The sequence below is a fragment of the Enterobacter sp. BIGb0383 genome (assembly GCF_003751845.1).
Classification (GTDB): Bacteria; Pseudomonadota; Gammaproteobacteria; order Enterobacterales; family Enterobacteriaceae; genus BIGb0383.
On record NZ_RJKQ01000004.1, the window covers coordinates 115343 to 173013 of the forward strand.

Annotated in this window: 54 protein-coding genes and 1 tRNA gene (2 of these 55 running past the window's edge); 21 read left to right on the forward strand and 34 right to left on the reverse strand. The window is 53.0% G+C overall.

What is annotated here, in order from left to right:
• Positions 1 to 97: the final stretch of a hypothetical protein gene (locus tag EDF81_RS18570; protein WP_123349648.1), read on the forward strand. Its footprint begins 239 nt before the window's first position; only the last 97 of its 336 coding nucleotides appear in the window; its start codon lies off the left edge, out of view; it ends in the stop codon at positions 95 to 97.
• Positions 98 to 159: 62 nt separating this feature from the next.
• Here EDF81_RS18570 and EDF81_RS18575 read toward each other — a convergent pair whose 3' ends face one another.
• From EDF81_RS18575 to EDF81_RS24080, 9 genes are all read right to left on the reverse strand, one after another.
• Entirely contained in the window at positions 160 to 888 is a 729-nt protein-coding gene (locus EDF81_RS18575) for a M48 family metallopeptidase (protein WP_123349649.1), read from the reverse strand.
• A gap of 18 nt (positions 889 to 906) precedes the next feature.
• The gene (locus EDF81_RS18580) at positions 907 to 4185 is read right to left on the reverse strand and encodes a type I restriction endonuclease subunit R (RefSeq protein WP_123349650.1); all 3279 of its coding nucleotides are present in this window, start codon (positions 4183 to 4185) and stop codon (positions 907 to 909) included.
• The gene (locus tag EDF81_RS18585; RefSeq protein WP_123349651.1) at positions 4182 to 5228 is read right to left on the reverse strand and encodes a virulence RhuM family protein; all 1047 of its coding nucleotides are present in this window, start codon (positions 5226 to 5228) and stop codon (positions 4182 to 4184) included. Before EDF81_RS18585 ends, EDF81_RS18580 begins: the two co-directional genes overlap by 4 nt.
• A complete protein-coding gene (locus tag EDF81_RS18590; protein WP_123349652.1) occupies positions 5225 to 6466 on the reverse strand; it encodes a restriction endonuclease subunit S in 1242 nt (413 codons plus the stop codon). Before EDF81_RS18590 ends, EDF81_RS18585 begins: the two co-directional genes overlap by 4 nt.
• Positions 6456 to 7979: a type I restriction-modification system subunit M gene (locus EDF81_RS18595; protein ID WP_123349653.1), complete on the reverse strand. Its 1524-nt coding sequence runs from the start codon at positions 7977 to 7979 to the stop codon at positions 6456 to 6458. The genes EDF81_RS18590 and EDF81_RS18595 overlap by 11 nt, the downstream gene beginning before the upstream one ends.
• Before the next feature lie 6 nt (positions 7980 to 7985).
• Positions 7986 to 8564 carry a restriction endonuclease subunit S gene (locus EDF81_RS18600; RefSeq protein ID WP_123349654.1) on the reverse strand — a complete coding sequence of 193 codons (579 nt, stop codon included), beginning with the start codon at positions 8562 to 8564 and terminating at the stop codon, positions 7986 to 7988.
• 38 nt (positions 8565 to 8602) lie between these two features.
• Entirely contained in the window at positions 8603 to 8884 is a 282-nt protein-coding gene (locus EDF81_RS18605; protein ID WP_123349655.1) for a hypothetical protein, read from the reverse strand.
• Between the two features lie 296 nt (positions 8885 to 9180).
• On the reverse strand, positions 9181 to 10401 hold the full coding sequence (locus tag EDF81_RS18610) for a phage integrase central domain-containing protein (RefSeq protein WP_123349937.1): 1221 nt from the start codon (positions 10399 to 10401) through the stop codon (positions 9181 to 9183).
• Between the two features lie 243 nt (positions 10402 to 10644).
• A tRNA-Sec gene (locus EDF81_RS24080) sits at positions 10645 to 10739 on the reverse strand.
• Positions 10740 to 11159: 420 nt separating this feature from the next.
• Here EDF81_RS24080 and EDF81_RS18615 point away from each other — a divergent pair.
• Entirely contained in the window at positions 11160 to 12554 is a 1395-nt protein-coding gene (locus EDF81_RS18615) for a glycoside-pentoside-hexuronide family transporter (protein ID WP_123349656.1), read from the forward strand.
• Positions 12555 to 12566: 12 nt separating this feature from the next.
• On the forward strand, positions 12567 to 14885 hold the full coding sequence (yicI, locus tag EDF81_RS18620; protein ID WP_123349657.1) for an alpha-xylosidase: 2319 nt from the start codon (positions 12567 to 12569) through the stop codon (positions 14883 to 14885).
• Positions 14886 to 14936: 51 nt separating this feature from the next.
• Here the strand turns inward: yicI and EDF81_RS18625 are convergent, their stop codons facing one another.
• The 4 genes from EDF81_RS18625 to EDF81_RS18640 all read right to left on the reverse strand — a co-directional run bounded on the left by EDF81_RS18625 (position 14937) and on the right by EDF81_RS18640 (position 20751).
• The gene (locus tag EDF81_RS18625; protein WP_123349658.1) at positions 14937 to 16676 is read right to left on the reverse strand and encodes an AsmA family protein; all 1740 of its coding nucleotides are present in this window, start codon (positions 16674 to 16676) and stop codon (positions 14937 to 14939) included.
• A gap of 122 nt (positions 16677 to 16798) precedes the next feature.
• Positions 16799 to 18190 (reverse strand): xanthine/proton symporter XanP, encoded by a 1392-nt coding sequence (xanP, locus tag EDF81_RS18630; protein ID WP_123349659.1) that lies wholly within the window; start codon positions 18188 to 18190, stop codon positions 16799 to 16801.
• A gap of 179 nt (positions 18191 to 18369) precedes the next feature.
• Positions 18370 to 19878, reverse strand: a complete 1509-nt coding sequence (gene glpK, locus EDF81_RS18635; RefSeq protein WP_123349660.1) for a glycerol kinase GlpK — start codon at positions 19876 to 19878, stop codon at positions 18370 to 18372.
• A 21-nt stretch (positions 19879 to 19899) separates the two neighbouring features.
• On the reverse strand, positions 19900 to 20751 hold the full coding sequence (locus EDF81_RS18640) for an MIP/aquaporin family protein (RefSeq protein ID WP_123349661.1): 852 nt from the start codon (positions 20749 to 20751) through the stop codon (positions 19900 to 19902).
• A 444-nt stretch (positions 20752 to 21195) separates the two neighbouring features.
• Here EDF81_RS18640 and zapB point away from each other — a divergent pair, with 444 nt between their 5' ends.
• From zapB to EDF81_RS18660, 4 genes are all read left to right on the forward strand, one after another.
• The gene (gene zapB / locus EDF81_RS18645) at positions 21196 to 21441 is read left to right on the forward strand and encodes a septal ring assembly protein ZapB (protein WP_123349662.1); all 246 of its coding nucleotides are present in this window, start codon (positions 21196 to 21198) and stop codon (positions 21439 to 21441) included.
• A gap of 146 nt (positions 21442 to 21587) precedes the next feature.
• Complete coding sequence (locus tag EDF81_RS18650) at positions 21588 to 22577, forward strand: sulfate ABC transporter substrate-binding protein (protein WP_123349663.1); 990 nt, start codon at positions 21588 to 21590, stop codon at positions 22575 to 22577.
• Between the two features lie 90 nt (positions 22578 to 22667).
• Positions 22668 to 23420, forward strand: a complete 753-nt coding sequence (locus tag EDF81_RS18655) for a CDP-diacylglycerol diphosphatase (RefSeq protein WP_123349664.1) — start codon at positions 22668 to 22670, stop codon at positions 23418 to 23420.
• A gap of 74 nt (positions 23421 to 23494) precedes the next feature.
• Positions 23495 to 24799 carry an SLC13 family permease gene (locus EDF81_RS18660; protein ID WP_123349665.1) on the forward strand — a complete coding sequence of 435 codons (1305 nt, stop codon included), beginning with the start codon at positions 23495 to 23497 and terminating at the stop codon, positions 24797 to 24799.
• Positions 24800 to 24845: 46 nt separating this feature from the next.
• On the opposite strand, the gene tpiA is transcribed toward EDF81_RS18660, so the two are convergent.
• A complete protein-coding gene (tpiA, locus tag EDF81_RS18665) occupies positions 24846 to 25613 on the reverse strand; it encodes a triose-phosphate isomerase (RefSeq protein ID WP_123349666.1) in 768 nt (255 codons plus the stop codon).
• A gap of 109 nt (positions 25614 to 25722) precedes the next feature.
• Positions 25723 to 26322 carry a DUF1454 family protein gene (locus EDF81_RS18670; protein WP_123349667.1) on the reverse strand — a complete coding sequence of 200 codons (600 nt, stop codon included), beginning with the start codon at positions 26320 to 26322 and terminating at the stop codon, positions 25723 to 25725.
• Between the two features lie 113 nt (positions 26323 to 26435).
• Between EDF81_RS18670 and EDF81_RS18675 the strand changes: the two genes are divergently transcribed.
• On the forward strand, positions 26436 to 26855 hold the full coding sequence (locus EDF81_RS18675) for a DUF805 domain-containing protein (protein ID WP_123349668.1): 420 nt from the start codon (positions 26436 to 26438) through the stop codon (positions 26853 to 26855).
• Here the strand turns inward: EDF81_RS18675 and fpr are convergent, their stop codons facing one another.
• From fpr to gmk, 7 genes are all read right to left on the reverse strand, one after another.
• Positions 26856 to 27602, reverse strand: coding sequence for a ferredoxin--NADP(+) reductase (fpr, locus tag EDF81_RS18680; protein ID WP_123349669.1), 747 nt, complete (start codon positions 27600 to 27602; stop codon positions 26856 to 26858).
• Between the two features lie 100 nt (positions 27603 to 27702).
• Positions 27703 to 28713: a class II fructose-bisphosphatase gene (gene glpX, locus EDF81_RS18685; RefSeq protein ID WP_123349670.1), complete on the reverse strand. Its 1011-nt coding sequence runs from the start codon at positions 28711 to 28713 to the stop codon at positions 27703 to 27705.
• A 40-nt stretch (positions 28714 to 28753) separates the two neighbouring features.
• Positions 28754 to 30835, reverse strand: a complete 2082-nt coding sequence (gene recG, locus EDF81_RS18690) for an ATP-dependent DNA helicase RecG (protein ID WP_123349671.1) — start codon at positions 30833 to 30835, stop codon at positions 28754 to 28756.
• A gap of 3 nt (positions 30836 to 30838) precedes the next feature.
• Positions 30839 to 31528 carry a tRNA (guanosine(18)-2'-O)-methyltransferase TrmH gene (gene trmH, locus EDF81_RS18695; RefSeq protein WP_123349672.1) on the reverse strand — a complete coding sequence of 230 codons (690 nt, stop codon included), beginning with the start codon at positions 31526 to 31528 and terminating at the stop codon, positions 30839 to 30841.
• Positions 31529 to 31532: 4 nt separating this feature from the next.
• Entirely contained in the window at positions 31533 to 33641 is a 2109-nt protein-coding gene (gene spoT / locus EDF81_RS18700; RefSeq protein WP_123349673.1) for a bifunctional GTP diphosphokinase/guanosine-3',5'-bis pyrophosphate 3'-pyrophosphohydrolase, read from the reverse strand.
• 19 nt (positions 33642 to 33660) lie between these two features.
• On the reverse strand, positions 33661 to 33936 hold the full coding sequence (gene rpoZ, locus EDF81_RS18705; RefSeq protein ID WP_123349674.1) for a DNA-directed RNA polymerase subunit omega: 276 nt from the start codon (positions 33934 to 33936) through the stop codon (positions 33661 to 33663).
• A gap of 54 nt (positions 33937 to 33990) precedes the next feature.
• Positions 33991 to 34614: a guanylate kinase gene (gmk, locus tag EDF81_RS18710; protein ID WP_123349675.1), complete on the reverse strand. Its 624-nt coding sequence runs from the start codon at positions 34612 to 34614 to the stop codon at positions 33991 to 33993.
• 256 nt (positions 34615 to 34870) lie between these two features.
• On the opposite strand from gmk, the gene ligB reads away from it, so the two are divergent.
• From ligB to EDF81_RS24385, 3 genes are all read left to right on the forward strand, one after another.
• Positions 34871 to 36559 carry an NAD-dependent DNA ligase LigB gene (gene ligB / locus EDF81_RS18715; protein ID WP_260232733.1) on the forward strand — a complete coding sequence of 563 codons (1689 nt, stop codon included), beginning with the start codon at positions 34871 to 34873 and terminating at the stop codon, positions 36557 to 36559.
• A 299-nt stretch (positions 36560 to 36858) separates the two neighbouring features.
• A complete protein-coding gene (locus EDF81_RS18720) occupies positions 36859 to 37449 on the forward strand; it encodes a hypothetical protein (RefSeq protein WP_123349677.1) in 591 nt (196 codons plus the stop codon).
• Between the two features lie 168 nt (positions 37450 to 37617).
• A complete protein-coding gene (locus EDF81_RS24385) occupies positions 37618 to 37782 on the forward strand; it encodes an IS3 family transposase (protein ID WP_404851504.1) in 165 nt (54 codons plus the stop codon).
• 157 nt (positions 37783 to 37939) lie between these two features.
• Here EDF81_RS24385 and EDF81_RS18725 read toward each other — a convergent pair whose 3' ends face one another.
• Entirely contained in the window at positions 37940 to 38803 is an 864-nt protein-coding gene (locus EDF81_RS18725; RefSeq protein WP_123349678.1) for a YicC/YloC family endoribonuclease, read from the reverse strand.
• 123 nt (positions 38804 to 38926) lie between these two features.
• On the opposite strand from EDF81_RS18725, the gene rph reads away from it, so the two are divergent.
• Together rph and pyrE are read left to right on the forward strand one after the other, a co-directional pair.
• Positions 38927 to 39643, forward strand: a complete 717-nt coding sequence (gene rph, locus EDF81_RS18730; RefSeq protein WP_123349679.1) for a ribonuclease PH — start codon at positions 38927 to 38929, stop codon at positions 39641 to 39643.
• Between the two features lie 60 nt (positions 39644 to 39703).
• Entirely contained in the window at positions 39704 to 40345 is a 642-nt protein-coding gene (gene pyrE / locus EDF81_RS18735) for an orotate phosphoribosyltransferase (protein WP_123349680.1), read from the forward strand.
• Positions 40346 to 40383: 38 nt separating this feature from the next.
• Here pyrE and EDF81_RS18740 read toward each other — a convergent pair whose 3' ends face one another.
• The 4 genes from EDF81_RS18740 to coaBC all read right to left on the reverse strand — a co-directional run bounded on the left by EDF81_RS18740 (position 40384) and on the right by coaBC (position 43994).
• On the reverse strand, positions 40384 to 41400 hold the full coding sequence (locus tag EDF81_RS18740; RefSeq protein WP_123349681.1) for an SMP-30/gluconolactonase/LRE family protein: 1017 nt from the start codon (positions 41398 to 41400) through the stop codon (positions 40384 to 40386).
• Positions 41401 to 41590: 190 nt separating this feature from the next.
• The gene (gene slmA / locus EDF81_RS18745) at positions 41591 to 42187 is read right to left on the reverse strand and encodes a nucleoid occlusion factor SlmA (protein WP_123349682.1); all 597 of its coding nucleotides are present in this window, start codon (positions 42185 to 42187) and stop codon (positions 41591 to 41593) included.
• Between the two features lie 159 nt (positions 42188 to 42346).
• Entirely contained in the window at positions 42347 to 42805 is a 459-nt protein-coding gene (dut, locus tag EDF81_RS18750; protein ID WP_123349683.1) for a dUTP diphosphatase, read from the reverse strand.
• Positions 42783 to 43994 carry a bifunctional phosphopantothenoylcysteine decarboxylase/phosphopantothenate--cysteine ligase CoaBC gene (gene coaBC / locus EDF81_RS18755; protein WP_123349938.1) on the reverse strand — a complete coding sequence of 404 codons (1212 nt, stop codon included), beginning with the start codon at positions 43992 to 43994 and terminating at the stop codon, positions 42783 to 42785. Before coaBC ends, dut begins: the two co-directional genes overlap by 23 nt.
• Before the next feature lie 176 nt (positions 43995 to 44170).
• Here coaBC and radC point away from each other — a divergent pair, with 176 nt between their 5' ends.
• From radC to mutM, 4 genes are all read left to right on the forward strand, one after another.
• Positions 44171 to 44836, forward strand: a complete 666-nt coding sequence (gene radC, locus EDF81_RS18760) for a DNA repair protein RadC (protein ID WP_123349684.1) — start codon at positions 44171 to 44173, stop codon at positions 44834 to 44836.
• A 216-nt stretch (positions 44837 to 45052) separates the two neighbouring features.
• Complete coding sequence (rpmB, locus tag EDF81_RS18765) at positions 45053 to 45289, forward strand: 50S ribosomal protein L28 (RefSeq protein ID WP_002436699.1); 237 nt, start codon at positions 45053 to 45055, stop codon at positions 45287 to 45289.
• A gap of 20 nt (positions 45290 to 45309) precedes the next feature.
• Entirely contained in the window at positions 45310 to 45477 is a 168-nt protein-coding gene (rpmG, locus tag EDF81_RS18770; RefSeq protein ID WP_003024094.1) for a 50S ribosomal protein L33, read from the forward strand.
• 69 nt (positions 45478 to 45546) lie between these two features.
• Positions 45547 to 46356 (forward strand): bifunctional DNA-formamidopyrimidine glycosylase/DNA-(apurinic or apyrimidinic site) lyase, encoded by an 810-nt coding sequence (gene mutM, locus EDF81_RS18775; RefSeq protein ID WP_123349685.1) that lies wholly within the window; start codon positions 45547 to 45549, stop codon positions 46354 to 46356.
• 3 nt (positions 46357 to 46359) lie between these two features.
• Here mutM and coaD read toward each other — a convergent pair whose 3' ends face one another.
• On the reverse strand, positions 46360 to 46836 hold the full coding sequence (coaD, locus tag EDF81_RS18780) for a pantetheine-phosphate adenylyltransferase (RefSeq protein WP_123349686.1): 477 nt from the start codon (positions 46834 to 46836) through the stop codon (positions 46360 to 46362).
• Between the two features lie 8 nt (positions 46837 to 46844).
• Positions 46845 to 48122 carry a lipid IV(A) 3-deoxy-D-manno-octulosonic acid transferase gene (gene waaA / locus EDF81_RS18785; protein ID WP_123349687.1) on the reverse strand — a complete coding sequence of 426 codons (1278 nt, stop codon included), beginning with the start codon at positions 48120 to 48122 and terminating at the stop codon, positions 46845 to 46847.
• A 419-nt stretch (positions 48123 to 48541) separates the two neighbouring features.
• Here waaA and EDF81_RS18790 point away from each other — a divergent pair, with 419 nt between their 5' ends.
• Genes EDF81_RS18790 through EDF81_RS18805 form a run of 4 tightly spaced genes read left to right on the forward strand, consistent with a single transcriptional unit; the run spans position 48542 to position 52559 of the window.
• Positions 48542 to 49657: a glycosyltransferase family 4 protein gene (locus EDF81_RS18790; RefSeq protein ID WP_123349688.1), complete on the forward strand. Its 1116-nt coding sequence runs from the start codon at positions 48542 to 48544 to the stop codon at positions 49655 to 49657.
• A gap of 2 nt (positions 49658 to 49659) precedes the next feature.
• Complete coding sequence (gene rfaP / locus EDF81_RS18795; RefSeq protein WP_123349689.1) at positions 49660 to 50457, forward strand: lipopolysaccharide core heptose(I) kinase RfaP; 798 nt, start codon at positions 49660 to 49662, stop codon at positions 50455 to 50457.
• 25 nt (positions 50458 to 50482) lie between these two features.
• Positions 50483 to 51502, forward strand: coding sequence for a glycosyltransferase (locus EDF81_RS18800; RefSeq protein ID WP_123349690.1), 1020 nt, complete (start codon positions 50483 to 50485; stop codon positions 51500 to 51502).
• Positions 51503 to 51548: 46 nt separating this feature from the next.
• Positions 51549 to 52559, forward strand: a complete 1011-nt coding sequence (locus tag EDF81_RS18805; protein ID WP_123349691.1) for a glycosyltransferase — start codon at positions 51549 to 51551, stop codon at positions 52557 to 52559.
• Positions 52560 to 52584: 25 nt separating this feature from the next.
• Here EDF81_RS18805 and EDF81_RS18810 read toward each other — a convergent pair whose 3' ends face one another.
• The 5 genes in view from EDF81_RS18810 to rfaC are tightly spaced (at most 17 nt apart) and all read right to left on the reverse strand, a layout consistent with a single transcriptional unit that may run on beyond the window.
• Entirely contained in the window at positions 52585 to 53529 is a 945-nt protein-coding gene (locus tag EDF81_RS18810; protein WP_123349692.1) for a glycosyltransferase family 8 protein, read from the reverse strand.
• Positions 53530 to 54585 carry a lipopolysaccharide core heptosyltransferase RfaQ gene (gene rfaQ, locus EDF81_RS18815; RefSeq protein WP_123349693.1) on the reverse strand — a complete coding sequence of 352 codons (1056 nt, stop codon included), beginning with the start codon at positions 54583 to 54585 and terminating at the stop codon, positions 53530 to 53532.
• A gap of 1 nt (position 54586) precedes the next feature.
• Positions 54587 to 55600, reverse strand: coding sequence for a glycosyltransferase (locus EDF81_RS18820; protein ID WP_123349694.1), 1014 nt, complete (start codon positions 55598 to 55600; stop codon positions 54587 to 54589).
• The gene (locus EDF81_RS18825; protein WP_123349695.1) at positions 55593 to 56876 is read right to left on the reverse strand and encodes an O-antigen ligase; all 1284 of its coding nucleotides are present in this window, start codon (positions 56874 to 56876) and stop codon (positions 55593 to 55595) included. The genes EDF81_RS18820 and EDF81_RS18825 overlap by 8 nt, the downstream gene beginning before the upstream one ends.
• A 17-nt stretch (positions 56877 to 56893) precedes the next feature.
• A protein-coding gene (rfaC, locus tag EDF81_RS18830) for a lipopolysaccharide heptosyltransferase RfaC (RefSeq protein WP_123349696.1) crosses the window boundary here: on the reverse strand, positions 56894 to 57671 show its 3' portion. Its footprint extends 185 nt past the window's final position; the window shows 778 of its 963 coding nt (coding positions 186-963); its start codon lies off the right edge, out of view — the gene reads right to left on this strand; it ends in the stop codon at positions 56894 to 56896.

The following is a 57671-nucleotide window of genomic DNA, read 5'->3' on the forward strand; positions in this document are numbered from 1 at the left end:
GATGATAGCGTTGTACGAAGATTTAACGGTTGAATCTGGTGCTTCTGTTTACTTAGAAGGCGGGATGTATCTCCACCCGGATGGTTCAATAAATTAACTATTTTACTGGAAACATTACATCGAGTCAGTTTGAACGATGTAATATTATTCCAATAAAAATTATTTATGTTTAAAACCAATCAGTTGCCATGCCATCCCATCTAGTCGCTCTTTTGTCAATTCCCACTCCGGCATTACCTGCCCCATGAGCCGATAAAACCTCTCACTGTGGTTGTGTTCCGCCAGATGGCATAGCTCATGCAAAATAACGTAATCGATGCACTCACGCGGGGCCTTTACCAGATTGGGATTCAGGGTCACCCTTCCATTGGGGGAACAACTTCCCCACTGAGTCTGCATGGTAAGAATGCGCAATGGCGGTGAGTCACTGACCCACAACGCTTGCTCCAGCATTGCACTCAACCGTCTGGCGAATACTTCCCGGGCACGGGCCTTATACCAGTCAGTCAGCAGCTGCAGCACCTTTTCAGCGCTCTTATGACGCAAAGTAACTTCCAGCTTACCGCGCAACATTTTAACGCCCTGAACTTCAGAGGGAGCCACTATCACCTTAAGCATGTACTGTTTGCCCAGGTAGTAGTGGCTTTCACCGCTGATATACTGCCGTGGTGTGACATATTCCAGCTGCTTACGGAAATCCCGTAGCTGCTGATAGATCCAGCGCCCGCGCTTTTCAACAGCGTTCAGAACCTGTTGATCATCGGTATCCTGCGGCGCGGAGACCACAACCCGGCAGTCAGGGTGCACTTTTATCAGAATGCGTCCATTCACCAGCGGTCGGGGTTTACGCTCGAAAGTAATTCGCTCATCACCGTAGATAAAGCTCATGGATCTTTCGCCCACGCTTTAAACTCCTCTCAGCCCTACACGAGTTATCTGGACAATCATTTCCACAATCTTTTTCGCCTGATCCATTCCGCCACCGATTGCCTTACACTCTTTAAACATCATCGGTAGAAGTTTCTTGCGGATATCAGCCTCGATATTTTGCGGATTGATCGAATTCTCAGCCACTGAGATATCAACAGCCTGGTCTACTTCAAAAGCAAGCTTCACCCATTTATCGATAACCTGAGGAGCAGTAACGACAAAAACCTCCGGCAACACTTTTTTGTATACGCCAAAGTAAGCCTGTGCATGGTGATGACCGGCAAACACGTCGGGTATGTCGTTCAGTCGCCGCTCCTGTACTTGCTCCTCAAACTCACTAAATAGCATGTACTGCTTAAGAGGGTGATCAAACAGTTTTTCTGCTTCTTCAATAGCCTGGCGCAGTAACTTCGAGAAGGCTTCCTGGGCATAAGGATCATCACGTAAATCCTGCTCAATCATGCGGGTTACGCGGGTTTTGATAATATCCGTTTCGTTGCGGGTTTTATCCTCGCTCCACTCTTCGGGCCGTTGTCCCATTTTGCTGACTTCATACACTCCATCAGGCTCGCGGACTTCTACGCCAACAACGTGTTTATCCAGCAGCTTTTTAACCTGTTCCGTGTACTGGTCATAATCTACCGTCTCACCGGCATCCTGCTTCACCAACTGGCGCAGGCTGGTAAATTGCCTCAGCGTCTCTTTATAGTGCTGGCGGTCTTCTTCGCTGAAACTCTTATCCTCAAAGAAGGTAGCCGACTGCAACGCCACTTTCAGGCAACTGGCAAATTGTGTGAGAGCCTCATAAAAGTCTTCACGGACTTTAAGATGAACATCAACCATTTCGCCGTACTTGTCTTCCGTGCGCGGCACCAATACCTGACGCAGCTGCTCAATATCGTTTTTGTTTTTTACACCTGCGAAAATCGCCCACAGATTTTTATACAGCTGGGGAAGGCGCTTGTACTCCGTACTCATCTGGCCGTACAGCCCCACCAGATCGTCAATATCAAAACCGCCCTGCGTGCGGGATGCCAGCTTCTGATAATCCTCAATGGTGGTATCCAGCTCTTTGAGGATGCCCCGATAATCGATTAGCAGACCAAATTTCTTCTTAGGATGAAGGCGGTTAACGCGGGCTATTGCCTGAATCAGGTTATGCCCTTTAAGAGGCTTATCGATGTAAAGCACGGCATTTTTGGGTTCATCAAAGCCGGTAAGTAACTTATCGACCACAATCAGTAGCTTCAGCGAATCATCTTTATCAAAACGTTCGATGACATTGCGCGTATAAACCTGCTCATCCTGAGAGCCTACGTTCTCATTCCACCATTTGGTCACATCAGGGATACCAGATTCATCCACCTCGGTATTCCCCTCACGCGTGTCAGGCGAACTGATCACCACGGCAGACTCAAACAGCCCGGCTTCATCAAGATACTTTTTGTATTTGATTGCTGCTGCTTTGCTGTCACAGGCGAGTTGCCCTTTCAAGCCATCATCGATGTTTTTGACAAAATGGTTGGCGATATCCAGTGCAATAAGGTGGATGCGATCGTCAGCATTATAAACCTGCCCTTTATTAGCAAACTTACGCTTCAAATCGGCTTTTTGTTTATCCGTTAACCCCTCGGTGATACGGTCAAACCAGCTATCTATCGCTCGTTCGTTCACGTTAAGCTCGGGCGGGCGCTCCTCGTAAAGAAGCGGGGTTACGGTCTTGTCCTCCACCGCAAGCTGCATGGTGTAAGCATGAACGATGGGGCCAAATTTATTCGTGGTCTTATCATCTTTCAGCAACGGCGTACCGGTGAAAGCAACAAAGGCTGCGTTGGGTAGAGCCAGCTTCATACGTTGATGACTTTCACCGCCATGACTGCGGTGGCCTTCATCAATCAGCACAATGATATCGGGACTGGTATTCACACACTCGGGCAGGCGGGTGGCGGTATTAAATTTCTGAATCAACGAGAAGAGAATGCGCTCCGTACCCTTGCCTATTTGTTCGGCCAGACGCTTGCCAGAGGTGGCGATGGCATCGGTTTTATCTCTTTTACCGGCCAGTTCCCCGGTTGAAATAAAGGTGCGACTGAGCTGGTTTTCCAAATCGACGCGATCGGTCACCACGACGATGCGGCACTGCTTGAGAGTTTCACTCAGAATCAGCGCTTTGCTCAGGAAAACCATCGTCAGTGACTTACCTGAACCCGTGGTATGCCAGATAACCCCACCGTTGCGGCTGCCATCAGGGTTCTTCGTTTCGATACGCTGTAGCAGCCGTTTGATACTGAATACCTGCTGATATCGGGCAATGACCTTACCGGCTTTCTTATCAAACAGTGTGAAGAAGCGAACCATATCCAGTAGACGTTCAGGTAAAAGCAGACTGATAAGCAGCTGGTCCTGGCTCGTTAAAGCCAGCTCGCCCCCTGTAATCAGGTTCTGATACCATTCCAGGCATGCAACCGGACGGTGGCTGAAGATTGACTCCATCTGCTGCGCGGTAAGCTTGCGGTTTTTAATGGCAAGCATCTCCAGGTCGGAGATATCTTCTTCCCGCCATGTCGCCCAAAATTTGGTCGGTGTTCCGCAAGTCCCGTAACGCCCATCATGGCCGTTTATCGACAGTAAGATCTGGCTGTAGGCAAACAGCCGCGGAATTTCATCATGACGCTGGTTTCGCAGGCTTTGAGAGATCCCTTCGTCAATAGTCGGCCCTTTTTTAGCATTGCCGTCCGGGCGCTTAGCCTCGATAACGACCAGCGGGATACCATTCACAAAGCAGATAATATCGGGCCTGCGTGCCTCAATGCCGTTAGCGCGTGTCACGCTGAACTCTTCGGTGAAAACAAAGCTGTTGTTATGCGGGTTGTTCCAGTCGATCAACGAGATTGTTGGGTTCGCCCGTTTGCCATCGATAAACTCCGTCACTGAGATGCCGTACAACAGGTGGTTGTACAGGTGCTCATTGGCGGTAATCAACCCCTGGTTTAATGCCGGGCTGTTAACTTCGGCAATCAGGCTATCAATCGCTTTGTCAGAAATGGCATGCTCTTTACCGGCAAAGATAAACGTCCTCTTGGCTAACTGTTCACGCAAAATCTGGTTCAAGACCACCTGATCTGCCTTGCCCGCTCGCGCAGACAAGGCTTGCTGAGGTGAAATATAGGTCCAGCCTAAATGACTCAAGAGAGCCAGCGCCGGGAGCTTGGCGCTGTACTCTTCCTGGAATTTTGGCGCGATTTGTATGCTCATGATGTTCCCTTATCTTTATCGGCTTTCCAGTTCAGTAGCTCGGTAATATCCTTTTCACCCTCTGCCTCTTTTAACAAACGCCGCTGCTCTGCAAATCGTGCATATTCTCCCTGAGCTTTTTCATCTGCCATTTTCTTACTGACAGTGCCCGCGCCCTGGAGCACATGACGGTCGTTGAACTGCAAGAACTGATCCAGCTTCTCCTGCCAGTCCTGCAAAAAGACCTGCTGGCGGCGCAGTGCCTGATCTTCGGCATAGTCCAGCCACATATTCACCACACGGTTCAACTCACTGACCTCTTTCTGGGTCAGGTAGTTTTTAGCGACTGTGACATCGCCTTTGCGGACATCATTGCCTTTATAGCTGGTGAGCCCCATATGAGGTTGGCTGGCATCTGCCCGCTGGTGGATTAGCTCAGCGGCTGTACGCCCGGTGCAGGCAAAGTGCAGCTTATTCTGGATGGTCTGAAAGAAAAGCGTGGTCTCTTTCAGAGATGGCTGGTAGTCAGCGGCCAGTGCGAAAATCTCCCGTACCCGCAGATAGACTCTCCGCTCGCTGGCACGAATATCGCGGATGCGTTCCAGCATCTCGTCAAAGTAGTCGGGAACCACAGAAGAGCCGACGGGCGGATTCTTCAACCGCTCATCATCCATCACAAACCCTTTAATCAGATATTCCTGCAGGGTTTGCGTGGCCCACTGGCGGAACTGAGTCCCCCGAACTGAACGAACACGATAGCCAACGGCCAGTATGGCTTCGAGGCTATAGTGCTCTATCTCTCTGGAAACCTGACGCTTTCCTTCCAGGCGAACTATCCGGAATTTCCGGATAGTTGAATTTTGACCAAGTTCGCCTTCTGAAAAGATATTGATCAGATGCTCATTGATGGTGCGAACATCCTTATCGTATAGTTCAGCCATAGATGCCTGAGTGAGCCATAGCGTGTCTGACTGAAAGCGGCACTCAACGCGTGCGCGGCCATCCTCGCTTTGGAACAGCAGAAATTCACCTGCTGGTGGTTGAGGTAAGTTTTTATCAGTCATGCGGCGTCCACCTTAACCCGGCGTTTACCGGTAAGTAGTTGCTGCATCAGGGCTTTTTTTTCTTTTTTTAGGTAGTGGAGCTTTTGTTCTAATGCTTTAATTTCACAATCTGCGGTCGTTAAAATTCCAGCTATTTTTTTCTGCTCAGCAATTGAAGGTAAAAAAACATTCAAAGAAAAGAAATCTGACGGCTTGACATTTAATAATCCATGAGCCCTACCACCTTCATGGGCGATTTGTGTTAGCCCTTTATTTAGCAGCCCTGATTCAAAATAATGTTCAAAATAATCACTATCTGCGATGTCAAAATCACTTAGCTCAAAGCATATATATAATGTCGTAACAACGCCGAGTTCATAACGATTAAGCCGCTTGATTGCCCCCATGGGATAGCCGATTGAGTAGCTCTTGTTGTATGCAAATTGACCTTTCTTAATCAAGAAATAATCGTCTAATATTTCTGATGCAATATTTTTTTTAAAAAATTCATTCTGCCGTATCAAACCATGCTGTCCAGATATTGTGACAACATTAGTACTGCATCCAGAATTCTTCTTCATCACACGATGAAATATTTTGCGTAGAGGAATTTCTATCCATTCCCCTTTGAATTCCGGAAAACGCTTCTGACCGGTGAGCAATTTCTGCATCAGCGCTTTTTTCTGCTGTTGATTATTGAAAAGAAGTTGCTCAGTGTTTGCTATCGCCTTATCCCAGACAGAAAGAATTCGGGCGATTTTTTTTTGCTCTGGATAAGGTGGAATCGCGATTTTTAGTTTCTTAAAATATGGCAAACCAATTGTTTTTATCGTTGAACCAACTGCTTGTCGTTCAAATTCCGCTTTGTTAAATTGAAGCCAGTTATACAAAAACCAACTATTTAATTTTTCCTTGTTATCACACTTCCAAGCGATAAAGTGTTGACTTACTGCCATGGCTTCGGCCATGACCCCACTTTTTCCAATACCAGCATCACGAGATAATACGACTGTTTCAGCAGGATGCACTTCTGCTGAGCTATTGCTTATTCCCGCTATCGAAATTTCCTTGTCAGTCTCATATATATAGCCTTTATCTAACTTGTAGCTATCAGTAAGTGAAATCCATTTAATCCCACCATTCCAATACTCAGGATTACTTTTGCTAGGAGTATGGCCACTGCATCTTACTGCGAACTTATCAAGTAGATCGTACTCCCAGTCATCAGGAATCGCGGCAGCCTCAAGATTACGAGCCATAATCCAACTCCTTCAGATAGTTAGACATTTCCACTTCTAACTCAGCCAATTTCGCTTGTAATTTTTTACGTTCAGCACGGACCGATATCAGATCAATTTTCTCTTCTTCAACAAAGGTATCAACATATCGTGGAATATTCAGATTGTAGTCGTTATCACGGACTTCCTCTAAGCTGGCAAGATAAGCAAATTTGTCGACATTATCCCCATTACGGTAGGTTTTAACGATCGTGGAAATATTATCCACACTTAGCTGATTCTGATTTTTTCCCGACTTAAAATCACGGCTGGCATCGATAAACAACACGTTATCGTTCACTTTACTCTTTTTAAAAATCAGTATTGCCGCAGGTATTCCTGTACCGAAAAACAGCTTTTCTGGCAAACCAATCACCGCATCAAGGAGATTCTCATCAATCAATTTCTGACGGATTTTGCCTTCGCTAGAACCTCGGAACAGCACGCCATGAGGAACCACCACTCCCATTCGTCCAGTTTTCGGCTTCATAGTTTCGATCATATGCAGAATAAACGCATAGTCGCCCTTGGTTTTAGGTGGCAGACCACGGCGGAACCGACCAAAATGATCGTCAGAGATATCATCAAGCCCCCATTTTTCCAGTGAGAAAGGTGGGTTGGCGGTTACCACATCAAACAGCATCAAGTTGGCATTTTTATCCAGCAACTTGGGGTTGCGGATGGTGTCGCCCCACTCGATTTTATGGTTATCCTCGCCGTGCAGAAACATATTCATTTTAGCCAGCGACCAGGTTGAACCGATCGCTTCCTGCCCGTAAAGCTCATAATTCTTACTATGATGTTGTTCAGCTACCCACTTACCACACTTCATCAGTAGCGAAGCAGAACCACAGGTTGGGTCACAGATAGACTCGCCGGGCTGTGGGTCAAGTAACGCTGCCAGCAGATCGGAAACTTCAGGTGGCGTATAGTACTCACCCGCTTTCTGGCCGCTGTTAGCAGCAAATCTACCGATAAGATATTCGTAAGCATTACCAATTACATCTAGGCCACCGACGCGGCTTGGTTTTAAATTCAGCTCTGGATGAGTGAAATCCTCGAGAAGTTGTTTAAGAATTAAATTCCTTTGTTTTACTTCACCCAACTTATCGGTGTTAAAAGAAATGTCCTGGAACACACTTTTACCGCCATCTTTAAGCTTGGTCCCGTTGGCTTCTTCAAGTGCGTGTAACGCCTGATCGATGCGTTCACCATTACCCGGTTCATTGCGACGAGCAAAAAGTGCATAAAAACTGGCATCTCGAGGTAGAACAAAACGTTCGTTCTTCATCATCTCTTCAATCAGTTCAGGTTCGTCACCATACTGTGACTGATAATTATCATAGTGATCCTGCCAGACATCTGAGATGTACTTCAGAAACAGCATGGTAAGAATAAAGTCTTTGTAAGTATCAGGGCTGATGGTGCCACGGAAGGTGTCACATACCCCCCACAGCACGCGGTTGATACGTTCTTGATCGATCATGTTGCTCATAACGTTCTAATCCTTAAGTAATTTTTGCAAAATACCAACTTCAAGCTGGCGACGGTTGTTTTGTAGCTTCTTTATGAGATCGTCTTCGTGGTGCCATATGCGTTGAAGGTGGCCAATCTGATGCTGCGTTTCTATCGCGGGTACAGGTATCGAGACTTGCATTAATGCTGATTTAGTAATCAACTGGATGTTTGAACCACTACGCTGAAACTCCAACTGAATCATGGGTTGATTGAGGACCCAGCCCAAATACTCTGGAACAAATTCACTCTCTTTCTTTTTCAGCGTGACAACTAGAAACTGGTTAGTAGCAACGACAGGAATATCCCCACGGTAAACGGCAGCGGTATTGCGATTCCCTCGAGCGGCAACCACAATCTGACCCTGTTCCAACAGCGGTGGTAAAGCATGTTGTTCCCAGGCAATCGCAGGCAAAATATCAGGGTCCCACTGCCAACCCCGCTCGATATCTTTAATCTGCAAGATGCGGACATCTCCTCCAGGCACTGCCGTGATTGCCTCCCTTAAGGTGTAGCCTGAACGGATATCTGCAATCTCACCTAATTTCTTTAGGGGTGTAGGCATATAGTCCTCTAGTTATAGCGCCGTCCCTGGCGCACTTTTTAGAAAGCAGTCGTAACTGATTGGCTTCTGAGCCAATCATAAATTTCTTTGGATAACCCAGATCCAGCCCATTCCCACTGCAAACGAGTGACTAATAGGCCATCATCACTATCCATAACCGCTGTGAGATGATCACGTATCTGTGAAGCGGACTGGTTTGTAACGATAATCCAGGCGGATTCGAGAGGATTGCACCATTTGGGGTACCCCTTGATGCGCTTAATAAGCGAGGAATAGTCTTTCTGCTTACGCAGATCGTAGTTGATTTGATATACTGACATAGATGTTATCTCCTGATTTCGACGTTGGGATTTATATCATCGCGACAGGTTGCACCCTGTCGCACCACCACACCAATCTCTATAGATATGGTACTGCAATAAAAGTGTGGTCGATTTGTTTATGATGGAGCAAAAAAAAAGAGTCGTCAACAACTAAAATAAGTGCAGTACAATCTCTATAGACAACACCTTCGAAGTTTAGCATCGAATTATTGACGATAAATCTGGTTATAATTTACGCGACTTGTCTTTTAAGGGCTGCTTAAGTATCGAAGCAAATACATTATTTAAGTTTATTAACATTCTGTTTTTACAGAAAATTTACCGATTATGACTGATCCATTTATCGTCAATCCATCAATGTAATCCCCATACCACTGCATCATCTCCCGCCTACCTTCCAGATACTGCGCATGGTTATAGGTGCCACGAATGGCATTCTTATCCACATGGGCCAGCTGCGTTTCAATCCATGCTGAGTTGAAACCCTCTTCATGCAGGATCGTGCTCATGGTGTGGCGAAAGCCGTGCCCCGTCAGCCTCCCCTTGTACCCCAACAGCTCAATAACCTGATTTACACTCTCCTTCGAGATTGGTTTTGTCCGGTCATTCCTGCCAATAAATACCAACGGATATATGTCGGTAATCGGTTTCAGCGACTGAAAAAGCTCCACAACCTGCTCCGACAATGGAACGATATGGGGTCGCTTCATCTTCATCACTTCAGCAGGGATTTCCCAAAGCCGCTTTTCAAAATCGATATTCTCCCAACGGGCAAAACGCAGCTCCTGAGTACGCACTCCGGTTAGCATGATGATCTGTGTCGCCGTTTTAGTGATTATGCTGCCGGTATAACCCGCCAAATCTTTCAGAAAGTGGGGGAGTTCTTCTGCCGTTAAGAACGGAAAATGGGTTTTCTTCGGAGTAGCCAGCGCAGTGGCAAGGTCAGGAGCCGGATTGTACTCTGCACGCCCGGTAACGATGGCATAGCGAAAGACTTCTCCACAGCGCTGGCGCACCTTACGCATTTTCTCCAGTGCTCCACGCTTTTCCATACGGCGCAGGGCTTCCAGCAACTCCATCGGTTTGATTTCAGCAATGGGACGCTGACCGATGTAGGGGAAGATATCTTTCTCGAATGTATCGATAATTTCATCACGATAGCGTGGTGACCAGCGATCGGCTTTCTGTTTGTGCCATTCACGGGCAATGACACCAAAAGTGTTATTAAACGAAAGCTTCTGCGCCAGTTTCTCTGCTTTCTTAACTTCTCCAGGATCGCTGCCAGCAGCTAATAGCTTGCGTGCTGCATCTCTTTTCTGACGTGCATCAGCTAGCGAGATATCAGGATAGACACCAATCGAAAGCATCTTTTCTTTACCTGCATAGCGGTACTTTAAGCGCCAGTATTTTGAACCATTGGTATTGATAAGCAGATACATGCCACCGCCGTCAGCCAGCTTGTAGGCTTTCTCCATCGGCTTGGCTGTTTTTACTTTTATGTCCGTGAGTGGCATATCCATCTCCATTAAAAATACGAGTAGCGGCATGCGAGATGGCACGCCAGTCTAAGTCTGAACGAGTGGCAAGGCAGATTTGGGGGTGTCAAAAAAGAGCATACAATTTTACACCCCCTTTAGCACCCCCAAATGTTTATTGATGGGGGTAGAATCCAGTTGACTCAGAGAGAGGGAAATTAGAGCTTAAGTCAGTAAAATAGAGGGGGTAGTTGAATGTGGGAGATTTCGAGAGAACTAAAGTGGCGGAAGATCACAGGAGTCGAACCTGCCCGGGGCCGCTGGCGGTCCCAACTGGAGTTGAAGTCCAGCCGCCTCACCGGAGACGACGATCTTCCGCGCCTGCATTGCTACATGGAGGCGGGGCGCATTATAGCTACTTTCGTTACGTTACCACATCCCCCGCGCATCTTTTTTAGAACCCTTTTCATCTAAGCAATCACGGCCTTAGATGAATCCCTCTCAATCCCGGTTTTTGCCCGTCTGACAAGGGGTTAATTTGCTTTTGAGACCGGGTGAAAAAGGTCGAAAACGCTGCGTTTTGCGCGCTTTTTACACCGTTTTTTTCCCCTGCATTCACCACTCCGTTTTAATTATTAAGAAAATCCTCAGGTTAGCTTTTGCACTGCAAGTTTTACTGCGATCACAAAAGAGAAGAAACGTAACGGAGTAACCAGAAAACAGAATACGCGCCCCTCTGCGAATGATTTACAACCTTGGTAACCCGTCTCAGTGCCATGGAGCGTCAGAGGATAAAAATGAAGAGCGAAATTCTGTCCGTTAAGGAAAAGATTGGTTACGGCATGGGTGATGCCGCCAGCCATATCGTTTTTGATAACGTCATGCTGTATATGATGTTCTTTTATACTGATATTTTCGGTATCCCCGCAGGCTTTGTCGGCACCATGTTCCTGGTGGCGCGTGCGCTGGATGCAATTTCGGACCCGTATATGGGCCTGCTGGCGGACCGTACCCGCAGCCGCTGGGGCAAGTTCCGGCCGTGGATTATCTTTGGTGCCATCCCGTTTGGGCTTGTCTGCGTGCTGGCCTATACCACGCCGGACCTGAGTCTGAACGGCAAGATGATATACGCTGCCGCCACTTATACGCTGCTCACGCTGCTGTATACCGTGGTCAATATTCCCTACTGCGCGCTCGGCGGCGTGATCACCGACGACCCGACACAGCGCATCTCCCTGCAATCCTGGCGTTTTGTGCTGGCGACGGCGGGCGGGATGCTCTCCACGGTACTGATGATGCCGCTGGTCAATCTGATTGGTGGCGAGGACAAAGCCCTCGGTTTCCAGGGCGGGATCGCCGTGCTGTCGTTTGTGGCCTTCCTGATGCTGGCATTCTGCTTCTTCACCACCAAAGAGCGTATCCAGGTGCCGCCGAGCACCACCTCCATGCGTGAAGACTTGCGCGATATCTGGCAAAACGATCAGTGGCGCATCGTCGGCCTGCTGACCATTCTCAACATCCTCGCTGTCTGCGTGCGCGGCGGTGCGATGATGTATTACTGCACCTGGATTATGGGCTCGCCGGAAATCTTCGTCGCCTTCCTCACCACTTACTGCGTCGGCAATCTGATTGGCTCCGCGCTGGCAAAACCGCTCACCGACTGGAAGTGCAAAGTCAGCGTCTTCTGGTGGACCAACGCCCTGCTGGCGGTGGCCAGCGTGGCAATGTTCTTCGTCCCGATCGGTGCCAGCGTTGTGATGTTCGGCTTTATCTTTGTGATTGGCGTGCTGCACCAGCTGGTGACGCCGATCCAGTGGGTGATGATGTCCGATACCGTGGATTACGGTGAATGGACCAACGGCAAGCGTCTGACCGGTATCAGCTTCGCGGGGACGCTGTTTGTGCTGAAGCTGGGTCTGGCGCTCGGCGGGGCCATGATTGGCTGGACGCTGGCGGGCGGCGGTTACGATGCCTCAGCCACCACCCAGAACAGCGCGACCATCAGCATTATCATTGGCCTGTTCACGCTTGTTCCGGCAGTTTGCTATGTACTGAGCGCGATTATCGCTAAGCGCTACTACACGCTTAAAACCCCCTTCCTGCTCAAAATCATGGATGAACTGGCGCATAGCGCCCGTCGGAATCAGCAGGAATTTAATGACCTGCCGGTCAGTAAACAATCTCAGCACTAAGAGGACGAGAAAATGAAAATCAGTGATGGAAACTGGCTAATCCAGGCGGGTCTGAACGTGACATATCCGGTGCAGGTCTTCGATGTCGAACAACAGGGTAATGACCTGATGATCTACGTTGCACCGCGCGATGTGCGCGAGCGCACCTGGCAACTGGATACCCTGATGTTTACGGTGCGTCTGTTCTCCCCACGGGAAGGTATCGTCGGCGTGCGCATTGAACACTTCCAGGGTGCGCTGGATAAGGGTCCGCACTATCCGCTGAACGTCCTGAAAGACGTGAAGGTTGAGATTCAGAACGTAGAGGCATTTGCCGAGCTGAAAAGCGGCAATATCAGCGTGCGCGTCACCAAAGGTGAGTTCTGGGCGCTGGATTTCCTGCGCGACGGGCAGCGCATTACCGGCAGCCAGCTGAAAAATAATGGCTATGTTCAGGACGCCAGTACCGACAAAAATTATATGTTCGAGCGTCTGGATCTGGGCGTCGGCGAAGCGGTTTATGGTTTAGGCGAGCGCTTTACCGCGCTGGTGCGCAACGGCCAGACGGTCGAAACCTGGAACCGCGATGGCGGGACCAGCACCGAGCAGTCGTATAAAAATATCCCGTTTTACCTGACCAACCGTGGCTACGGCGTGCTGGTGAATCATCCGGAAAACGTCTCCTTTGAAGTGGGTTCCGAAAAAGTCTCCAAAGTGCAGTTCAGCGTGGAAGGCGAGTATCTGGAATATTTCGTGATCGACGGCCCGACGCCGAAAGAGGTGCTGAACCGCTATACGGCGTTTACCGGTCGCCCGTCGCTGCCACCGGCCTGGTCATTTGGTCTGTGGCTCACCACCTCCTTTACCACCAATTACGATGAGGCCACGGTCAACAGCTTTATCGACGGGATGGCCGAGCGCGATCTGCCGCTGCACGTGTTCCATTTCGACTGTTTCTGGATGAAGGCGTTCCAGTGGTGCGATTTTATCTGGGATCCCGTTACCTTCCCCGACCCCGAAGGGATGATTCGCCGCCTGAAAGACAAAGGGCTGAAAATCTGCGTGTGGATCAACCCCTATATCGGGCAGAAATCGCCGTTGTTCAGGGAGCTGAAAGAGAAAGGCTATCTGCTTAAGCGTGAGGACGGTTCCGTCTGGCAATGGGACAAGTGGCAGCCGGGGCTGGCGATCTATGATTTCACCAACCCGGATGCCTGCCAGTGGTATGCCGACCAGTTGAAAAACCTGGTAGCGATGGGCGTCGACTGTTTCAAGACCGACTTTGGCGAGCGTATCCCGACCGATGTGGCGTGGCACGACGGCGCTGACCCGCAGAAGATGCATAACCACTATGCATATATCTACAACGCGCTGGTCTGGGATGTCCTGAAAGAGACAGTGGGCGAAGAGGAGGCGGTGCTGTTTGCCCGTTCCGCCTCCGTTGGTGCGCAGAAGTTTCCGGTGCACTGGGGCGGCGACTGCTACGCAAACTACGAATCGATGGCGGAAAGCCTGCGCGGTGGGCTTTCTATTGGCCTGTCGGGCTTCGGGTTCTGGAGCCACGATATCGGCGGGTTCGAGAACACCGCGCCTGCGCATGTCTATAAACGCTGGTGTGCGTTCGGGCTGTTCTCAAGCCACAGTCGCCTGCACGGCAGCAAATCCTACCGCGTGCCGTGGCTGTACGATGACGAATCCTGCGACGTGGTTCGCCACTTTACGCAGCTCAAATGCCGGATGATGCCGTATCTGTATCGCCAGGCGGCGCTGGCGCGCGAGGCGGGTACGCCGATGCTGCGCGCCATGATGCTGGAGTTCCCGGACGATCCGGCGTGTGATTACCTCGACCGCCAGTACATGCTGGGCGATGCGCTGATGGTCGCGCCGGTATTCAGCGAAGCGGGGGATGTGCAGTTTTATCTCCCGGAAGGGCGCTGGACGCACCTGTGGCATAACGACGAGATCCAGGGCAGTCGCTGGCACAAACAGCAGCATGACTTCCTGAGCCTGCCGGTGTATGTCCGTGACAACACGCTCCTGGCGCTGGGCAATAACAGCCAGAAGCCCGATTATGCCTGGAACGAGGGAACGGCCTTCCAGCTGTTTAACCTGGCGGATGGTCATACTGCGCGCTGTGAAGTTCCTGCGACGGATGGGACCGTGGCGTTCCGGCTTACAGCCACGCGCAACGGCAATATCGTCACCCTGAAAGGTGAAGGCGATGCGCGGAACTGGTCGGTGTGTTTGCGCAACGTGCAGCAGGTCGCCGGCGTGCAAGGCGCTTCACATAAAGGCAGCGAATGGGGCGTGGTCGTGACGGCAGAAGGAAATGAGATGGTGATTACGCTGTAGCGTTGTGTTTTCCCCTCTCCCAAAGTCAAAAGGGAGAGGGGCTTCCCTCTGTTACTGAGAAGAAGATGCTTCTGGCTGCGGCGCGGAAGCCGCTTCACCCCCGCTCACATTCGTCCCGCTAATCTCCCCGCCTCGCATCGTCTGCACCACCTGTTTTTTATCCGTATTCAGCGCTTTTAGCTCGCCGTTAACGGTCGGCTTCAGTGGTGCATCGGCCACAACGTTGCCGCTGGCGGTGAGCTGGATATTGCCGTCGCCGGTAAGGGGAATAGCTGGCCAGCCCCAGCGCTGCATGACGTCGAGCGGCACGCCGCGGGCGTTAAGGCTCAGGCTGGTCTGGCGGGCAGGTAACTGAGAGACGGTGGCGGTGGCTTCCAGCAGGCCGCGTTCGGTAAAGGCGCTCAGTTCGCTGATATTGACCGTGCTGGCGTTGGCCGTCAGGGACAGGGACGGACGGCGGACGTCGACCCGGTTAAAGGTACCGGCGGCGGCGTTAAGCGTGGCGCTGCCGCCCCAGACGCCCCATTTATGGTCCTGAGCCAGGCGCAGGTTCGCGCCGTAGCCGTCGAGAGCGGTGAGCTGCCACGGGAAGGTCGGGTCGATATCGATCAGTAGATTGCGGCTGGCGCTGAATCTCTGCAATACCACGCCGTTAAGCCAGGTCGGGAGTGGCGTCATCCACTGCTGTTTCCAGTTCTCCGGCAGAGTGTACTCCAGCCCGGCAAAGGCGGCGTCGTCCAGGACGAGGGTTTTAGTGTTGCGCAGCCAGTTGCCGGAGGTGCGGACCATCCCGCCTTCCCAGCGGGTGGTGAACTGGCGCAGGGCGATGCCCTGGGGCGAGAACTCGGCGTTAAGGATCGGGTCGAGGAAGTGCAGGGAGCCAAAGATAAACTCGCTGGCGTTCATCGACAGCTTGCCTTCGGCGGTCTGCCAGTCGCCCTTGCTGAGGGTCAGGTTGCGCAGGCTAAGATCAAGATCGGTTACCGCCCAGTCCGGGCCCTGCAGGCGAGCGTCGGTGACTTCCACCCGGCCGATTTTCAGCGCGGAAACGGAGGTCAGCGGCGCAAAGAAATCCGTCAGCGATTTGTCGCTTTGCAGGCGGATATCGTTGAGCCGCAGCATATTCACCACCCAGCTCCCGTCGGCGTTGCGCTGGACGTTGCCGGTCAGCGCCCCGCGTGCGACGTCGGCCCCGATAGTGGTCAGGGCTACTTCCCGGCCGTTAATCGCGCCCTGAATCAGCACGTTGCTGGCCGGAATGCCGTTAAGCGTTAAGGAGCCGGCGCTGACCTGGATCTGCGCTTTTTTCCCCAGCACGTTACCCGCTTCCGGCTGCCAGGGCACCACGCCGCCGGTTACCCGCTGAGCGCTGAGCTGCCAGGCAGTCTGCGGGCTGTTAAAGGCCATATCATTCAGCTGCAGGCGGTCGGCCTGGAACGGCAGCGGGGCGGTAGTGGGGGATAAGTTCAGGGTGCCCTGCCGAAGCAGGATAGTATCAACGTGCAGCGGGTCGGTGATCTGGCGGCTGCTCAGGCCGATATCGACGGTGCGGGCAACCAGGGTGGCGGGTTTGCCGTCCCGGCCAAAGGTGACGTTTTTCAGGATCAGATGCGAGGGGGATGAAAAGCGGTGATCCAGCGCGTCAAAAGTCAGCTGATAGCCGCTGTGTTTGCTGACCCAGGCGCTGACCTGGGTGGCACCCCAGCGGGTCTGCAGCAGAAAATAAGCCGCGACGATCAGCAGCGCCAGCAAAAGCGCGATAACGGCGAGTAGCTTTCCAATAAATTTCATGGTCTTCCATCCCGAAACAGGCACATTACCGTGTTATGCACGAATTATGCGCAATGCTCAAGGGAGGAATGATGAAAGAAGGTTTCCGCAGCGGGGAAAATCCCCACTGCGGAAGGGGCGCATCAGTTTTTCTCTGGCGGGAAAATCAGGTTCAGCACGATAGCGGTGATACCGCCCGCGGCGATGCCGGAAGAGAGCAGGTTTTTCACCCACTCCGGGGCGAACTGGAGGATCAGCGGCTGCTGAGAAACGCCCATCCCGACCGCCAGCGACAGGGCGATAATCATAATCGCACGACGGTTCAGCGGCTCACGGGAGACGATACGCACGCCGGACGCGGCGATAGTACCGAACATCACCAGGGTTGCACCGCCGAGCACCGGCTCAGGGATATGCTGCACAAAGCCGCTGACCGCCGGGAACAGGCCGAGCACGATCAGCATCAGCGCCACCACAAAACCAACATAGCGACTGGCAACGCCGGTCAACTGGATCACGCCGTTGTTCTGGCCGAAACAGGAGTTCGGGAAGGTGTTAAACACCGCCGAGACAAAGGAGTTCAGGCCGTTAGCCAGCACGCCGCCCTTCAGACGCTTCATATAGAGCGGGCCGGACACCGGCTGCTCGGAAACGTCAGAGGTCGCGGTAATGTCGCCGATGGTTTCCAGGGAGGTGATCATAAACACCAGCATCAGCGGCAGGAGCAGGTTCCAGTCGATACCCAGGCCGTAATAGAGCGGGGTCGGGACCATAATCAGCGAGGCGTTGGTCGGGGCGGTGTTCTCCGGCAGCATCCCCATCGCCCAGGCCACGGCGTAGCCCGCCGCCATCGCGATCACCAGGGAAGCCACACGCAGGTAAGCGTTGCGCTGGCGGTTGAGCAGAATAATCAGCGCCAGCACCACGCCCGCCAGCATCAGATTCTGCGGTGCGCCAAAGGTGTTGTTACTCATGGCGGCATAGCCGCCGCCGATGGAGGTCAGACCGACCTGAATCAGGGAGAGCCCGATAATCATCACCACCACGCCGGAGACCAGCGGGGTAATAATGCGGCGCGCCAGGTGCAGGAAGCGGGAGATCACCATCTCGGTGCAGCTTGCCAGCATCAGGGTGCCGAACAGCGCCGCCATCATCGTCGGGACATCTGCCCCGCCGGTTTTCAGCGCCGTACCGCCCATAATCAGCGGCGCAACAAAGTTAAAGCTGGTGCCCTGAATAGAGAGCAGCCCGGAGCCAACCGGACCCCAGGCTTTAATCTGGATAATGGATGCCACACCGGAGGCAAACAGGGACATGCTGATAATGTGCTGAGTGTCCTGCGCCGGGAGTCCGAGCGCCTGACAGATCAGCAGCGCCGGGGTGATCACCGCGATAAACATCGCCAGCAGGTGCTGACAGGCAGCAAACAGGGTCTGCGGCAGGGGAGGACGATCTTCAAGACGGTAAATCAGTTCGCTGTTTGGCGTATGCGCAATCGGTTGCGCATTATCAGACTCGACGGTGTTAGCAGACATCGGTGGCAATCCCGTGGTGGAAAAGGGGGGATTTTATCGGACTGGTTGGTAAAAGCAAACGTTTGCCACGCGGCGAATGAAATATTTTTACACAGGGTTTTCTTATAGCTGAATCGAAGGAGATTGGGTGGGGAAAACACCGCCCGGCGGGGGAATGCCGGGCGGTGAGGGGACGGGTCTTACTCGCCGTGATCTTCCCACGCCAGGGCGCGTTTCACCGCTTTTTTCCAGCCGCTGTAGCGAACGTTACGCTCGGTGGTTTCGATCCCCGGACGGAACTCGCGCTCGATAACCGCTTTTTCCTGCAGCTCGTCGAGGTTCTGCCAGAAACCGACCGCCAGACCGGCCAGGTAGGCCGCGCCGAGCGCCGTGACTTCACGCACTTCCGGACGCTCCACGCGGGTGCCGAGAATATCGGACTGGAACTGCATCAGGAAGTTGTTGGCAACCGCGCCGCCGTCCACGCGCAGGGCGTGCAGACGAATACCGGAGTCGGCCTGCATCGCTTCCAGCACGTCGCGGGTCTGATAGGCGATAGATTCCAGGGTAGCGCGAATAATATGGTTCGAATTCACGCCGCGGGTCAGGCCGAAGATCGCGCCACGGGCATACGGGTCCCAGTATGGCGCACCGAGACCGGTAAAGGCAGGTACGACGTACACGCCGTTGGTGTCTTTCACTTTGGTCGCGAAATACTCGGAGTCGAACGCGTCGCTGATCAGTTTCATTTCGTCGCGCAGCCACTGGATGGACGCACCGGCCATAAAGACCGCGCCTTCCAGAGCGTAGTTCACCTCGCCTTTCGGGCCGCAGGCGATAGTGGTCAGTAGGCCGTTTTCGGAGGTCACCGCTTTTTCACCGGTGTTCATCAGCATAAAGCAGCCGGTGCCGTAGGTGTTTTTCGCCATCCCTTCTTTGACGCACAGCTGGCCGAACAGCGCCGCCTGCTGGTCACCGGCGATGCCGGCGATCGGAATACGGGTGCCGCCTTTACCGCCGAGGTTGGTCTGGCCATACACTTCGGAGGATTTACGCACCTGCGGGAGCATGGCGCGGGGAATATCCAGCACCTCCAGCATTTTGTCGTCCCAGTCCAGCTTGTGAATATTGAACAGCATGGTACGGGAGGCGTTGGTGTAGTCGGTGACGTGTACGCGCCCCTGGGTCATTTTCCAGATAAGCCAGGTATCGATGGTGCCGAACAGCAGCTCGCCGCGGCGGGCACGCTCGCGGGAACCCTCAACGTGGTCGAGGATCCACTTCACTTTAGTTCCGGAGAAGTACGGGTCCACCACCAGGCCGGTGGTTTTGCGGATGTACTCTTCCAGGCCATCGTGTTTCAGCTTCTCGCAGATATCTGCCGTACGGCGACACTGCCAGACGATAGCGTTATAAATCGGCTTACCGGTTTCACGATCCCAGACCACCGCGGTTTCACGCTGGTTGGTAATGCCGATAGCGGCGATCTGGTCAGAAGTAATATCAACCTTGGCCATCACTTCGTTCAGCGTGGAGCTCTGGGTCGCCCAGATCTCCATCGGGTCGTGCTCAACCCAGCCTGGCTTCGGATAAATTTGTTCGAATTCACGCTGTGAAGTGCCAATGATGTTGGCATCGTGGTCCATTACAACGGCGCGGGAGCTGGTAGTGCCCTGGTCGAGCGCAACGATATATTTCTTGTCAGTCATGGTATTTGTCCCGTAGTCACATTACAGCGAAGCATTGCGTGTGGTGGTGGACGAGCCTTTCTCAGGCGTCTCTTCCACGTCGCAGGTATCACATGGCAGATTGCGGCCAATCAGCTTGCGGTAGCTGAATGCGCCCAGCGCAGCCCCGACAATCGGCCCGAACAGCGGCACCAGGAAGTAAGGAATATCCTTCCCGCCGGTAAAGGCAACATCGCCCCAGCCTGCAAGCCAGGCGAAGGCTTTCGGTCCGATATCACGCGCCGGGTTCATGGCAAAGCCGGTCAGCGGCCCCATTGAGGCACCGATTACGGCGATAACCAGACCAATCAGCAGCGGTCCCAGCGGGCCACGCGGCACGCCGTTACCGTCATCGGTCAGCGCCATAATCAGGCCCATCAGGATAGCAGTAATCACCATTTCAACCGCGAAGGCCTGCACAAGATTGATATGTGGGTTCGGATAGGTTGAGAAGATGCCGGCCAGCTCAAGACTCTCGACGCTGCCGCGCACCATATTGTGCGTCTGTTCGAAGTCGATGAAAAGATTGTAATAAAGCCCGTAAACCAACGCCGCTGCGCAAAACGCGCCGGCAAACTGAGAAACAATAAAGGGAGCAACTTTGCGCCCGTCAAAGCAGGCAAAGAGCCACAGGGCGATGGTCACCGCCGGATTCAGATGTGCGCCGGAAACGCCTGCGGTCAGGTAGATGGCCATCGCCACACCCAGACCCCAGATAATGCTGATTTCCCATTGCCCAAAGCTGGCTCCTGCTACTTTGAGTGCCGCAACGCATCCGACGCCGAAAAAGATCAACAGCCCGGTACCAAGGAACTCGGCGATGCACTGGCCTTTCAAGGTGGATGTTTGACTCATAATCGGGATCCTGAAGACGTTTGAAGGTTTTTGTTGGTGTGGAGGTCGAATACGACCCTTTTGCCATGTAGGCGTGGTGTTAATTTATCGTTAACGAGCAAAAACGAGAAATATCGAAATTAAAATCTGTGTGCCGCGTCAATAAAATGAGCGTTTTCGCGCTATTTAGCGTGTTTTTTCACCGACGCGTGAGTGTGAGCTGAATCATTTCATTAACTAAAGAGTTAACAATTTAGAGGTAGATGGCGAAATTGCTCCAGGACCAGGCTGAAAAGTGTTGCAAACCGCAAACAGCGCGGGATGCCGCTGGACAGGGGCGGCGGGGCTTCATACAATCGGGACTATTAATCTATGCGCTAATTTACGCGAAGGCGTCGCCGTTTTTCGGGACGAGGAGCGACCCTGAGGGAGCGTATCCATCAACGCCTTGCAATCAGGAGAGGTATGACAATGTCATTAGAAGTGTTTGAGAAACTGGAATCGAAAGTACAGCAGGCGATTGATACCATCACCCTGCTGCAGATGGAAATTGAAGAGCTGAAAGAAAAGAACGGCAGCCTGGTGCAGGAAATTCAGTCCGCCCAGCAGGGTCGTGAAGATCTGGAGCGCGAAAACAACCAGCTGAAAGAACAGCAGAGCGGCTGGCAGGATCGTCTGCAGGCGCTGCTGGGTCGGATGGAAGAAGTCTGATCCCCTTTGCCCTCCTCCTTCGGGGAGGGCGATATCTCCCCGCTTTTTATTCCACCAAGTTATAGCCAATCTTTTTTTATTCTTTAATCATTGGAAGTCTTTCTGGCACGCTACCTTCATCAAAACAACTTCAGAGAGAGTGGGCGATGAATAAGTGGGGCGTGGGACTGACTTTATTGCTGGCATCGACCAGCGTTCTGGCAAAAGACATTACGCTGTTAAACGTGTCGTACGATCCGACGCGCGAGCTGTACGATCAGTACAACAAAGCGTTTAGCGCGCACTGGAAACAGGAAACCGGCGATAATGTCACTATCCGTCAGTCGCACGGCGGCTCCGGCAAACAGGCGACGTCCGTGATCAACGGTATCGACGCCGATGTGGTGACTCTGGCGCTGGCCTATGATGTTGATGCCATTGCCGAGCGTGGCCGCATCGACAAAAACTGGATTAAACGCCTGCCGGACAACTCCGCGCCTTATACCTCGACCATCGTGTTCCTGGTGCGTAAAGGCAACCCGAAACAGATCCACGACTGGAACGATCTGATTAAGCCAGGCGTGTCGGTTATTACCCCGAACCCGAAAAGCTCCGGCGGCGCACGCTGGAACTACCTGGCGGCCTGGGGCTACGCCCTGCACCAGAATAACGGTGACCAGGCTAAAGCGCAGGAGTTCGTGAAATCCCTGTTCAAAAACGTCGAAGTGCTGGACTCCGGCGCGCGTGGCGCAACCAACACCTTTGTTGAGCGCGGTATCGGCGATGTGCTGATTGCGTGGGAAAACGAAGCCCTGCTGGCGACCCACGAGCTGGGCGCGGACAAGTTTGAAATCGTCACCCCGAGCGAGTCGATTCTGGCCGAGCCAACCGTCTCCGTCGTGGATAAAGTGGCCGAGAAAAAAGGCACCACCGCCGTGGCGGAAGCCTATCTGAAATACCTCTACTCGCCGGAAGGCCAGGAGATCGCGGCGAAGAACTACTACCGTCCACGTGATGCCCAGGTGGCGGCGAAGTATGAAAATGCGTTCCCGAAACTGAAGCTCTTCACCATCGATGATGAGTTCGGCGGCTGGGCGAAAGCGCAGAAAGAGCACTTCTCTAACGGCGGTACCTTCGACCAGATTAGCAAGCGCTAACGCTGGTAAAACAAGCGGCCCTGCGGGGCCGTTTTTCATTTGTCACCCTAATCGGTTACCCTGCTGTTTCGTCTGGTCAGGGAACACACCATGAAAACGCGCATCATCGCTCTGCTTATTCTCTTACTGCTGCTGGCTTCTGCTGCCGGTGGATGGGTCTGGCTGCATTCCGACGAGCGCGACGCGCTGCGGCGGATTGTGACCGAACAGTGCGTGCCGGGAGAAATGCAGCGTCAGTCTCCTGCGCCCTGTGCCGAGGTGAATCTGCAGGGCGGCTATGCGGTACTGAAAGATCGCAACGGCCCGCTTCAGTATCTGCTGATGCCGACCTGGCGCGTGAACGGCACGGAAAGCCCGATGCTGCTGGACCCGCACACGCCGAACTACTTCTGGCAGGCCTGGCAGGCGCGCCGTTTCCTCAGTGAACGCCGGGGTACGCCGCTGCCGGATGAGGCCGTGTCGCTGACCATTAATTCCCGCAGCGGGCGCACCCAGAACCATCTGCATATCCATATCTCCTGCCTGCGTCCCGACGTGCGTGAACAGCTTAATACCCATATGGCGCAGATCAGCACCCGCTGGCTGCCGTTCCCCGGCGGGCTGCGCGGCAATGTTTATCTGGCCCGACGGGTCACCGAGGCGGAGCTGGCCCAGCGCAGTCCGTTTTTAATGCTGGCGGAAGAGGTGCCGGAAGCGCGGGAGCATATGGGGCGCTACGCCCTGGCGATGGCCCGTCAGGCGGATAACAGCTTTGTGCTGCTCGCGACCGAGCGTAATTTGCTGCGTTTTAACCGCGCATCCGCTGAGGAAATTCAGGATCATCAATGCGATATCCTTAATTAACCTCACCAGAATTGGCGTTGTAAGCAAGGAGCCTGTCGGCGTAGACTTGCTGGAAAATTCGACAGGAGACAGGTATGTCGCTCTGGTTTTCTCACCCTCTGTTCCTTCCTTCGCTGATCCTCGGCGTGACCATTGTGCTCTGGGCGACCTCGCTGTTGCCCGAGTTTATTACCGCGCTGCTGTTCTTTACCGTGGCGATGGTGGCAAAAATCGCGCCGCCGGATGTGCTGTTCGGCGGCTTTGCTTCTTCCGCATTCTGGCTGGTGTTCAGCGGTTTTGTGCTCGGCGTGGCGATCCGCAAAACCGGCCTGGCGGACAGGGCCGCAAGGGCGCTGTCGGCTCGTCTGACGGACTCCTGGCCGCGAATGGTCACCAGCGTGGTGCTGCTCAGCTATGCCCTGGCGTTCGTCATGCCCTCTAATATGGGACGCATCGCGCTGCTGATGCCGATTGTGGCGGCGATGGCTGCGCGGGCCGGGATCCAGGACGGGACCCGTCCCTGGTATGGCCTGGCGCTGGCGGTCGGCTTCGGTACCTTCCAGCTTTCGGCCACTATTCTGCCGGCTAACGTGCCTAACCTGGTGATGAGCGGCGCGGCGGAAGGCTCCTGGGGGATCCATCTTAACTATCTGCCCTATCTGCTGCTGCATACCCCGGTGCTGGGCCTGCTCAAGTGTCTGATCCTGATTATGCTGATCTGCTGGATGTTCCCCGGTCGTCCTGAGGTGCCGAAAGAGCAGCTGGCCGTGACGCCGATGAGCGGCGCGGAAAAGCGTCTGGCCTGGCTGCTGGCGGTGGTGCTGGGGCTGTGGGTCACGGAAGCCTGGCACGGTATCGGCCCGGCCTGGACCGGTCTGGCGGCAGCCTGCGTGACGCTGCTGCCGCGCGTGGGCTTTATTAACGGGGAAGAGTTTTCCGCCGGGGTAAATATCCGCACCTGTATCTATGTTGCGGGTATTCTCGGACTGGCGATCACCGTGACCGCTACCGGTATCGGCGGCGCGGTCGGCGAAGCCCTGCTGCAGGTGATGCCTCTGGACCCGGAACGGCCCTTTACCAGTTTCCTGGCCCTGACCGGCATTACCACCGCGATGAACTTTATTATGACCGCCAACGGTGTACCGGCGCTCTACACGACGCTTGCGGAACGCTTTGCCGACGCGACCGGTTTCCCGCTGCTGTCGGTGATTATGATTCAGGTCCTGGGATATTCCACGCCGCTGCTGCCGTATCAGGCGTCGCCGATTGTGGTGGCGATGGCGTTAGGTAAGGTGCCCGCGCGGGCTGGGATGATGCTCTGTCTGGCCCTGGCGGCCGCGACCTATCTGCTGCTGTTGCCGCTGGACTATGCCTGGTTCAGGGTGCTGGGGAAACTCTAGGAAGTGAAACGCTCTCCCCGTGGGGAGAGCGTGATAAACAGAGCGATTACGCCTGTTTTGCTGCTTCTGCTGCTTTCACGATCACCGCGAAGGCGTCCGCTTTCAGGGAAGCACCGCCAACCAGCGCGCCGTCGATATCCGGCTGGGTGAACAGCTCTGCTGCGTTTGCCGCGTTAACGGAACCGCCGTACTGGATAATGACCTGTTCAGCGATTTTCGCGTCGGCTTTGGCAATGTGGTCACGGATAAATTTGTGAACCGCCTGAGCCTGAGCCGGAGTCGCGGATTTGCCGGTACCGATAGCCCATACTGGTTCGTAGGCAATCACAACGCCTTCGAACGCTGCAGCGCCCTGCGTTTTCAGGACCGCGTCGATCTGACGAGCGCACACTTCTTCGGTTTTGCCCGCTTCGTTTTCTGCTTCGGTTTCACCGATGCACAGTACCGGGATCAGACCCTGCTCTTTCAGCACGGCGAATTTTTTAGCGATAAATTCGTCGGATTCTTTGTGGTAAGTACGACGCTCAGAGTGGCCGATAATGATGTATTTCGCGCCGATATCTTTCAGCATTTCAGCGGAAGTTTCACCGGTGAATGCGCCGGACAGGTTAACGTCAACGTTCTGCGCGCCCAGGTGGATATGGCTGCCTGCCGCCGCGTGTTTGGCGATGTCCAGGTACAGATCCGGCGGAGCGATAGCCACGCCACAGCCGGTCACGCCAGCCAGTTCGGTACGCAGGTTGGCAATCAGCTCGTTAACCATATGGCGGCTGCCGTTCAGTTTCCAGTTACCCATCACTAAAGGATGTCGCATTTCAATTCTCCACGCTTTGTTAGCGAATTAAGGATTACGGCCACCCTTCAGGGCAGCATGGTCTGTGAATCAGTATAGAGATTGATCGCCTCTGAGGCTTTGCTTTTCGTCACTTATTGCCACTTTCGAGACTATCAGATAGCGCCAGCTTAATCGGTTCAACAGCGAAGGTCAGCCCTTTTTCACCATTATCAGCCACAACATAGCGGATCGGCCCTTCCGTCTCAGCGTAGTAGTGTTTGTCCTTGCCGCTGGCTAATAACGCCTGCAGCTTTTTCTGGCTCTGTTCGGGCGTTAAGCCCGGGGAAAAGTTACGAATCATCGCGGACATATACTCCATGGCCTTTGCTTTCGCCGCTTTTTGCTCGGGGCCCTGAATCGGTAGCCAGGTCACCTGCATCGACTTAATTTTCATCGTACCGCGCTCAAGGGCGGTGGAGGCGTAGAGGTTTTCGTTAATCTTGCTGGCGGCGCGGGTCAGGTTCAGATTGTCCCGGCGGGTGTCGATGGCGCGAAATTCGCCGAGCGGCAGGGTCGGGTTGTCCTGGTTAAATTTCTCGCGGAATTGGCTGATGGACTGGTCAAACGCGGGGGCGCCCGACAGCAGATAAGGCGCAGCGGCTGCCGCCTCTGGCTCGGCAGCAAAGGCCGTCGGACCGCTCAGGCAAATGGCCAGCAGGAGTAAAAATGGATAGCGCCGTGTCTTCATTCAGGTAACCCTTTTCGTCTTCAGCCGAATGATTAAAACGATAACTGCAGGTGTTGTCAAAAGCTGAGCGTAAAAGGGTAAACTACGTCCCTGATAAAAATAAGGAACCGGATATGACCCTGCAGCAGTGGTTGTTCTCGATTAACGGGCGCATTGGACGCCGCGACTTCTGGATTTGGATCGGCATCTGGGTGCTGGCAATGGTGGTGCTGTTCTCGCTCGCCGGTGGCGGGATGCTGAGCCTGCAAACGGCGGCCTTTATGCTGGTCTGCCTGCTGTGGCCGACGGCGGCGGTGACCGTTAAACGCCTGCACGATCGCGGCAAGTCAGGCTTCTGGGCGCTGATGATGATTGTCGCCTGGATGCTGCTGGCCGGTAACTGGGTGATGCTGACGGGCATCTGGGAATGGGCGGTAGGGCGCTTTATTCCGACGCTTATCATGGTGATGATGCTGATCGACCTGGGCGCGTTTGTCGGCACCCAGGGGGAAAACAAGTTCGGCAAGGACACCCAGACCGTTAAATACCGCTGATCACCAGTAGTGTTCGGCGGTCATATGGCCCGGCCGACGGCGCAGGTGTTTGGTCATCTGCCGGGTATCCTTCAGCAACTGCTGGGTGTCGCGCACCATTTGCGGGTTACCGCACAGCATCACATGGCTGGTTTCGGTGTTCATCGGCAGGCCGACGGCCGCTTCCAGCGCCCCGCTGTCGATCAGCGCCGGTACGCGGCCGGTCAGTGAACCGGGAATGGTTTCACGGCTGACCACGGTCTGAATACGCAGCTTGCCTTCATAGCGTTGCTGCAGCTCCAGCATTAATGGCAGATAGCTGAGGTCGGCGGCGTAGCGCACCGCGTGCACCAGTACCAGATGCTTAAAGCGCTCAAGATCTTTGCCTTCCTGCAGAATAGAGAGATACGGCCCAAGCGCGGTACCGGTCGCCAGCATCCACAGGGTTTCGCAGTCAGGCACTTCCTCAAGCACAAAGAAACCCGCTGCTTCGCTCACCACCTGAATCTCATCGCCCGGCTTCATTGCCGCCAGGTGCGGGCTGAGTTTACCTTCCGGGACGGTCACCAGGTAGAACTCAAGATCGGGGCTGGAAGGGGGATTAACGTAAGAGTAGGCGCGCTGGACGCGTTCGCCGTCAATCTCTAACCCCAGCTTGGCAAACTGCCCGGCGGTGAAGGGCAGAACAGGTGCATGAACGGTGAGGCTGAACAATGAATCGGTCCAGAACTCCACTTTTGTTACTTTTCCGGTAACCCAGTCCGCCATAATAATCTCCTGTTCTGATTGGATGCCCTATCTTCGCCACTCTGGCGGGAGATTTCCAGCCCAACGGGACCGGAAAGCTCTCAGAGATAAATCGTTACGGCTACAGAATATGGCGCTGCACGTCCGGGTCTTTGCGATCCAGGTAGTGAATCGACTTGATACGGCGGATGGTGCGTGATTTGCCGCGGATCAGCAGGGTTTCCGTGGTGGCCATATTGCCCTTGCGGGTAATCCCGTCCAGCAGATCGCCTTTCGTGATGCCGGTGGCGGAAAACACCACATTATCGTTGCGGGCCATATCGTCCAGGCGCAGGACGCGACCGGCTTCGATCCCCATGGCCTGGCAGCGGGCCAGCTCGCTTTCACCGATCAGACGGTTTTCCGGGCTGTCGCCTTTGACGTCGTGACGGGCCAGCAGGCGGCCGTGCATATCGCCGTCGAGGGCGCGGATCACGGCGGCAGAAATCACACCTTCCGGCGCGCCGCCGATACCGTACAGCACGTCGACTTCGCTGTCCGGCATACAGGTCAGAATCGAAGCGGCTACGTCACCGTCAGGAATGGCGAAGACGCGCACGCCGAGCTGCTGCATTTCAACGATGGTCGCATCATGGCGCGGTTTAGCGAGAATGGTGACCGTCAGTTCGCTCAGAGGCTTATCCAGCGCGGCGGCGATATTGCGCAGGTTTTCTGCCAGGGGAAGGTTAAGGTCGATGGCGCCTTTCGCACCGGGGCCGACAATCAGCTTCTCCATATACATATCCGGCGCGTTCAGGAAGCTGCCTTTGTCGCCGACGGCCAGTACCGCCAGAGCGTTGGCCTGGCCCATCGCCGTCATGCGGGTGCCTTCGATAGGGTCGACGGCGATATCTACCGCATCGCCCTCGCCGGTCCCGACTTTCTCACCGATATAGAGCATCGGCGCTTCATCGATTTCCCCTTCGCCAATGACGATGGTACCGTCGATATTGACCTGGTTCAGCATAATGCGCATGGCGTGGACCGCCGCGCCGTCGGCGATATTCTTATCGCCGCGGCCCAGCCATTTATAGCCGGCCAGGGCGGCGGCTTCGGTCACGCGGGAAAATTCGATGGCAAGCTCTCGTCTCATAACTCACTCGTTTAGCGGTAAAGATGACGCGCAGCGGATACTACGCATTGGAATAGCGTTCGGTTTCCGGCATCCAGCGGTCGATCAGCGCCGCGGCCTGTTCAGGGTAACGTTCATGAACGTGGCGGGCGATGCGCTGAACTTCGGGGATCATGGCCTGATCGCGCAGCAGGTCGGCGACCTTAAATTCGGCGTTGCCGGTCTGACGGGTGCCGAGCAGTTCGCCCGGCCCGCGGATCTCTAAATCTTTTTGCGCAATCACGAAGCCGTCGTTGCTGTCGCGCAGCACCTGGAGGCGCTTTTGCGCCGTTTTCGACAGGGGCGCTTTAAACAGCAGCACGCAGTGGGAGGCGACGGCGCCACGGCCGACGCGGCCTCTGAGCTGGTGGAGTTGCGCAAGGCCCAGACGCTCCGGGTTTTCGATAATCATCAGGCTGGCATTGGGCACGTCGACGCCCACTTCAATCACCGTGGTGGCGACCAGAAGATGCAGCTCGCCCGCTTTAAAGGCCTGCATTACCGCCTGTTTCTCTGTCGGTTTCATGCGTCCGTGGACCAGGCCAATATTCAGCTCCGGCAGGGTCAGCTTCAGCTCTTCCCAGGTGGCTTCGGCGGCCTGGGCTTCCAGCAGATCGGACTCTTCAATCAGGGTGCAGACCCAGTAGGCCTGACGGCCTTCGCCGGTACAGGCGCTGCGTACGCGGTCGATAATCTCGCTTCGGCGCGTATCGGGAATGGCAACGGTGGTCACCGGCGTACGGCCCGGCGGCAGTTCGTCAATGACGGAGGTATCAAGATCAGCGTAGGCGGTCATCGCCAGCGTACGTGGGATCGGCGTGGCGGTCATAATCAGCTGATGCGGGTGGAAACCCTGCTGCTCGCCTTTTTCCCGCAGCGCCAGACGCTGGTGGACGCCGAAACGGTGCTGTTCGTCAATAATCACCAGCGCCAGGCCGCTAAACTGTACCTGTTCCTGGAAAATCGCGTGGGTGCCGACCACCATCTGCACCTGACCGCTGGCAATGGCTTCCTGCTGTGCCAGGCGGGCTTTGCCCTTCTGTTTACCCGCCAGCCAGCCCACTTCAACGCCGAGCGGCGCAAACCAGCTGCGGAAGTTACTGGCGTGCTGCTCTGCCAGCAGTTCGGTCGGGGCCATCAGGGCGACCTGCTTGCCGTTGGCGATGGCCCGCAGCGCCGCCAGTGCCGCCACCAGGGTTTTGCCTGAGCCAACATCGCCCTGGACCAGGCGCATCATCGGCACGCTCTGAGCCATATCCTTTTCGATTTCCGCCACCACCCGCGCCTGAGCGCCGGTAGGTTTAAACGGCAGCGCCGCCAGCAGGCCTGCTTTGAGACTATCCTCGGCGCTGAGCGCCTGAGCATAATAGCGCTGAGCCCCGGCGCGTAGCGCCAGCATACTCAGGTTATGAGCCAGTAGCTCTTCGAGGATCAAACGCCGCTGGGCAGGATGCTGGCCGCTCTCAAGGTCGCTTAATTGTAACGACGGCGGCGGGCGGTGCAGGGTGCGCAGCGCGGCGGGCAGGCTGATCAGGCCCTGAGCGAGTTCCGGCGGCAGCAGTTCGCTGATGGCGCAGGTGTCCAGCAGATCCAGCGCCTGGTCAGTCAGCTTGCGCAGCGTTGCCTGCTTAATACCTTCCGTGGTCGGATAGACCGGCGTCAGGGTTTCCTGCAAATCCGGAGTGCTGAGATCGCCCTGTACCCGATACTCCGGGTGGATCATCTCCGCGCCGTATTTTCCGCGCTTCGCCTCACCGTAGGCCAGTACGCGGCGGCCGGTGGCGAGGCTGTTTTTCATCGCGGCGTTAAAGTTGAAAAAGCGCATCGTAAGGATGCCAGAGCCGTCGCTGATCTGGCAGGTCATCATCCGGCGGCCGCCGAAGGTGATATTGCTGTTGAGGACTTCGCCTTCCACGGTGGCGTAGATACCGGGCAGCAGGTCGCCTATCGGATAGAGCTGGGTGCGGTCTTCATAGCGCAGAGGCAGGTGGAGCAGGAGATCCTGCACCGTATGCAGGCCGATTTTGGCAAGCTTGCTGCTTTGCGCGGCGCCAACGCCCGTTAGTGAATTGAGTGGAATGGCGTCTAACAGGCGGCCTTTCATCGTTTACTTCGCCGCCTGCATAGTGGCCCACCATGCGGCATCGGCGTCGATTTCGCCCTGCGCATTGATATGGGGATAGGGCAGGCCTTTGCGTTTCGCCACTCTGGCCAGGACCGGATAGCCGCCTTCAAACAGCAGGCGCTGCTGCTCGTCCTGTTCCAGCAGGCTGTTTTCACGCCGGTACATCCCGGCGTTCTGCCGCTGGCGCTGGGCTTCATAAAGGATAAGGGCCGAGGCCACCGAGACGTTAAGAGACTGCACCATGCCAGTCATCGGGATAACAATATCCCGATCCGCCAGGTCCAGCGCTTCCCGGGTGATCCCGCTTTTCTCCTGGCCCATCAGAATACAGGACGGTTTCGTGTAGTCGACTTCGCGGAAATCTACTGCGTTATCAGAAAGATGCGTCGCGAGGATTTGCATACCGCTGCTTTTGAGGTGGGCAACAGCATCGCCGATGGTGGCGTGGGTTTTCAGCTTTACCCAGCTGCTGCTGCCTGCGGCGGCGGAGAGGCCCGGACGCGCTTTGCTGTTCGCCCAGACGGCGTGGACTTCATGCACGCCGATGGCGTCTGCGGTGCGGACAATAGCGGACACGTTATGCGGTTTATGGACCTGCTCCATGCAGACCGTCAGATCGGGCTGACGTCTGGCGAGCATTTCACAGATCCGTTGATAACGTTCCGGGCTCATCGCGCTAGTTTCGGTTGCGGGTGACTTTAATCACGTCCGGCATCACGCGGATTTTGCGCATAATATTTGCCAGATGGACGCGATCGCGCGCCGTCAGACGAATAAAGGCGCTGTAGACGCGGCCGTCTTTCTCTTCGGTATTCAGGCTCTGAATATTGGAAGAGGCAGTGTTGATTGCCGCGGTCAGGTTAGCCAGCGCACCCTGGTGGTTGAACATATCCACCTTGATTTCGGTGATCAGCTCCTGGCCGGTGTCTTTGTCCCACTCCACCGCCATAAACTTCTCTGGCTCTTTCTGGTAGCCACGGATGTTACGACAGGACTCATGGTGGATAACCAGCCCTTTACCAGGGCTGACGTGGGCGATAATCGGGTCGCCGGGGATCGGACGACAGCACTTGGCGAAGGTGATTAACACCCCGTCAGCGCCTTTAATCGGCAGGTGACCGCTCTGGGTTCCCAGTGAGGTTGCACCGTCTTCGCCCTGCTGCAGATTTCTTGCCACGACGACGCTCATGGCGTTGCCGAGGCCGATTTCCGCCAGCAGATCGTCAAGGGTGGCGAGCTTCATGCGGTCGATTTCGCGCTGGATATTATCCTGCGGGATTTCGGCCAGCTTGCGGCTGCCGCCAAGGGCATGATTCAGCAGGCGACGACCCAGGCTGACGGAGTCATCGCGCTTGAGGTTTTTCAGCATCTGGCGAATTTTGGCGCGTGCTTTCGAGCTGACGACAAAGTTCAGCCAGGCCGCGTTTGGACGTGCGCCCGGTGCGGTGATGATTTCTACCGTCTGGCCGCTGGTCAGGGACTGGGACAGCGGATAAGGCTGTCGGTCGACGCGTGCGCCAACGCAGGCGTGGCCGATGTCCGTATGCACCGCATAGGCGAAGTCCACCGGCGTGGCGCCCGCAGGCAGTTCGACAATGCGGCCTTCCGGGGTGAAAACGTAAATCTCATCCGGGAAAAGATCGGATTTAACGCTCTCGATAAATTCAAAGGAGCTGCCCGCGCTCTGTTGAAGTTCCAGCAGGCTCTGCAGCCAGCGCTGGGCGCGAATTTGCGCAGTGGTGCTGCTTTCGACGTGCTCTTTATAAGCCCAGTGTGCCGCAACCCCCATCTCCGCCATCTGGTCCATATCCTCAGTGCGGATCTGCACCTCAACCGGAACGCCGTGCGGGCCGATCATCGAGGTGTGCAGGGACTGATATCCGTTCGCCTTGGGGATAGCGATATAGTCTTTCACGCGACCCGGACGTGGCTTATAGAGGCTGTGCATCTGGCCGAGTACGCGGTAGCAGGTATCCAGATCGTGGACAATCACGCGGAAGGCGTAGATATCCATGATCGAGTGAAAACGCTGCTCTTTCAGCACCATTTTGCAGTAGATCGAGTAGAGATGCTTTTCGCGACCGCTGACGCGGCAGGCGATTCCCGCTTCCTGAAGACGCCCTTCGATTTCCGACAGGATCTTCTGAATCATCTCTTTACGGTTGCCACGTGCGGCTTTCACTACCTCTTTGATCACCCGGAAGCGGTTTGGGTACAGCGCCTCAAAACCCAGCTCTTCCAGCTCGGTTTTAATGTGATGAATACCTAAACGGTGTGCCAGGGGGCTGTAGATCTCGAGGGTTTCACGGGCGATGCGGCGACGTTTGTCCGGGCGAAGAGAGCCCAGGGTGCGCATATTGTGGGTGCGGTCGGCAAGCTTGATAAGGATGACGCGGATATCCTGCACCATCGCCATAATCATCTTGCGGAAGTTTTCGGCCTGCGCCTCTTTTTTATCCTGGAACTTGAGCTTATCAAGTTTGGATACCCCTTCCACCAGCTCGGCAACGCTTTTGCCAAACAGCTGTTCCATATCCTGGTAGGTGGCAGGGGTGTCTTCAATCACGTCATGCAGCAGCGCGGCCATCAGCGTTTCATGGTCGAGTTTCATCTCGGCCAGAATAGAGGCCACCGCTACCGGATGCGTGATGTAGGGTTCACCGCTTGAACGTGTCTGGCCCTCGTGAGCGTCACGTGCAACGAGATACGCCTGCTGGAGACGCTTAATCTGGTCTTCCGGCAGGTAGGTTTGAATCAGCTGATTCAGGCTTTCAAACAGATACAAGGGCGACCCGCAGGTTTAATTAACGACGACCTTCAGCAATGGCAGTGACGGCCTGCAGTTCTGCGGCTTCCTGCTCTTGCTGTTCCTGGCGCTCACGTACGTCGAGGATCTGGTTGGTGATCAGACCTTCTTCGATTTCGCGCAGTGCGATAACGGTGGTTTTATCGTTTTCTTCCGGTACCAGCGGATCTTTACCGCCTGTCTGCATCTGACGAGCGCGACGCGCGGCGACCAGAACCAGGTCAAAACGGTTACCAATTTTCTCTACAGCGTCCTGAACAGTTACGCGTGCCATATTTAAAATGCTCCACAGGTGAAGAAATGACTGGGCATGATACTGAAAGTGGTGTCAGTCTGCCAACAGTTTGCTGATTAAAGCGTCATGTCGCTGCTTTTGGCGGCCCATGCGCAGACGTTCGGCGCGAATAATGGTTTTCAGATCGCCCAGGGCGGTATCGAAATCATCATTCACAATAAGGTAATCATATTCGGCGTAGTGACTCATTTCCGCTACGGCCAGCGCCATGCGCTTGCCGATGACCTCTTCGCTATCCTGACCGCGACCGCGCAGGCGGCGATCCAGCTCGTCTTTCGACGGCGGCAGAATAAAGATACTGCGTGCCTGAGGCATTTTTACGCGAATTTGCTGCGCGCCCTGCCAGTCGATATCCAGGAACACATCCACGCCGGTAGCCAGTACCTGCTCAATGGTTTCGCGTGAGGTGCCGTAGTAGTTACCAAACACTTCCGCGTGTTCCAGAAACGCTTCTCTGCCAATCATCGTCCGGAAATCGTCGTGATTCACAAAGAAATAGTGTTCCCCGTGCACTTCACCCGGACGCGGCGCACGCGTGGTGTGTGAAACAGAAACCTGGGTGTCGTACAGCGGCTGGGTTTTTAATAAAGCCTGAATCAGGCTGGATTTACCCGCCCCGCTGGGGGCTGAAACAATATAAAGCGTACCTTGGGCCATGAGAGTCTTGTGTATGTGCGTGTGAATAAGGGCTTACATACGGGCTCATTATACACGGCGGCGCTGCGCGACGTAGCCTTTGTCACACTTTTTCAGGCGGATTATTCGATTATGCGGCGGGTTTTCCTGTTTTCTCCTCCGATTACAGCAACCTGATAAAAAAGCCACGAGCCTCTACGCAGAGCTGATTTTTGCGGCTCGCGTGCCTTTCCTCTCCTCGGTTATATCTTCCGCAACGACTTCGGGAGGGACGGCTATGTGGCAAAGGATGATCGGCGCGGTACTCATTCTGCTGTACTGCGCGCAAGGCCTGGCGGATTGCCCGGTATGGTCGCCCGCCAGGGCGCAGCAGGAGGTCACGCGCCTGCATCAGCAGCTTGCGCAATGGAATGACGACTACTGGAAGCAGGGTGCCAGCGCGGTAAACGATGAGGTCTATGACCGGCTCAGCGAGCGGCTGGCGTACTGGCGGCGCTGTTTTTCCCTGACGGCGGTCGACGATATGGAAACGCCGCCTATTGTCGGCACCGTTATTCATCCCGTTGCCCATACGGGCGTGCGCAAACTGGCGGATGAACGCCAGCTTGCCCGCTGGATGGCGAATAAAGGGGAGCTGTGGGTGCAGCCCAAAGTCGATGGGGTTGCGGTCACCCTGGTCTATCGCAACGGAGTATTGCAGCAGGCGATCAGTCGGGGCAACGGCCTGAAGGGCGAAGACTGGACGGCAAACGTCCGGCAGATCCCGTCGATTCCGCAGCGCGTTACGGGCGCGTTTGCCAATAGCGTGCTGCAGGGGGAGCTGTTTTTGCTGCGCGAAGGGCATAGCCAGAAGCGGATGGGCGGGATTAACGCCAGGTCGAAGGTTGCCGGTGCCATGATGCGCAACGCGCCTTCGCCTTTACTGCGGGAAATCGGCCTCTTCGTCTGGGCCTGGCCGGACGGCCCGGCGAACATGACGCAGAGGCTGGCTGAGCTTCGTACCGGAGGCTTCGGGCTGAGCGCTCGTTACACCCTGCCGGTGAAGGATGTACAGGCCGTTGCCGAACAACGCTCCCGCTGGTTCAGCGAACCGCTGCCTTTTGTGACCGACGGCGTGGTGGTCAGAACGGCGACGGAACCCGATGGGCAGCACTGGATGCCCGGGCAGGGGGAGTGGATCGTGGCCTGGAAATATCCGCCCGTCGCTCAGGTAGCCGACGTCCGGGCGATTCAGTTTGCCGTCGGGCGCACCGGCAGGCTGGCGGTGGTGGCGCAGCTTGAGCCGGTACAGCTGGATGATAAACGGGTACAAAGGGTGAACATCGGCTCGCTGAAGCGCTGGAATACGCTCGATATCGCACCGGGGGATCAGGTCCAGGTCAGCCTTGCCGGGCAGGGGATCCCCAGGATTGACCGTGTTGTATGGCGCTCCACCGTGCGCCATAAGCCGACGCCGCCGGAAGCGGAATTGACCTCGCTGACGTGTTTTTACGCCTCCGTTGGCTGTGCGGAGCAGTTTATCGCCCGGCTGGTATGGCTGGGTTCTGCGCAGGGACTCAATATAGAAGGCATCAGCGAGGCGAGCTGGCGATTGCTGCATCAGACGCACCGCTTCGGTCATATCTTCTCCTGGCTGGCGCTGACCAAAGCCCAGCTGCAGGCGACGCCGGGTATCTCGCCTGCCAGAGGAGAACTACTCTGGCACTGTTTTAATCTGGTACGTGACCGGCCGTTTATTCGCTGGGTCAACGTGATGGGGATCCCGCTCACTCAGGCGGCATTAAATGCGCTGGGTGCCAGCCACTGGCAGGAACTTATTGCGCGTAGCGACAGACAGTGGCGAACGTTGCCAGGCGTGGGAGATGAACGCGTTCGGCAGCTACAGCGCTGGCTTACTCACGAGGATATCGCGGCGCTGGCCGAGTGGCTGGCGGGACAGGGGATTTCGGGGTTTGTGGGGCGGTGATAGCGGGTCTCAGACGGTGGGAATAAGAAGCCCACTTACGGGGCCGTCCATTTAACGAGGTTCATGTATTAGCATGATACTGCGGTTTATTCGATTGAATCTTGTGTGGTGAGTCTTTTTAAACCGTGGGTTAAGTGAGGTTGGGCTGTGAGGTCGTATCTGGTCGCTATTGAATAGGATGGGTAACTACGCATAAACATTTGCTTCGTTTAGCCGATAACATTACACATCAAAATGTGTTGATCAGTTATCTGGGTGTTTCCGGGTAGGATGTATTTCTGTCAAACAGGGATTTTAAGATGCGATTTTTCTATAATTTTTTGTTTTTATTATTGGTATGTACTCTGTCCGGCTGTACAGGATATGGATATATACCACTCACTGAAGAGTGGTATCACTCGGAAGCAAAATTTACAACTGTTGCGGTCAGAGCTGCTGATATAAGTACCCTCAGTACTACTGATGGCAGCAAGATTCCTGACACCCTTCGGGTATATGAGCATCCTTTCGGTTTTCGTTATTCAAAGGCGCTGGATGGTGATTATATCAGCTATTATAGTGAACCGGGCAACATGACGGGGTTTGTCATGAGAGGTGGGCCGGGGAAAGAAAATATTGATAAGAGAATAAAAGAATTGGCGGATTTTTTGCAGTGGTCACGACTGGAAAAAACGGAGAGAATAGCGACCCAGGGGATAAAAATAACAAGAAAAGGGGATGAGTATATTTATCTGGAGCGACCAGATGGCCCGGTACTTATGTTTAGAAAAGCAGGTTCATATGCACAGTGCATGTTTTCTTATTCTTGCTATGCAGTCCAAATAACACCTCGAGCAGCATCAATAATGATCATTGAGTTTTCAGCAGTTAAGCGCGAGAAATTTAATTGATTTTTTGATATCTACACTTGATGGTGTTTATTTTTTTGGGAGGCACAAACCCGGAAGCAGAATGATATCAGCTAAGTGGGAGCGTGTTTCAACAGAATGCACTGGCAATCCTCTATGCACAGGAGTGAGTAGTGGATTCGCCAGTTTCGGTTTGGCACGAGCCCTGAACTGGCTGACTATAACAGCGAACGGTCTCATGAATCCCTGCATAACCTGACGCCGGAAGAATACCGGGTGATGGCTGAAAACAAGCAAATCTCAAAAAGTGCGTGGAGCCAAAACGGGTATGCTTACATCCTGACTAAATTTCATAGGGGGACTACATGGTTATAAACGTACTTTTCTGCCTGGTAAAGCTAAAACCCTCCCCATCATACTCCCCACTTATCAGTGTTTTTTGTTGGATTGAGATAGTCTTTTAGATACTGTCATTTAAATAAAAAAGCCCATAAAGCATGGGCTTGTGTAATTCAATGGATTTTGAGAGAACTTACTCGATATTCTGAATCTGCTCGCGCATTTGCTCGATCAGCACTTTCAGCTCAATGGCGGCATTGGTGACGTCAGCATTGATAGATTTTGATGCCAGAGTGTTCGACTCGCGGTTGAACTCCTGCATCATAAAGTCGAGGCGGCGGCCAACGGCCTCTTTTTTCTTCAGGATGTTGTAGGTTTCTTTAACGTGCGCTTCCAGACGATCCAGTTCTTCGGCAACGTCGATACGCTGCGCCATCAGGACCAGTTCCTGCTCCAGGCGGTTGTTTTCCAGCTGAACCTGCGCGTCTTCCAGTTTGGCGACCAGACGTTCACGCTGCCACACGAGGATTTCCGGCATATGCGAGCGAACCCTGACCACTTCGTCACTGACGCCCTGCAGACGCTGCTCAATCAGCGCTTTTAACGCCTGCCCTTCGGTTTCGCGGGCTTCGATAAAGTCGTCCAGTGCGCCGTCGAGGGCAGAAAGGATTTCGGCGGTGATGGCGTCCAGATCCTGCTCCTGAGCAGACATCACGCCCGGCCAGCGCAGGATATCAACCGGGTTAATTTCCCCTTCGTCGCTCTGCATTTTGACCCAGTTCGCAGCGGTAACCAGCTGTTTAGCCAGTTTTTCATTCAGCAGCAGCTCTCCCTGGGCGCTGGCGTCCGGCTCAAAGCGCAGGTTGCATTCAACTTTACCGCGCGTCAGGCGGGCACGGATACGCTCGCGGACCACCGGCTCAAGGCTACGGAACTGTTCCGGCATGCGGAAATAGGTTTCCAGATAACGCTGGTTTACCGAGCGCAGTTCCCAGGAGGCAGAGCCCCATGTACCTTTGATTTCCCGGCGGGCGTAGGCGGTCATGCTGCGGATCATAGACGTTCCTGTTTTTAAAGAAGAGATGGGGGATTATAGCTTTCACGGCCCTTGCAGGATAGGAATAAGCTCGGGAAGTCCGTATAATGCGCAGCCACATTCGTCATCGCCGGAGAAATCATCATGCGTCCAGCAGGCCGTAGCGTTCATCAGGTTCGCCCTATCACCCTGACCCGTAATTACACAAAACACGCAGAAGGCGCCGTGCTGGTTGAGTTTGGTGAGACCAAAGTGCTCTGTACCGCCACCGTTGAAGAGGGCGTGCCGCGCTTTCTGAAAGGCCAGGGCCAGGGCTGGATCACTGCCGAATACGGTATGTTGCCGCGCGCCACCCACACCCGTAACGCCCGCGAAGCGGCGAAGGGGAAACAGGGCGGCCGCACCATGGAAATCCAGCGTCTGATTGCCCGCGCTCTGCGTGCGGCGGTCGATCTGAAAGCGCTTGGTGAATTCACCATTACCCTCGACTGCGACGTTATTCAGGCCGATGGCGGTACCCGTACCGCGTCCATTTCCGGCGCCTGTGTGGCGCTGGCCGATGCCCTGAACGGCCTGGTTGCCGCCGGTAAACTGAAGGCCAGCCCGCTGAAAGGAATGGTGGCAGCGGTCTCCGTGGGCATCGTCAATGGAGAAGCGCTCTGCGATCTGGAGTACGTTGAAGACTCCGCGGCAGAAACCGATATGAACGTGGTGATGACCGAAGATGGCCGCATGATTGAAGTCCAGGGCACCGCCGAAGGCGAACCGTTCAGTCATGAAGAGTTATTGACCCTGCTGGCGCTGGCCAGAGGGGGAATCGAATCCATTGTCGTCGCCCAGAAGGCGGCGTTAGAAAATTAAAATTGAAGGCGACTGAAGAGTCGCCTTTTTTTTGTCTGTAGAAAAGTGAGGAGCAAATCCATGAAACCGTATCAGCGCCAGTTTATTGAATTTGCGCTTAACAAGCAGGTCCTGAAGTTCGGCGAGTTCACCCTGAAATCCGGGCGCAAAAGCCCCTATTTCTTCAACGCCGGGCTGTTTAACACCGGGCGCGATCTGGCACTGTTAGGCCGTTTTTACGCCGAGGCGCTGGTGGATTCTGCGATCGATTTCGACCTGCTGTTTGGCCCGGCCTATAAAGGCATCCCGATTGCCACGACGACCGCCGTGGCGCTGGCTGAGCATCACGAGCGCGATGTGCCTTACTGCTTTAACCGCAAAGAGGCCAAAGACCACGGCGAAGGCGGCAGCCTGGTGGGTAGCGCGCTACAGGGCCGCGTGATGCTGGTGGATGATGTGATCACCGCCGGTACCGCGATCCGTGAGTCGATGGAAATTATCCAGGCCAACGGCGCCACTCTGGCCGGCGTGTTGATTGCGCTGGACCGCCAGGAGCGTGGGCGTGCGGATATCTCGGCGATTCAGGAAGTCGAGCGGGACTACGGCTGTCAGGTGATTTCGATTATCACCCTGAAAGAGCTGATTAGCTGGCTGGAAGAGAAGCCGGAGATGGCCGACCATCTGGCTTCGGTCCGCGCCTACCGCGAGCAGTTCGGCGTTTAAGACGTTCACCCGGCAGCCTGGCTGCCGGGTATCACGCGTTACAGCAGCTTCGCGCCCTGGGTATTAACATACAGCGCGTAGATCGAGGTGCTGGAGGCCATAAACAGGCGGTTGCTGGCCCGTCCGCCGAAGCAGAGGTTAGCGCAGCGCTCTGGCAGATGGATCATGCCGATAGCCTTCCCTGCGGTGTTAAAGACCCGCACGCCGTCGAGCTCTTCCGTTCCCATTCCCCAGCCGCACCACAGATTGCCGTCGATATCGCAGGCAATACCGTCCGCCGTACCGTTGCCGCAGTCGATATGCACCCGCCGATTTTTCAGCTGGTTATCCACCACGTCCCACGCCAGAATCAGGCGATTGGGCGTAGCCCGGCTCTCCACGACATAGAGGATTTTTTCATCCGGGGAAAAACAGATCCCGTTCGGGCCTTTCACATCGCCGACAGCGACGCTGAGCTTGCGGGTTTCCGGGTCCAGACGATAGACGTTCTGCGGCAGTTCAGGTTTAGCCTGATGTCCTTCATAAAACCCGGCGATGCCAAACGGCGGATCGGTAAACCAGATGGAGCCGTCCGACTTCACCACGATATCGTTGGGGGAGTTAAACGGTTTGCCCTCAAATCCGTCCGCCAGCACGGTAATGGTGCCGTCGTATTCGGTTCGGGTAATGCGCCGGGTGTCGTGCTCGCAGCTGATGAGTCGCCCCTGGCGATCGCGGGCGTGGCCGTTAGCGAAGTTCGACGGCTGGCGGAATACGCTGGTTTCACCGGTTATCTCATCCCAGCGCATAATGGCGTTGTTGGGGATATCGCTCCAGAGCAACATCCGGCTATCGCCAAACCAGACCGGACCTTCCGCCCAGCGGCAGCCGGTGGCGATTTGCTCTACTTTTGCGCTGGAGAGCATATAGCCGCGAAAGCTGTCATCCAGGGCAGCGATACGCGGGTCGGGGTAGCGGGGCGAGGGTTCCCATGAGGCGAAGCTTTTTGGGCTGAGGAGCAGGGAGGCGGTTGCAATGCCGCCCAGTTTTAACAGTTCACGCCGGGATGTGGCCATCCGGTCTCTCCTTATCTGTAGGGTATCTGGCTTATTATTTTGTTTAGGTACAGCGATCCTTCCAGAGGGAGGGTAGAGAATGTGCCGGGGCAGAACATCTGGCAATTAAACGAATGTTCCTGGGCTTTTTTACAAAGCGTAAGATGAACGACGGGAATAAAAGAATGCAGCCGTCGTGGCTGCACCTGTATTACTGGAGCTGTGCAGAAAGCAGCGGCCAGCGTGCATCGAAATCATCGGTCGGGCGATATTTAAATTCGCTGCGCACGAAGCGAGAGAGCATCCCTTCACAGTAGGCCATTAGCTGGCTGGCGAGCAGAGATTCATCGGTAATATAGCCTTCGCCTTCACGCATTTTGCGCTCGCGCAGAACCTGGCGCAGCTGGGCTTCGATACGTTCGAACAGCTGGTTAATCCGCCCCTGCAGGCGATCCTGTTCAAACATCAGCGCGTGGCCGGTCAGGATGCGGGTCAGGCCAGGGTTGCGTTCACCAAAGCCCAGAACCAGCAGGACAATCAGGCGTAAACGCCCGTTGGTGTCCTTCTCGTCTTTGAGGATCAGGTTAATGCGGGTGGTCAGGCTGTCTTCGATAAACTCAATCAGGCTATCGAACATCCGCGTTTTGCTGGGGAAATGGCGATACAGCGCCGCTTCCGACACGCCGACAGAGGCCGCCAGTTTCGCGGTCGTGATGCGCTGGCTACCGTCACTGGATTCCAGCATCAGCGCCAGAGACTGAAGTATTTCTTCGCGACGATTCCTTTTCGCAGTTTGTTTTTCTGCCATGTTACAAAATACCCCAGAAAATAAGCACTTGTCAGGCGAGCACCCACACAGCGACCGCAAACCGGGCCTGCGATGATGTTATGGCATTATTACGCCGTGGGATGCGTTTAAACAGACACACCCGCACTCAGAATAAAGGCGGGTGTGGTTAAGGGCGACTTACTGGCGCCCTGAGTGGCCGAAGCCACCCTCGCCACGATCCGTGGCGTCAAAATCGGTGACCAGGTTAAATTCAGCCTGTACGACCGGCACGAATACCATCTGCGCGACGCGTTCGCCCGGCTGAATGGTAAAGCTATCCTGCCCACGGTTCCAGACGGAAACCATCAGTTGACCCTGGTAGTCAGAGTCGATCAGGCCCACCAGATTGCCCAGTACAATACCATGCTTATGACCCAGGCCGGAGCGCGGCAGGATCACCGCCGCCAGAGACGGGTCGGCGATATGAATGGCCAGGCCGGTTGGCAGCAGAGTGGTGGCACCCGGCGCCAGCTCTACGGCGTCATCGAGACAGGCACGCAGGTCAAGTCCGGCAGAGCCGGAGGTGGCATAGGTTGGCAGCGGGAACTGCTGGCCAATACGCGGGTCCAGAATCTTAACGTCGATTTTTTTCATCATAGCGGGTAACGATCTCGTCCAGTAATAGTTCGCCCAGGCGCTCTTTGCGCTCCAGCGGCAGAGGCTTGTCGCCGTCATGCCAGAAAAGGTGCAGGGCATTGCTGTCGCTGTTAAACCCCTGACCGGCAAGCGATACATCGTTTGCACAGATCAGATCGAGGTTTTTGCGGGCGCGTTTTTGCCGGGCATATTCTTCCACATTATTTGTTTCTGCGGCAAATCCTACCACATAGGGTCGGTTGGCCTGGAGGGCACCGACGCCGGCGACAATGTCCGGATTTTTAACCATTTTTATGATTAATTCATCGCCCTGTTTTTTAATTTTTTGATCGGCAATTTCCATCGCCCGATAGTCGGCAACCGCCGCACAGCCGATAAAAATATGCTGCGACTGGGCACCGGCCTGCACGGCCGCTTCCATTTCCAGGGCGGTAACGACGTCCACGCGCTGAACAAATGGCGGCGTCGGCAACGACACCGGACCGCTGACCAGCGTGACGTTAGCGCCGCGCCGTGCCGCTGCTGCCGCAATGGCGAAGCCCATCTTACCGGAGCTGAGATTGGTGATATAGCGCACCGGATCCAGCGGCTCACGGGTCGGGCCTGCGGTAATCATGATATTCAGATGTTGCAGGTCTTTGACAGGCGAGAAATGCCCTGCGGCCATCTCAACGATGGTCATCGGGTCGAGCATGCGTCCCGGCCCCACGTCGCCGCAGGCCTGGCTGCCGCTATCCGGGCCCCACACCAGCAGGCCGCGAGAGGCGATGACGCCAAGATTATGCTGGGTCGCCGTGGCCCGGTACATCTGCTGATTCATGGCCGGAACCACCGCCACAGGCGACGGCGTTGCCAGGCAAATGGTTGTCACCAGATCGTTAGCCATACCGGCTGCAATACGGGCGATTAAGTCTGCCGTTGCCGGGGCAAGAATGACCAGATCGGCCCATTTGCCCAGTTCGATATGGCCCATTGCCGCTTCCGCAGCCGGATCGAGCAGACTATCGGAAACCGGATAGCCTGAAACGGCCTGCAGGCTCAGCGGCGTGATAAAGGCTTTTGCGGCATCGGTCATTACTACCCGGACATCCGCGCCGCGATCGCGCAGACGACGTACCAGCTCAGGCGTTTTGTAGGCGGCAATGCCGCCGCTCACGCCGAGAACAATCTTTTTACCGGCCAGGCTCATCATGCTTCTTTCCTGTTTGGGTTCACCACAAGACGAGGATTTTATCACAATACCAGGTTCGTCGTGCGCACGGTCCGCATTCACTTTGCGAGCCACCGCGTAACTGCGTTATTCGTCCATCGTCCGGCGAAATCCGCTGTGGCAACATAGGCCAGGTGACGAAGGAGAACGAGTCTATGGAACTGACGGATCGGCTATTACCGCGTGAAAAGATGCTGCGTTTTGGAATTGATGCGTTGAGCGACGTAGAGCTACTGGCGCTGTTTTTACGCACCGGCAGCCAGGGGAAAAATGTAATGACGCTGGCCCGCGACCTACTGCAGCATTTCGGCTCGCTGTATGATTTACTCTCGGCGGACCTGGCGGAGTTCCATGCCATACGCGGTATCGGGGTCGCCAAGTATGCGCAGCTGCGCGGCGTTGCCGAACTGGCACGACGCTATTACAGCGTTCGTGTGCTGGCGGAGCAGACCCTGATGAGCCCGGAACTGACGCGGGAATTTTTACAAAGCCAGCTCACCGGCGAAGAGCGCGAGATCTTTATGGTGATCTTTCTCGACACCCAGAATCGGGTGCTGAAGCACTGCCGGATGTTTTCCGGCACCCTGAGCCACGTCGAGGTCCATCCGCGCGAGATCGTCCGCGAAGCGATTAAAGTTAACGCAGCGGGGGTGATCCTTGCGCACAATCATCCTTCTGGTCGCGCTGAACCGAGTCGTTCTGATAAACTTATCACCGAAAGAGTGGTAAAGTGCTGTCGCTTCATGGATATTCGGGTGCTCGACCATCTGGTGATCGGTCGCGGAGAGTACGTTTCTTTTGCTGAACGTGGTTGGATTTAGACCATTCTGCACGATCCATTGGGATCTTTGTCTGTTCGGGACTTGAGCACACCGCTGATGCAGCGTATACTACGCCACCTTTGAGAATCTCGGGTTTGGCATTATGGGCCTGGCACTGTGGGTTCGCATTGAACCGCCAGAGACCAGGCTTGCAGCCTGACGAGGCGCCATAACCCTATACGAAGCTCGAGCTAATTTGATTTTTGGAGAATAGACATGTCCCGAGTCTGCCAAGTTACTGGCAAGCGTCCGGTGACCGGTAATAACCGTTCCCACGCACTGAACGCGACCAAACGCCGTTTCCTGCCGAACCTGCACTCTCACCGTTTCTGGGTTGAGAGCGAGAAGCGTTTTGTCACCCTGCGCGTATCTGCTAAAGGTATGCGTGTAATCGATAAAAAAGGCATCGATACAGTTCTTTCTGAACTGCGTGCCCGTGGCGAAAAGTACTAAGTACTTAGAGGAAATAAATCATGGCTAAAGGTATTCGTGAGAAAATCAAGCTGGTTTCTTCTGCTGGTACTGGTCACTTCTATACCACCACGAAGAACAAACGTACTAAGCCGGAAAAACTGGAACTGAAAAAATTCGATCCAGTTGTACGCCAGCATGTACTGTACAAAGAAGCTAAAATTAAATAATTTTAGTGGATTGTATGAAAACCCCGCTTCGGCGGGGTTTTTGTGTTTTAAGGGCCGGGAGAAGACAGCATGCCGGAATTACCAGAGGTAGAAACCAGCCGCCGCGGCATTGAGCCCCATCTGGTCGGGGCGACCATTTTGCACGCGGTGGTACGCAACGGACGGCTGCGCTGGCCGGTGTCGGAAGAGATCCATCGTCTGAGCGACGTTCCGGTGCTGAGCGTGCAGCGGCGCGCAAAGTACCTGCTGCTGGAGTTGCCCGACGGCTGGATCATCATCCATCTGGGGATGTCCGGTAGCCTGCGCGTGCTCACTGAAGAGTTGCCCCCGGCAAAACATGACCACGTCGATCTGGTGATGAGCAACGGCAAAGTGCTGCGTTATACCGATCCGCGTCGTTTCGGCGCATGGCTGTGGACGCCGGTGCTGGAAGGGCACAATGTACTGGCACATCTGGGCCCGGAGCCGCTGAGTGACGACTTTAACGCTGACTACCTGCAGCAGAAGTGCGCGAAGAAGAAAACCGCCATCAAACCCTGGCTGATGGATAACAAGCTGGTGGTGGGCGTCGGCAATATCTATGCCAGCGAATCCTTGTTTGCCGCCGGGATCCATCCCGATCGGCTGGCTTCTTCTCTTTCTCAGCGTGAATGTGAACTGCTGGTTCAGGTGATCAAGGCCGTACTGCTGCGATCGATCGAACAGGGCGGCACGACCCTGAAAGATTTTCTGCAAAGTGACGGAAAGCCGGGATATTTTGCGCAGGAATTGCAGGTCTACGGCCGTAAAGGCGAACCCTGCCGCGTATGTGGGACGCCGATTGTGGCGACAAAGCATGCTCAGCGTGCGACCTTTTACTGCCGCCGCTGTCAGAAGTAGCGTCTACAGCTTCGCCAGCAGCGCCTGGTGAACGTTGGCAGGCAGGAAGTGGGTGACATCACCCTGGTGGCGCGCCACTTCCTTGACCAGCGACGACGAGATAAATGACCACTCTGTCGACGGCATCAGGAACACGCTCTCCAGCTCCGGCATCAGATGGCGATTCATATGCGCCAGCTGCATCTCATATTCGAAGTCCGCCACCGCACGCAGACCGCGGATCAGGATGTTCGCCTGTTGACTGCGAGCGAAGTTAGCCATCAGATCGCTAAACCCCACCACCTCGATGTTGTCCAGATGCGACGTCGCCTCCGTGGCTAACGCCACGCGCTCTTCCAGGTCGAACAGTGGTTTTTTACTCGGACTGGCGGCTATCGCCAGCACGACCTTGTCAAACATCCCGGCCGCACGGGTAATGATATCGATATGGCCGTTAGTGATGGGATCGAAGGTTCCCGGGTAGATCGCCCGTTTTTCCATGACAGCCCTCAGTGGGTTTTGGGTGGCAGGTAAGGTTCCAGTAGTTGCAGCAGGCGCTGTAACGCCCCCTGGTTTTGGTAGAGCACTTCAACCGCATGGCGACCATAAAAATTACGATAATCTTCATCGGTCAGCAAAGAGGAGACCTCTTTTACCAGGCCCGGGGCATCGGTGACGGTGATTAATCCACTTGCCTGCCCCAGACGCGCGCAAATATCTTTGAAGTTAAAGGTATGCGGGCCCATCAGTACGGGGATGGCGTGTGCTGCCGCTTCTAAAGGATTGTGGCCCCCGCGTTCAACCAGCGAACCGCCGACAAAAGCAAGGTCGGCAATACCGTACAGCAGCATCAGTTCACCCATGGTATCGCCAACCACCACCTGGGTGCCTGAAGAGGGCACTTCCCCCGATGAACGTGTGGTATAGCTTAGCCCAGCCTGGCGAACAAGGTTAATCGCATCCGGAAAACGTTCAGGATGTCGGGGGACCAGAATCAGTAAAAGACTGGGGAACTGGTGCAATAACGCCTGATGCGCAGCGATAATAATGCTTTCTTCACCATCGTGAGTGCTGGTAGCAATCCATACCGGGCGATGCGGCGCCCACTGGCGACGTAACGTCACCGCTTTTGCCGCAAGCTGTGGGGTAACAGAAATATCAAACTTCAGGCTACCGGTGACCGTCACCTGATTGTTTTTCGCACCCAGGGTGACAAAGCGTTCCCCATCTTCTTCATTCTGCGCGGCGATCAGCGTGATGCGGCGCAATAGTCGACCAACAAATTTACCCAGTTTCGCGTAGCCAGCTGCCGACCGGGCTGAAAGGCGTGCGTTGGCAATGACCAGCGGAATATGACGCTTGTCGAGGGCTGCAATCAGGTTTGGCCATAATTCCGTTTCCATAATTAACACCAGCTTGGGATCAACTTTATCCAGGAAACGGTTAAGGGCATCGGGCAAATCATAGGGCAGATAGACGTGCTGAACATCGCCACCAAAAGCGGAGTGAACGCGCTCTGAACCTGTTGGTGTCATTGTGGTAACGGTGATGGGCAGCTGGGGATAGCGATGCCGCAGAGCACGCACTAAAGGGATCGCCGCCAGGGTTTCCCCGACGGAGACAGAGTGCAGCATAATGCCGCCGGGCTTCAGCGGGTTACGGTAAAAACCGTAGCGCTCACCCCAGCGTTTACGATAGGCCGGAGCTTTACGTCCGCGCACCCAAAGCCGTATCCAAATAAATGGCTGAATAAGATAGAAAAGGGCGGTGTAAAGCAATGCGAGCATAGTAAATAGCTGACCTGTGGATGTGCTGGGATTCTATGTATTTAGTAGTGGCTTTACCATCATTTTTATCCAGGTTGTACTAAAACGCCTGAATTGACAAGGTATTGTTCAGGTAAACCATTATCCGCTTCCTCAAAAAATCACAGTCTACAGACTTAATGCATTGTGCGGTATTCGTTGGCCATCAAAATAAAATGGCTTTATCCTTATGTTTTTTAATGATTATTTTTGTTTTTGTGCAAAAAACAATCATTTCGGATCGAGTGTTAATTAATGATATACTACTGCGAAATTTCAGATAGCTGGCAGCCTTAAACACCTGGAAACTCAGGGGATGCCCTGGGAAGCATGGTCAGAGACGACGACGCTTTTGTGGACCAGGCCGGGTATGTCTGGCGACGCGACGCGGGTATTATCGCATGGTCATTGCTCTTTGTTTGTACAAGTATTTTCCCTATGGCGGGTTACAGCGTGATTTCTTGCGGATTGCCCATACGCTAGCGGCACGGGGCCATGATGTTAAGGTTCTTACCCAGCAATGGCAGGGTGAGCGTCCTGAGGGCCTTGAAATCATCCTTTTCCCGGTAACATCCAGAACTAATCATGGGAAAAATGAACAGTACTACCAATCAGTTAAACAGTATTTAAGCCAGCACGCTGTCGATCGTGTCGTGGGGTTTAATAAAATGCCCGGGCTTGATGTCTACTATGCTGCCGATGTGTGTTATGCGGAAAAAGTCGCCCGTGAGAAAGGTTTTTTTTACAGGCTAACGCGCCGTTACAGGCATTACGCCGCGTTCGAAAAAGCCACCTTTCAGCAAGGTGCTCACACGCAGTTATTGATGTTAACGAATAAGCAAATCGGTGATTTTAAAAATTATTACCGGACTGAGAGTCAACGCTTTCATATTTTACCGCCGGGGATATATCCGGACCGGAAATACAGCCAGCAGCCTGAAAACAGCCGACAGACTGTCAGGGCAAAACATGATATTGGGTCGGAACAGTTTTTGCTCCTACAGGTGGGATCGGATTTTAAACGTAAGGGTGTGCCAAGAACACTGTTGGCGGTCGCCTCTTTACCTGATGGAATACGCCTGCGTACGCAGCTGATGGTGGTAGGCCAGGATAAAGACGATCGCTACCGTGCTCAGGCGCGTCGGTTGGGTATTGAGAAGCAGGTCCAGTTCTTCTCAGGACGTGATGATATTGCTGAACTGATGTCTGCTGCTGATTTGCTGCTTCATCCTGCCGTTCAGGAAGCCGCGGGTATTGTATTGCTGGAGGCTGTTGTTGCAGGGCTACCGGTATTGACCACCGAAGTGTGCGGATATGCTGATTATATCAATGCCGCCCAATGCGGAGTGGTGATTCCTGAGCCTTTTGAGCAAATCAAGCTGGATAACGCACTTCGTGAAGCGCTGGAAAATGCTGCGCTGAGAGAGGGCTGGGCCAACAGTGCACGACATTTTGCCGATACAGAAGATCTCTACAGCCTGGCGGATAAAGCTGCAGATATCATTTTAGGTCATTGAGAATGATTGAGTTAAAAGAACCATTCGCCACACAGTGGCAAGGCAAAGATCCGTTTACGGAAGTTCGTAAGCTTGATGGTGAGGTATTCCGCGCCCTTGAAACGCGGCGTACTCTGCGGTTTGAGATGATGGGCAAGGGATATTTCCTTAAATATCACCATGGTACGACCTTAAAGGAAGTGCTAAAAAACCTTATTTCTTTGCGTATGCCTGTTCTGGGTGCAGACCGGGAGTGGCTGGCGATTCATCGTCTGAAAGCGCTAAATGTTGATACGATGACCGGCGTTGCCTTTGGGCAGAAGGGCGTGAATCCCTTACGGCGGACATCATTTATTATCACGGAAGATCTTTCGCCAGCCGTCAGCCTGGAAGATTTTTGCGCCGGATGGCGTGTAGAACGCCCTGCGTTTACCGTTAAGCGCACCATTATTGCCCGTGTGGCGGAGATGGTAAGGAACATGCACCGTGGTGGAGTAAACCATCGGGATTGTTATATCTGTCACTTTTTACTGCAGCTGCCGCTGCCAGCAAATATTGCGGATATCACGCTGTCAATGATCGACCTGCATCGCGCACAGATACGTCGCCAGGTACCTCGCCGTTGGCGTGATAAGGACCTGATTGGACTCTATTTTTCTTCGCTTGATATCGGGTTAACATCCCGGGATATTTATCGATTTTTACGCATTTATTTCTCAATGCCATTGCGTGAAATTTTCCGTCTGGAAGCTGCATTGTTTGAACGAGCTATTACAAAAGCGCAAAAAATAAAGCACAGAACAATAAGAAAAGCGTTATGAATATAAAATTTGAGGTTGTTTAATTATGAATATTGATTTTCAAGAAATAATAATTGAAAAACATGAGTTTAATAGCTCGGTGCAGCCGAGAAGTAAAAAAATAAATGTAGCATATGGTGTCGATCGTAATTTCTTGTTTGGCACTGGAATTTCAATGACATCAGTTTTAGTGAATAATGCTGACATTGATGTTCATTTTTATATAGCAACCGACTATATTGATAACGATTACCTGGAAAGTGTTGAACGACTAACCAAAATGTACAGTACGACGGTGACGATACTTGTTTTCGATAACGAGGCTTTTCGCAAACTCCCGAGTACGAAGTCGTGGACCTATGCCATGTACTATCGTTATTTTGCGTTCGAATATTTATGTACCACACTAAGTGCTGTACTGTACCTTGATGCCGATGTTATCTGTAAAGGCTCACTACGTGAGCTTGCAGATATTAATTTCCACAGTGAGTATGCTGCCGTCATCAATGATATAGATGAAGTGCGTTTAAAATCAGGTTCCAGACTTGGTATTCCGGAACTGAATAATGGATATTTTAATTCAGGTGTTGTGTTTGCTAACCTGGATGTCTGGAAGGAAAAAAATCTTCTGACCCAAGCATTTTCTATCCTGCAGGAACGTCAAAAGGACCTGCTTTATTTCGATCAGGATGTTTTAAATATACTGTTTGTGGGGCATACAATTTTGCTTCGCAGAGATTTCAATTGTATCTACGGTGTCGATCAAGAACTTAAGAATAAAAGTGATGATGTTTATCAGGATTATATTAATGATGACACCGTATTAATTCATTATGTTGGCGTCACGAAACCATGGCACACATGGGCGAAATACCCTGTCGCAAAGTTCTTTATCGAGGCATATGAGAAATCAGCATGGGCAGAAAAATCTTTACTAAATGCAACATCGGCAAGGCTATATAAGCGTAAGTCGCGACATGAAAGAATACAACGCAAATACATTCGTTCAATTCTTAGCCACCTGATGTATATAAAGGCTAAACTGTCTAAAGCCAAAGTAAATTAAAACACTATCAACAACTTATTGATAATTAAACAAACGGGTATAACGAATGATATTTGATTGTCATCAGTCGATTAAAAAAATTCTTGAGTTCAACCATGCGCCGGTTGGTCAGGATTCTCAGCTTAATGTTGCCTGGGGAGTTGATAAAAACTTCATGTTTGGTGCTGCAATCTCTATGACTTCAGTGCTGCAGCACAATAGTGATTTAAATATTCACTTTCATCTTTTAACTGACTATTTCGATGATGACTATCAGCAGAAAGTCATCACCCTGGCAAAACAGTTTTCCACCAATATATCTATTTATATTATCAATGCTGAAGGACTAAAGGTCTTACCTTGTGGTAATGCCTGGTCGCATGCAACCTATTTTAGGTTTATTGCATTTGAATACCTCAGTGAAAAAATTGATGAACTGCTTTATATTGATGCTGATGTCGTATGCAAAGGTTCACTCATTGAATTAACTAAGATTCAGTTTGACGACCGGGTTGCGGCCGTTATTCAGGATGTTGAGGAAAGCCGTTCATATGCGGCAGAGCGGCTTAATATTCCAGAATTTAATGATGAGTATTTCAATGCTGGCGTGATCTATGCCAATTTGAGAGAGTGGAAAAAACAAGAGTTCTTTAGCAAAGCGTTTTCTATTTTATTAGATAAGAATAATAAATTTGCTTTTCTTGATCAGGATGTATTAAACATTATGTTCCGTGGTAAAACAATTTTCTTACCACGAATTTATGATGCGATATATGGAATCAAACAGGAATTGAAAAGCAAAAACCTGTCAAGCTATAAAGAATATATTACGGAAGATACCATTCTTATCCATTATATTGGTGTGACAAAACCATGGAATTCCTGGGCAAACTATCCATCGGCGCAATATTTTGTAGATGCATGGAAGGCTTCGCCCTGGGCCGATGTTCCGCTATTGCCCGCGAGAACGCCAAAGCAGTATAAAAAGAAATCACGGCATGAAAGATTGCAGGGTAAGTACATATCTTCAATTTTAAGTTACATTGGCTATCTGAAAGAAAAAGTCAAAGGTAAATAAAAAAACTCCCGGAAGGGAGTTTTTTTTATAAAAACTTAGCTTTAAGATACTTACTATACCACCTAAGAGCTGAGAAATAGTCTCCTCTCTTCGCGGCCTGCCGGGAGTATACCCGATAATCTGTGGGCCTCATACGTGATGCATAAGACCGTAATTCTGTATTTCTCCACGGGGTGAAATGGTGGTAGAAAATATAGAGCTGTTGTGAAAGACCAGTATGCTCCTTATACCATGGTTTTCTTCCGCCGGTGAAATGGATAATTCTGGGAAGCGTTTCCTGATGATAGAAGAAACTTTCTCGTTGTTCATCAGTAAACCAATTAAATAAATAATTCCAGCGGTTATCAATAAACTTAATATTTCCATCGATGGCGATATTTAGCGCGTCCTGATCAAAATAAGGTAGTTCTCTTCCCTTTTCAAACAGCACAGTATTAGCTTTGTTTTCAATATCATTAAGGATCCAGTTGGCGATATTTATATATAGAAAACCAGCATTAAAATAATGGTTGGTACTGAGTCCTAAGCGTTTGGCATGTTTGTTATCGTGGACATTAAGAGAATCATGGCTGACGGCACAAATAACATCATGAATATCAATGTTATTAATCTCTTCGATTTTATCGAAGCACAGAGTGTCAGCATCTAAATAGATGAAATTCTCCACTTTGTCTTTTAGCAAACGTGGTACGGCCAAACGCATATAGGTTGAGCGATTAAGATGTTTGATCGCAAAGTCGTTGTTATATTTTTCAATTTCAGCTTTGTCAATATTAATGACCTGAATTTTATCACTGGCTGACTGTAGTTTTTTGATATCTTCTTCACTAACATCATAAACAAACACGAAAAACTGCAGGGCTTGTTCCGGATTATTTATTATGATGGACATAATAGATACGGCTACATATTCCAGATAATTAGCATCTGTACAGTAAGCAATATTAATAGTGCGGTTTTTATTATCCATTTACGGTTTCTCAATCCCCGAATCTGAATCGCTATCATGAAGTACCGTATCGATAGCGTCAATAACGGCCTGTGCCGGTATCCATGTTAAATATTTTTTTGAGCGGTCAAGATCGCTGCGCGACGGCATTGTATGATAATGACCAGCCCAAATGACGGCAGCTTTATCTGACCAGGGCTTCCATTGTTCATAATTGGTGGCGCCAAACAGACATACCTGTGGGGTACCTAATGCGGCTGCCATATGCATTGGCGCGGAGTCCACACCAATATAGAGCACGGCATGATCGATTAAAGCCGCCAGCTGCAGGAAAGACGTTTTACCTGCCAGCGTCAGATCTGGTGCCGTTTTGCACAATTCTGCAATACGTTTGACCTGCTGTTGCTCATTGACTGCCGGACCACAGGTGAGATAAACATGCAGGCCTCGCTGATGCAGATTATCGATGACATCAGCAAATTTATCGTCATCCCAGCATTTGAAAGTCTGTCGCGCGGTGGGCTGAATAACTACATATTTTTGCATCGGCAGTTCTGGCAACTGAGACACGAGAAATTGATAGTCATCCTTGCGATAGTTAAGTGACAGCTCTTTTTTTAACTCACTATCATCAAAACCAATGCCTTTCAGGATAGAGACATTCTGCTCAACAATATGCGTTCCGGCTGAGGGTATGACCCGGGTAAACAAGCGGTTCCAGAGCTTTTTTTCTCGCTCAAATGCAATAGAAGGGCGATGTAAGGAGGCAATAAGCACCCCGATAGGCCACTGTTCGGTCAAATTAATAATCAGGTCATAGCGATTTTTTTTCAGCTGATGACGTACTGCAATATAATTTTTTACTGTGGCGAGCAGCCCTTTCTTCTTCTCAATAAGATAAAAGGCATTTATGCTATCACTGGCGGCTAAAATCGACTTTGTTTCTTTATAAAGAAGGAGATCGATTTTAGCATCAGGATAACGATTCTGAAGACTGGCAATAACCGGCGTGATTAACAACACATCGCCATAGAATTTTAGCTTACTAATAAGTATGCGCTCTATTTTTTTATGCATACTAATTCCCTTTTGGTACAAAAAAAACACTGTAACTTTTCTTGGCTATAAATTTCATTTTAGAAAAATAACAATCAAGATGTGGGTATTTCATCTTGTAAAATGTTTTTTTACTTATGACCGAATTATCACAGCATGCTAACGCGTTCTGTATATCATTAATCATGTTTTCTCTGTAGCAGTAATAGCCTTTTTTCTTGCGCAAGAGTTTGCGCCCTTCCATAAAGCAATTGATGATCATTAATGTTGCGACAGTACGTTTTTCACTGTTGTTATTTATAAAGTTACACATTTTACGCATCGCAAAAAAAATGCTTTCAGCATCGCCTTCGATTATGTTTTCAGTAATGCTTTTATTGTTTAATCTGTAATAGTAGAGGTTATTATCAATTTTTAATATTTTCTTGCATTTAAAGTATTGAAATGGGCAAAAAATCATATCTTCATAGCGGCGATGCTCTTCAAAGCGATCTTCACCGATAATATTACGATGAAAGACTTTGGTCATCAAATGCCATTGCCCTGCGCGGAATATTGGTGTTAGAGAAGAAAATTTGGCATCCGAAAAGATGAACTCACGCTCTATAATATCAGATTCTATGTCTTTAGAGGCGCTGTGAATATTTCTTATGTCACGAGTTAAATTAAAATCAATAATATCGTATTTTTCTTCCCTTAATTTTGGAAGAAGGACCGAAAAATAATCAGGACTAACAAGGTCATCACTGTCGACAAAACCAATATATTTTCCTGTTGCTTGCGCAAGCCCAACGTTGCGGGCAATAGCGACGCCTTGATTTTTTTGCGCAATATATTTCACATTATTGTCGTTTCGATTGCGATAAAACGCATTAATGCGCTCTTCAGTTGAATCCGTTGAGCCATCATTGACGATTATTAACTCAACTTCTTCGGTTATGCCCTTATGGAGAGACGTCAGAGTATCTGTGATAAATTCTGCATTATTGTATGTTGGTACAATAATGCTCAGTAAATAACCTGTAGCGTTAGTCATTTGATAACTCTCTCATCGGGCCTGGCGTCAGCATTGCTGCCGCACATAAAGCCAATACACAGCTCAGGGCTTCACCTTTGGCATAAAGTATTACATCACTCAAACCGTAGAGCACGATAGCACTTGAAATGATGAATAGTAGAGGGCTTCTTTGGGTGCAAGCTCTTAGAAACATCGCCATATACAGAAAGAGTAGCACTATAACGCCGGGAATGCCTTTAAGCGAAAACGTATCAATCACTTCGTTATGCAGATGGACGTTAATGTATGTCAGGGCTCCTGCCAACGATGCGTCTTCTTGTGTCAGAGCCTGAATTTCAGCGCCGCGTTGTTCAAGCGATTGCCCCCATTGATGGGCTGTTCCTGCACTCATTCCTACACGTTGCATTGCCAGTCGGGCACCAATAGAGGTGTGACTATTGCTTTGGCTATAAGAATGTATATCGCTCATAAAGCTGTGGTAGCGATTTTCAATCACCGATCTTAATGGGATTGCTGTCAATCCGACCAACAGGATGAAACCCAGTAGCGCACGCAGCAAAATGGCGCGTTGATGGCGATAATGCAGGGTAAAGAGGGCTATGCTCAGAAGAGGGTAAACCAGAATGGCTGCCCGGGTCTGTGTCGTTACGATAACCGCCAGCGATACCAGGAAATGCAATAAATAGAGCGTGACGGTATGTTTTAGACGCAGATTAATAATGGCCTGTGATGCCAGCAGCGCAATGAGTGTCAGGGTGTAAGCCGCTCCCGTTGCATGCTCAAAACCAAGCGCAACTTGATAATTGAAGGGAGCAGGAGCGGTGGAGAACTGGTAGCCAGCCATGCAGTACAGACCTAATGCCGTTGCTATAACCCAAAAATTGCTTATGCGGCTTTTGATGATGTACTGCGTGTGAGACTGTAGAGCTGTCATAACCAGTGCTGCAAAAATCATCACCTTGCCACCATTCTGGTATGAACGATACGCCGCTGCAAAGTTTGAGTTGGGTTCCTTGAATATCTCAACCCAAACAATTTGCACTAATCCAAAGAGCAGCAGCATCAAGGGTAAAAACAGATTTTTCTTATTTGAGAGAATAAGTTCTCGATTTTTCCCGATAAGCGGCAGCGCCAGCAGCGCGCTCAAAATGAATAGCTTCAGAGCGCTGTCCGGATTAACCAGCAGTAGGGTCAGGGTCGAAAAAAATGCAGCGTAAATAAAAAAGTAGATCAAATCATATGGATTATTTTTTGCGCTGCGGATAAAACCAGAACACAGGAGTCCACGAAGCATACTTAATCTCTTACATGTTATAAACAATGAGCTTCAACAAGCGTTAACTTGACTGCATTCGCATCAAGAGTCTGCATCTTCCCCGAATCACTCCTGCGTGCATATTGGTTTTTTCCGTATCCGCCAATTAAACCCGGATCCGTCGGACCATAAAGCGTGACATTCGGTCGGTCCAGTGCGGCGGTCAAATGACTTAATCCGGTATCGACGGAGACCACAAAGCGTGCTCCGGCCAGGGTTTGCGCCACATCGCTCAGGCTCATTTTGGGCAGAACATCCACACAATCAAATCCGTCGGCCAGGCGCCGCGCTCGTGCCTCTTCATGGGGAGCGCCCCAGGGAAGCTTAATCCGCAGGCCGCTGTCGGCGAGCAGGGCGATCAGCGCACGCCAGTGTTCTTCCGGCCAGTGCTTATCATCGCGGGTGGTGGCGTGCAGGAAGACCGCATAGGGCGGGGTAGCGGCGTTGCCGGTAAAATGCCGGGCAATGGCGTAATCACCCTGAGTTTGTGGTTTGGCATAGCCCAGGCTTGCGGCAAACAGTTCCCGGGTGCGTTCGACCGCGTGCTGCTGTCTGGCAATGTGGTGCTTGCGGTTATAAAACAGACTCGCCAAAGGCTCGCGGGCCGTGCTCCAGTCCATACCGTGCTTAACACCGTGCGCCAGGCGGGTCACCAGCGCTGCGCTTTTCACCAGCCCCTGGGCATCGATAATGGCATCGTAGCGAACGGCGCGAACGGCATCGCGAAAGGCCTGGCGTTCGGCCTTCACCGGTGCAGAGAACCAGGCTTTACGC

Coding starts and splice junctions, on each gene's coding strand:
- EDF81_RS18820 (WP_123349694.1), bottom strand. CDS start 55,600: ATGACTAACGCTACAGGTTATTTACTGAGCATTATTGTACCAACATAC.
- EDF81_RS18615 (WP_123349656.1), top strand. CDS start 11,160: ATGAAGAGCGAAATTCTGTCCGTTAAGGAAAAGATTGGTTACGGCATG.
- dut (WP_123349683.1), bottom strand. CDS start 42,805: ATGATGAAAAAAATCGACGTTAAGATTCTGGACCCGCGTATTGGCCAG.
- EDF81_RS18625 (WP_123349658.1), bottom strand. CDS start 16,676: ATGAAATTTATTGGAAAGCTACTCGCCGTTATCGCGCTTTTGCTGGCG.
- EDF81_RS18580 (WP_123349650.1), bottom strand. CDS start 4,185: ATGAGCATACAAATCGCGCCAAAATTCCAGGAAGAGTACAGCGCCAAG.
- EDF81_RS18660 (WP_123349665.1), top strand. CDS start 23,495: ATGTCGCTCTGGTTTTCTCACCCTCTGTTCCTTCCTTCGCTGATCCTC.
- rfaP (WP_123349689.1), top strand. CDS start 49,660: ATGATTGAGTTAAAAGAACCATTCGCCACACAGTGGCAAGGCAAAGAT.
- EDF81_RS18595 (WP_123349653.1), bottom strand. CDS start 7,979: ATGAGCAACATGATCGATCAAGAACGTATCAACCGCGTGCTGTGGGGG.
- EDF81_RS18740 (WP_123349681.1), bottom strand. CDS start 41,400: ATGGCCACATCCCGGCGTGAACTGTTAAAACTGGGCGGCATTGCAACC.
- zapB (WP_123349662.1), top strand. CDS start 21,196: ATGACAATGTCATTAGAAGTGTTTGAGAAACTGGAATCGAAAGTACAG.
- EDF81_RS18605 (WP_123349655.1), bottom strand. CDS start 8,884: ATGTCAGTATATCAAATCAACTACGATCTGCGTAAGCAGAAAGACTAT.
- xanP (WP_123349659.1), bottom strand. CDS start 18,190: ATGTCTGCTAACACCGTCGAGTCTGATAATGCGCAACCGATTGCGCAT.
- EDF81_RS18725 (WP_123349678.1), bottom strand. CDS start 38,803: ATGATCCGCAGCATGACCGCCTACGCCCGCCGGGAAATCAAAGGTACA.
- rpmG (WP_003024094.1), top strand. CDS start 45,310: ATGGCTAAAGGTATTCGTGAGAAAATCAAGCTGGTTTCTTCTGCTGGT.
- glpK (WP_123349660.1), bottom strand. CDS start 19,878: ATGACTGACAAGAAATATATCGTTGCGCTCGACCAGGGCACTACCAGC.
- EDF81_RS18675 (WP_123349668.1), top strand. CDS start 26,436: ATGACCCTGCAGCAGTGGTTGTTCTCGATTAACGGGCGCATTGGACGC.
- EDF81_RS18575 (WP_123349649.1), bottom strand. CDS start 888: ATGAGCTTTATCTACGGTGATGAGCGAATTACTTTCGAGCGTAAACCC.
- EDF81_RS18640 (WP_123349661.1), bottom strand. CDS start 20,751: ATGAGTCAAACATCCACCTTGAAAGGCCAGTGCATCGCCGAGTTCCTT.
- radC (WP_123349684.1), top strand. CDS start 44,171: ATGGAACTGACGGATCGGCTATTACCGCGTGAAAAGATGCTGCGTTTT.
- coaBC (WP_123349938.1), bottom strand. CDS start 43,994: ATGAGCCTGGCCGGTAAAAAGATTGTTCTCGGCGTGAGCGGCGGCATT.
- pyrE (WP_123349680.1), top strand. CDS start 39,704: ATGAAACCGTATCAGCGCCAGTTTATTGAATTTGCGCTTAACAAGCAG.
- EDF81_RS18600 (WP_123349654.1), bottom strand. CDS start 8,564: ATGCCTACACCCCTAAAGAAATTAGGTGAGATTGCAGATATCCGTTCA.
- ligB (WP_260232733.1), top strand. CDS start 34,871: ATGTGGCAAAGGATGATCGGCGCGGTACTCATTCTGCTGTACTGCGCG.
- tpiA (WP_123349666.1), bottom strand. CDS start 25,613: ATGCGACATCCTTTAGTGATGGGTAACTGGAAACTGAACGGCAGCCGC.
- gmk (WP_123349675.1), bottom strand. CDS start 34,614: ATGGCCCAAGGTACGCTTTATATTGTTTCAGCCCCCAGCGGGGCGGGT.
- EDF81_RS18825 (WP_123349695.1), bottom strand. CDS start 56,876: ATGCTTCGTGGACTCCTGTGTTCTGGTTTTATCCGCAGCGCAAAAAAT.
- EDF81_RS18585 (WP_123349651.1), bottom strand. CDS start 5,228: ATGACTGATAAAAACTTACCTCAACCACCAGCAGGTGAATTTCTGCTG.
- rpoZ (WP_123349674.1), bottom strand. CDS start 33,936: ATGGCACGCGTAACTGTTCAGGACGCTGTAGAGAAAATTGGTAACCGT.
- EDF81_RS18670 (WP_123349667.1), bottom strand. CDS start 26,322: ATGAAGACACGGCGCTATCCATTTTTACTCCTGCTGGCCATTTGCCTG.
- EDF81_RS18655 (WP_123349664.1), top strand. CDS start 22,668: ATGAAAACGCGCATCATCGCTCTGCTTATTCTCTTACTGCTGCTGGCT.
- yicI (WP_123349657.1), top strand. CDS start 12,567: ATGAAAATCAGTGATGGAAACTGGCTAATCCAGGCGGGTCTGAACGTG.
- EDF81_RS18720 (WP_123349677.1), top strand. CDS start 36,859: ATGCGATTTTTCTATAATTTTTTGTTTTTATTATTGGTATGTACTCTG.
- EDF81_RS18805 (WP_123349691.1), top strand. CDS start 51,549: ATGATATTTGATTGTCATCAGTCGATTAAAAAAATTCTTGAGTTCAAC.
- rph (WP_123349679.1), top strand. CDS start 38,927: ATGCGTCCAGCAGGCCGTAGCGTTCATCAGGTTCGCCCTATCACCCTG.
- glpX (WP_123349670.1), bottom strand. CDS start 28,713: ATGAGACGAGAGCTTGCCATCGAATTTTCCCGCGTGACCGAAGCCGCC.
- rfaQ (WP_123349693.1), bottom strand. CDS start 54,585: ATGCATAAAAAAATAGAGCGCATACTTATTAGTAAGCTAAAATTCTAT.
- rpmB (WP_002436699.1), top strand. CDS start 45,053: ATGTCCCGAGTCTGCCAAGTTACTGGCAAGCGTCCGGTGACCGGTAAT.
- slmA (WP_123349682.1), bottom strand. CDS start 42,187: ATGGCAGAAAAACAAACTGCGAAAAGGAATCGTCGCGAAGAAATACTT.
- EDF81_RS18610 (WP_123349937.1), bottom strand. CDS start 10,401: ATGCCACTCACGGACATAAAAGTAAAAACAGCCAAGCCGATGGAGAAA.
- trmH (WP_123349672.1), bottom strand. CDS start 31,528: ATGAGCCCGGAACGTTATCAACGGATCTGTGAAATGCTCGCCAGACGT.
- EDF81_RS18590 (WP_123349652.1), bottom strand. CDS start 6,466: ATGGCTCGTAATCTTGAGGCTGCCGCGATTCCTGATGACTGGGAGTAC.
- mutM (WP_123349685.1), top strand. CDS start 45,547: ATGCCGGAATTACCAGAGGTAGAAACCAGCCGCCGCGGCATTGAGCCC.
- EDF81_RS18810 (WP_123349692.1), bottom strand. CDS start 53,529: ATGGATAATAAAAACCGCACTATTAATATTGCTTACTGTACAGATGCT.
- EDF81_RS18650 (WP_123349663.1), top strand. CDS start 21,588: ATGAATAAGTGGGGCGTGGGACTGACTTTATTGCTGGCATCGACCAGC.
- recG (WP_123349671.1), bottom strand. CDS start 30,835: ATGAAAGGCCGCCTGTTAGACGCCATTCCACTCAATTCACTAACGGGC.
- EDF81_RS18800 (WP_123349690.1), top strand. CDS start 50,483: ATGAATATTGATTTTCAAGAAATAATAATTGAAAAACATGAGTTTAAT.
- fpr (WP_123349669.1), bottom strand. CDS start 27,602: ATGGCGGACTGGGTTACCGGAAAAGTAACAAAAGTGGAGTTCTGGACC.
- EDF81_RS18790 (WP_123349688.1), top strand. CDS start 48,542: ATGGTCATTGCTCTTTGTTTGTACAAGTATTTTCCCTATGGCGGGTTA.
- waaA (WP_123349687.1), bottom strand. CDS start 48,122: ATGCTCGCATTGCTTTACACCGCCCTTTTCTATCTTATTCAGCCATTT.
- coaD (WP_123349686.1), bottom strand. CDS start 46,836: ATGGAAAAACGGGCGATCTACCCGGGAACCTTCGATCCCATCACTAAC.